A 57,671-nucleotide genomic window follows, 5' to 3' on the forward strand; every position below is an offset into this window, starting at 1 on the left:
AGCGGGAGCGCGTGCATCACCAGAACTACCGAACCCGTGACGAGGCACGGGTCGATCTGTTCGACTACATCGAGCGGTTCCACAACCCCCGGATGCGACGTAGAGTCGCTCGCCGGGACCGTAGGTTTTCAGCCTTGTTCAAACCGTCCGCGGAAACGGGGTAGAACCCCTTGACCATCTGCTCTTCGGTGGATCGGGACTTGCGCATGGGCTCCTCGCTGATGTCAGGAGCCATCCTCTCAACTTTCAAATGATCCGAAAATCGCCGGGCAGGTCAGCTACGCGAAACCAAGCAGCGACTCCAGGTCAGCTACTGACGGTAGCTTCCAGTAATCGACTGGTCGCCCCTCTCTGAGCGTGGGACCGTTCTTCGCGTTGAGGTTCGAGTTGCGTGACTTGTGCGCCGCGTAACGCGTGCGATATTGCGCAAGCTGCGCAGAGACGTTATCCAAGGGTGGCGTCCAGAGGTAGATACTCTGTGTACGATTTCGTTCCAGAGCGATCTCCCGGCCGTTCGGGAGTCGAAACCCTGCGATGTACTTGGTAGGCAGGGCCGTTCGCTCAAATCGAGATGCCAGGAAAGTCTCTGCTGACTGCGTGACCATGCTAGTGTGCTCCGTGCTTGATCTAGAACGTGGGTGGCCGTCTTCGGACGATTCCGTTCGAGCCTGATGAAGCGCGCTACGGCTGTGTGTCTCTTGGCGCGTAGCCTGAAGTTGCGCGTGGAGCCGCTCTCGCGATTCCACGAGGCTGTGGCCGTCGGTCTTGGCTGAAGCCTCCTCGGGGCTCTTTGCCCCGCAGAAACACGCAACGCGCTCTGCATTTGCGCCCGAGGGATGCGGCACTCCGATCAGCACCCGTTGTCGGTCCACATGACCCTGTTCCGCTAGCTTGAGCATCACCTCTGCGGGTTGGTCTCCCAGAGGGATCCAGAGCGCATGGGCAAGCGGGGCGACCTCGGTGCCGAACGCGCAGCTCACCCAGCGCTGAAGAAATTCCGACCGGCGGATAGCGATCTGTCGGTTGTAGTTTTCTCCCCGATACAGGACGGGGTAACGCAGCACGGAGGTGTAGTGCACCTGATCGGTGTGCTTCGAGAAGAGCGTGTCGGCGGACTCGATGCCGAGAGCCTGGGGGAGCCCGATTGCATCGAGGCAACGGACGAGATTGGCCCGCATCGGGCCCGAGAAGCTGGCAACCCCTTTCGCAATCCGCAAGGCTTCCGACGCCGATGCCCCGGCGGCAAGCGATGCCTTGGCGGAAGCGAGAGCGTTCTCAGCCTGCTGGATCCCTGGCGTGATGCCCACCAGGACGATGCGAGCAGCCGGATTCACATATTCGAAAGGCGCGTAGTAGACGGAAAGATCTCCGCTCCGCTCCATGAGCAAGGCGTCTGGCAGCCCGGCTGCCGAAGGATGATGCCGGATCACAGCGTCACGGTAACGTTCGATCAAGCTTGTAGCGGCATTCATGGTCTTACCCTTGGCTCTGCTCGCCGAAGCCTTTGGACTTCAGGACGGCGATGAGTGCTTCGATCTGGTCAGCCGTCATGTGAGCGGAGGCTTCTTCGAGCAGCTTGCGCTTCTGGCTGAGCTGGTCTCGATTGGCTTGGCGTCGACGAAGCAGGCGCTCCACGCTCGCAGCCAGTGCTTCACGGTCAACGGCATCGAGCAAAGCGTCGATGACGTCGGGTTGACTGAGATCGTGTGCTTCGGAGAGTGCGGAGATGCGAGCATGCGCGGCTTCGCCCAGCATCAGGCTCTTGCGCTTGCCTCTCTCCGGAATAGATGGCCGGCTCACGGTCCATCCCCCAGGGCTTCCGACAAGGAAAGGCGAAGCACTTGTTGACGGAAGTCCGCTTCCATCTGTTCCACCCGCTCGCGGTGCTGTAGTTCCAGCGCCCAGCGTGCAAACGCGGTGGGTTGCTCGATTCCTGCGGCGTGGGCAAAACGCATCAACTCGCCCGGCTCGAAGGCAAAGGTCTGGGCGGTGAGGTCTCCGGCAAGCAGCGCAGCAGCCTGCTGTCCAGAAAATCCAGATGCTGTGGCTGCCTCGCGCAGGCGCGGATTCAGTCTTGCAAGACCGTCAAGGTAGCTCTTGAACTGAACTGCAGTGCCGCCCACGACCAGGTGGTTTGAAAGCTGCTGGTTTGGCCTGCGGGTGGGCACGAAGTCTGGGCGTCGCGAAAGCCACTCCAAAGCATCCTCGATCGTGATCACCGTCCGGTGGCCCTGCTTGGTAATCATCAGAGCGCCTGGATTTTTGGGGTTCGCTGCCATCCGGAGCGTCTTCTCCGACACTCTTGCCAAGGCAGCGAGCTCCTCAATGGTGAGGGGATCGCCGAGCCAGTCGAGCTTCCCCCGCGCCATGAACCCCGCGACGGTCCACTTGACGATGTCCGTAGCAGTGTTTCCCCCAATCAGCTCGCTCGCGTCTCCAAACTCTCCCACGCGTTCGCTCAAGTCGAACTTGAGTTTTCCGGCAAGCTTGTCCACGACATCCCCAAGAAGAGCGACCTCAGGCCATGTGTTTTCCGAGTGCAGGCCGCCCGCTGTGTCGCCCTGCCAGACATAGGCCCCTAGCGTCTTTGCATACGCTCCGACGCCCCCTGAGATCAGCCTGTGCTCGCGTTGCCCACGGGCCCTAGATCCCTCAGGAAGGTTTGGGGGGCGATTGAGAAGGCGCTCCGTTGCGTCCTCGCCGTAGAGTTCGTCGATGATGTCGAGGAACTCAAAAAGCACTGCATAAATGGCTTCCTCGACGTGCTTGGGTGTCACGGTGGCGATGCTCATAAAAGACTCTGCGGATATCTGACGTATCTATTACATGAGACTCCCGCGGTGTTGTCAAGACAGTCCAGGTATCTGCCATGTCCGATCCGGGGCCGGGCGTTTCTTGTGATCGGCTGACCACCACCCGCCTCACATTCCTTCAACGGACGGCCCGGCGCTCAGTCAGGCTTGGTTGAAGCTGCAAACATCCCGTAAGTGTCCAGCCCTCTTGGCTCGGGTTCGGACACGCGCCACAAGATTTCTCCCCTGCGGCGATGATTCCACGCTGGCGGCACACGGGAGCTTGGCTGCTAGTGTTCGCCCGACGCGTAGGTGTTGCCACGCCCCGCGCTCTCAGCGAGGCACTCTGCATCGGCACGGGTTTGGATGGTCACTGGTCGTCGTGACCTGCCCCCAGCCATCCGGAACTCTTCGTCACGAAGGTGCAGGATCGTCATGGCTCGCTCTCGCTGTCTCCGCTTTGTCATGGCCGCTGCCGCCGGCGAAACTGACCGCCCGACAAGCGGCGCCCCTCATGCATATCTACCGTTCTTGCCTGTTCTCCGCGGCCTTGTTCGCCGTCGCTCTGGCTGACAGCGCGTCCGCTGCAGTCTTCATCAACGAGCTGCACTACGACGACTCGACGGCTTCTGGAGACACGGGTGAGCGTGTCGAGGTGGTCGCTACCGCCGGAGAGTCCCTCGATGGCTACCGGATCGTCCTTTACAACGGTAGCGGTGGGGCGCAGTACGACGACGACCCTGTGCCGACTGGTGCTCTGCGCACCTGCGGCGCTACCGTGCGACTCGCGGTCGTCAGCTATCCCTCGAACGGGATTCAGAACGGCGCACCGGATGGTCTTGCTCTAGTGGATCCTGCGGGAGCTGTGGTGCAGTTCCTGAGCTACGAAGGCGCGTTCGCCGCCACAAGCGGACCCGCGTCTGGGATGACCTCTGTTGACATCGGGGTTCTGGAAACCAACGCGACAGCCGCAGGGACGTCGCTTCAGCTGAGCGGCCAAGGGAACACTCCGGCGCAGTTTTCTTGGCAGCCCAGCCGCGCAGAGAGCTTTGGCGAGTGCAACGCAGGACAGACGTTCGTGCAGGCGGAAGACTTGCCGCCATCAGTGGTCTCCACGGTTCCCGTGCAGAACGCCGTTGACGTCAACCCATCCGCCAACCTCAGTGTGGTTTTCTCAGAGCCCGTCTATCTGGGCGGCGGAGCCTTCGCTCTCACCTGTGCGACCACGGGTCCTCGCGCGTTGGCTGTGACGTTGGGAAGTGATGGCTACACGCTTGATCCGGTGACAGACCTGGGTTTCGACGAGGCCTGCACGCTGACGATCACCGCCAGCGAAGTGGTCGATCTCGACCTCAAACCGAACACGATGGCCAGCGACTTCGTGATCAGTTTCCGAACGGCGCCGGACCGCGCTCCTGCGGTGGTCTCAACGCAGCCCTCGAACGGAGCCGCGGGGGTTCCCGCAAGCGTCACGTTGGAGGTCAACTTTTCAGAGTCTGTATCGGTTACCGGAGACTGGGCGCGCCTCAACTGCGGAAGCTCTGGCTCAGTGCCACTTTCGATCAGCGGTGGGCCCGCGCAGTGGTCCCTTGATCCGTCTGTTTCGCTCCAACCGCTGGAGTCCTGCTCGCTGCGCGTCGTTGCGAGCCAGGTGGCTGACCTCGACGGCTTGCCTGATCCGCTGGCGGCGGATGTCGTCGTGGAGTTCGTGACTTCCGCCGGGCCGGGGGCCTACTACGCGGACGTTGATGCAAGCTCCTGCACCGTGCTACGCGAGACGCTGCACGCCGCGATCGATGACCATACCTTCTATCCGTATACGGCGACGACGACGGACACCTGGGACATCCTGGAACTGGCGGATCAGGATCCGGCCAATTCGGGCCGCATCGTTGATGTGTACCGCAACGCGTCCTACGCCAAGGCGGGCGGCGGGAACGCGAACTACAACCGCGAGCACACCTGGCCGAACAGTTACGGGTACAACGACCTGACCGGAGACCATGCGTACACGGACGCGCACATGCTCTACCTGTCGAACTCGGCCTACAACAGCTCGCGGAGCAACATCCCCTACGGCAACTGCAACATGGGGTGCAGTCCTCTGGTGACTGAATTGACGAACGGGCAGGGGGGCGGCCCGCAGGTGTATCCCGGCCAGCACAACTGGTTCAGCAGCGCGCTCAACCTCTTCGAGGTCTGGTCAGCACGCAAGGGTGATGTGGCTCGTGCAGTGCTTTACATGGATATCCGCTACGAGGGCGGCATGCATGGCATCACCAACCGCCCGGAGCCTGACCTGATCGTCGTGGATAACCCCGGGCTGATCCAGACCACGCCAGCGGGGGTGTTCGCGCCGGTGGGCTACATGGGGCTCAAGTCCGTCCTTCTGCAGTGGCACGCTGCCGACCCGCCGGACGCCAACGAGCAGCTGCGCAACGATGTTGTCTTCAGCTACCAGGGCAATCGGAACCCCTTCATCGACCATCCCGAGTGGGCGGAATGCCTGCATACCTGCACCTGCTCAAGTGCGCCACCGGTTGAGATCTTTGAGAACGGCTTCGAGGGGTGATCGAATGCAGCGCCGGGGTGGAAATAAGGACTCCGGTGCTTGCGCGCGTAGTGGACGCTCGTCCGCCCGGTTCCGTTGGCACGGATCCGTTTCGCCGCGCAGGGGAGGGCTCTAAAATCCGAGCCCCGGACAAAGCGAAGCTCAGGCTGCTGACCGATGGAGCGTTTAAGACTTGAAGGCTTGACCATCCGCCAGCTGGAGCAGCTTGAACTGGCAGTGCGGCAACGCCGTGAGCAGCTGATCTACGAGGACCGGAAGCGTGTCCGGGATCTCTTGATCGAGACGGCGCGGGAGGAGGGCTTCTCGATCTATGCCCTCTTTGACCTGCCGGCACCCGGAGCCCGTTAGCGCACCTGCCGGCGTTGGACAGAAAGTGAGGCCCCTGCCGTCCATGGCGGGGGCGTCACACCGAGCTCCGATCTCTGCCCTCCGGGGTGAGGCAGAGTCGGCGACCGGGGAACCTGGTCAGGCATGGCCGTCCGTGAGAACGCGCAGTGCCAGCCTCTGGGCATTGGCTCCAAGCGTTGGATCGGCTCGCTGGACAATGTCGCTCTTGCACAGGAGCAGGCGACGCAACCACGGCTCGAACATGGGCAGGCGGACCTTCGCCTCGTCGTCGCCTGCAGCGACGGCAGCGGCTAAAGCGTCCAAAAATCGGATGTGCTCGTCTGGCATGGGGTCACTGTAGGCGGGGTGCCATGCAGGTGTCTGTCGGAGGTTCGCTAACTGGACGGTAGGAGATTTCCTACCGGCACCTTCTCAGTGATCTGGCGGCGCGCTTTCACGCGCACGTCTCCGGGCGCGTAGGCGCGCAGTCCTCGAAATGCAACATTCCTGTCAGACCATGGCAGGATTGGGTGCCCGAACCGGGCAGGAGAGGGGGAGCTCTCATGCGCGTCGCTGCTGCTGTGGTGCTGCTGGTGCTTGCCAGCGTCTTCAATGTTTCCAAGGCGCAGTCTGGCGCCTACCTTCGAGTGGCGTCCTGGAATACCCTCCATGCGGGATGGAGCGGCCAGACGGATTGGAACGGGTACGCGAGCCAGCTCTGGCGAAACTTCGGGACCAGCGGCAGTTCGACCAACGGCGTCGATCTGGTTTTCGCCCAAGAGGTGATGTACGCCGAGTCTGCGGCAAGCATCTCTGCTGCGCTCAAGGCCGCCAGCGGCGTCAACTGGGATTACCGGGTGACGGCCGCGATCGGACGCAGCAGCTACAAGGAACGCTACGCGGTTTTCTTCCGCACCGATCGGGTCCAGTTGCTGTCGTCAACGGTATGGAGCGATGCGGGCGATGTGTTCGAGCGCGAGCCCCAAATCGTCAGGGTTCGCCAGATTGCTACGGGCGCGGACTTCACCTTCATCAACTGGCATACGGTCTTCGGAACCACAGCCGAGCGGCAAGCGGAAATCCAGGCCATCGCCGGCGTGTTCCAGTCGGTGCAGAGTCAGTACTCGACCGATCAGGACGTCATCCTGCTCGGCGACCACAATCGCGATGCAACGTCACCCTGGTGGTCCAACCTGACGACATTGTCTCCGGCCGTCAGTTGGCGGGTGAACGACCTCACCTCGATCAACGCGAGCTGCGCGTTCGCCAACGCCTATGACCATTTCTGGTTCCAGACGAGCTACGTGTCGGAGTTCTCGAGTGCGGTGCGCGACTACATCGCCGACATGTGTGCGTTCCGGAACGGGCTGTCGGATCACGCCCCCATCAACTTGACGCTGTACTCGACGTCGGACACCGACTGAGCTTTGGCCGCTTCGCCGCATGAGACCCCGTGCATGGGCGGCGATTGGCTTGCTCGCTCTGGCGGCGGTGTTGACGTGGGCGATCCTGTCGTGGGAAAGGGCAGGGCAGCGCGAGGAATCCTCGCGATCTGTCGCTGAGAGCGAGCAAGCGCAGCCGCAAGTCTCGGTCGCCTCACACAGGGAGCGTCGGCGCGAACCCGGTGAGGTCGAAGGGAAACCGGGTATTCGGCTCGCCACGCTGCTCTTGCCCGAGGCAGGTGTCAGCGCCGTGGAGGACACGGTTCGGGTGGGACTCGCCCGCGTCAGTGAGGAAGCGCGTGCGCGGCATCTACTCTGGCTTCAGTCAGGCGCTGAAGGAGCCGGCCCGAAGGACATGGGAGAGCTTGCGGAGGTCCAGCGTTGGGTCGAGCTGCCCGCCCAACGTCTACCCGACGGGCGCGTGCAGGTAGGCCCTGCCGACATTCCTGAGGCTCAGTTCTACCTGCTGGAAGCCGGGGGAAGCGACGGACTGCGCTTCTATCGATCCCGCTTTTCAGGAGTGGACGTCCCAAGCGAGGTCGCGCCGATCACTGCCGCGGGCCTGCGTCTACGGACAGATGTCGATGACCCGCGACTGCGTCTCCAGTTGCTCAGGCGTGCCGAGGCTCCTCCTGCCGGCCAGTGGCACGCGCTGCTCGTTGCGCAGTCGCCTCACCTCCTCGCCTTGTTCGATGAAGCTGGGCTCAAAGTAGGCCCCGATACAGAGTTTCTGCCGTTGGCACCGACCTCCTTTGATGCCGTGGCTTGGCTGGGGCAGGTCGAGATTCAGCGCTCAACGCTGCACCTGACGCCTGGTCGGATCACTGAGCTCGCCCTCGATAGGGTGCGCATCGAGGACGCCAAGCGCCGGGCGATCGATCTTGAGATCGAGGTGCTGGACGCGACCTCGGGACAACCCGTGGCGGATGTGTCCGTGACGTTTCCGGTTCCTCAGGGCGAGACTCTGCTTCGAACCGATTCCGCGGGAAGGGCGCGTTGGTCAGGACTTCCGGCCGGCCATCAGGCTTGGCTGTCGCTTGAGTTCCCAGAGGTGGAGCTGGGAGGGCTGCCGCGGTGGCCCTCGCGAAAGCTGGTCCCTGTCGCGCTCCCAAGGCCTGAGGATGCGCCAGCTGACGGCACGCACCGTGAGACCGTGGAGGTGTCACCGCTGAGCTGGCTCGTGCTCTCGGGAGAGGGGCGTCGATCGGGCCCTCCGATCCGAGGCCAGCCCTATCCCGTGTATGGACTACAGCGCGACCGGGCGGGGGAATGGGAGGACCTCGGCACCGAGCACTTCGTGCCTATCCCGGAAGGCTTGGCCGTGTCGATTGCAGAGCCCGGGATCTACCGCGTCTTCAAGGCTGAATCTCCCTGGAGCGTCGCGTTCTCGCAAGCTCTCGTATTCGATGAGCATCAGGCGCAGACGCGTCGAAACGCGTCTTTGGATCGCCCTGTTCGCCGAGACATCTCTGTCCGCTTGGTCGACGCGTTTCAGCGACCGCTGATCGCCACCCCCGTCATGGTGTCGGCCCGACTGAGGGGGCTGCCCGCCGTAGAGATCACCACCGATCAGGCGGGGCTGCTCCACCTCACTGCAGCGACAGAGCAGTCCGTTGTGGTGTCTGCAGGCGCAGGGGAGCAGGCCATTAGCCTCTTTGACGGCCATGGGAAGACGGTGCGAATCGCTGGGGCGGATGGCGAGTGAGTCGTCTGGGTCAATGACGGGTGTTCCCACGGCCGAACTGCTTCGTCATCTTCAGCGGCGGGGACGCGCGCCACTGACATGCGCCGCGGCGTAGGGTCTGCTCCGGCATCGGCCAGTTCCGCGGGCGAGGTGCGTTCAGGTCAAGCAGTGCCAGCTCCAAGGCCGAGGTTGGAGAGGATGTCTGTCCGGATCAGATTGCTCCAGAGAGGAGGGCGATCGACTCGCTCGTAAACCGAGCATTGAGCTGTACTTGAACATTGCGAAGAAAAGCGTAGTCTTGGACCCATGCCGCCGGACTGACCAGCGGTACCAACGCCAGAGGGATCCTCATGGACTTCGACTACGTGGTCTTCATTGGCCGCTTCGAGCCGTTCCACAACGGCCATCTCGCCGTCGCCCACCACGCCCTGCGTCTGCTCCGGGGCACTGCCGACGGAACCCCGCATACCACAAGCAAGGCCGCTAGGGTCGGCAAGCTCATCCTGCTGATCGGCTCGGCCGATGCTCCGCGCACGCCGCGCAACCCCTGGACCGCCGCCGAGCGCCGGGTGATGGTGCAGGCTGCGCTGGAAGATGCCGCCGACCGAATCCTCGTGCGTCCGCTGCGTGACCACCTGTACAACGAGGCGCAATGGATCGCCGCCGTGCAGCGCACGGTGGCCGATGCGATTCGCGCCGACGGTGGCCCGGCGGATGCGCGAATTGGCCTGATCGGACAGCGCAAGGACGCCAGCAGCTATTACCTGGAAGAGTTCCCGCAGTGGCGGCTGATTGATGTGGGACACACGGAGACGCTGTCAGCCACGGACCTGCGCCGCCACCTGTTCGAGACCGGCCCCGCCGACTACGGTAGCCTGATGCTGGTGCGCGCGAACGTGCCCGAGCCGGTGTTTGCCATGCTCGACGCCTTCCGCCGGCACGACCCGGCGTATGCCGAACTGGTCGAGGAGTACCGCTTCCTGCGCGACTACCGCGCGGCCTGGGACAAGGCCCCGTATCCGCCAACCTTCGTCACGACCGACGCCGTGGTCGTGCACTCGGGCCATGTACTGTTGATCCGGCGACGCAGCGCGCCGGGCAAGGGGTTGTGGGCCCTGCCGGGTGGTTTCATCCGCCAGGACGAAGCGCTGCTGGACGGCTGCATCCGCGAGCTGCGCGAGGAGACCCGTCTCAAACTGCCGGCGCCGGTGTTGCGCGGCTCGCTCAAGGGCAGCCACGTTTTCGACCACCCCGAGCGCTCGCTGCGCGGACGCACGATCACCCATGCCTTTCACTTCGAGTTCCCGCAGGGCGAGCTGCCCACCGTGCGTGGCAGCGACGATGCGGACAAGGCCCGCTGGTTCCCGGTGGCCGAAGCGCTGGAAATGGGCCCGCGCCTTTTCGAGGACCACCTGCACATTCTTGAGTACTTCATCGGCCGCGGCTGAAGCGGCCTGACCCTGATTGGCCCGGTCGCGGCCGGGTCGCACCCCGCCGGCGGACAGACCACCGGCTTTCGACGCGAAGGAGTTTCACGTCATGAACATCCGCAATCCGTTCGACAACCTCATTCTCAACACCGACAGCTACAAGGCCAGCCACTGGCTGCAGTACCCGCCGGGCACCGACGCCAGCTTCTTCTACGTCGAGAGCCGCGGAGGCGTGCATGACCACGTGCTGTTCTTCGGTCTGCAGGCGATCCTGAAGGCCTACTTCAGCACCCCGATCACCCATGCCGATGTCGATGAGGCGCGCGAGGTCTTCGCCGCCCACGGCGAGCCCTTCAACGAGGCCGGTTGGCGGCGCATCGTCGACGTGCACGGCGGTCGCCTGCCGCTGCGCATCCGCGCCGTGCCGGAGGGCTATGTGGTGCCCACCCACCAGGCGCTGGTGACGATCGAGTCGACCGACCCGGAGGCCTTCTGGCTGCCGAGCTACATGGAGACCCTGCTGCTGCGCCTGTGGTATCCGGTCACGGTGGCCACGATCAGCTGGCAGGCCAAGCAGACGATCCGCGACTACCTGCAGCGCACCAGCGACGACCCCGAAGGCCAGCTGCCCTTCAAGCTCCACGACTTCGGCGCGCGCGGCGTGTCGAGCACCGAGAGCGCGGGTCTCGGTGGACTCGCTCATCTGGTCAACTTCCTCGGCACCGACACGGTGTCGGCGTTGATGGCCGCTCGCGCCTGGTACGGCACCGACATGGCCGGCTTCAGCATCCCCGCCGCCGAGCACAGCACCATCACCAGCTGGGGGCGCGAGCGCGAGGTCGATGCCTACCGCAACATGCTGAAGCAGTTCGCCAAGGCCGGCGGCATCGTCGCCGTGGTGTCGGACAGCTACGACATCCACCGCGCGATCCGCGAGCACTGGGGCCAGACCCTGCGCCAGGAGGTCCTAGATAGCGGCGCCACGGTGGTGATCCGCCCCGACTCGGGCGACCCGGTCGAGATGGTGCTGAGCTGCCTTGAAGCGCTGGACGAGGCCTTCGGCCACACCGTCAACAGCAAGGGCTACAGGGTGCTGAACACGGTGCGGGTGATCCAGGGCGACGGCATCGACCCGGTCAGCCTGAAGCAGATCCTGGAGCGCTTCACCCAGGCCGGCTACAGCGCCGACAACGTCGCCTTCGGCATGGGGGGCGGCCTGCTGCAGAAGCTGAACCGCGACACCCAGAAGTTCGCGCTCAAGTGCTCGGCTGCGCGCGTCGACGGCGAGTGGATCGACGTCTACAAGGACCCGGTCACCGACCCCGGCAAGCAGTCGAAGCGCGGCCGCCTCACCCTGATCCGGCATGCCGAGTTCGGCAGCTGGAAGACCGTGCCGGTGCCCAACGAGATCGAGCGCATCGAGGACATGAGCCTGCCCGCCGGCTGGGCGCATGCGATGGAGACGGTGTGGGAGGACGGCGCGCTCACCCGCGAGTGGACGCTGGACGAGGTGCGGGCGCGGGCAGCGCGGGGCCTGTGAAGGGACGGCCATGAAGACCTCTACAAACTTCATCCGCCGCGACCGCCTCGCCGGTGGCTTGTACGGCCTGCTCATCGGCGATGCCTTGGGCGTGCCCTACGAGTTTCATCCTCCACAGGCGATTCCCGAGCCGCATGAGATCGAGTTCATGCCGCCGCCGGACTTCCACCGCGCGCACATCGGGACGCCTCCAGGGACCTGGTCGGACGACGGCGCACAGGCGCTGGTGTTGCTGCGCTCGCTGCTGGAGCGCGATAGGTTGGACGTGGATCACTTCGCTCAGGGCCTTCTGCGTTGGGCGGACGAAGGCTACTGCGCGGTCGATGGGCGCGTCTTCGACATCGGCATCCAGACCTCGAACGCGCTGAGTGCGCTGCGCCGTGGCGCCCCCGCCGATCGCGCTGGCCCCAGCGGCGAACGCGAAAATGGCAATGGTGCGCTGATGCGGGTGCTGCCTTTGGCGCTGTGGCATCGGGACAGCGACGAGGAACTGGTCGCGTTGGCCATGCGACAGTCGTTGCCTACGCACGGCCATATGCGCTCGCAGCTCTGCTGCGCGCTGCTTTGCCTGTGGGGGCGAGCCGAGCTTGAGGGGCGCAGGGATGCGTGGGACTGGGGCGTCCAGCGTCTGCGCGCGCTGGCCTCTGCCGACTGGGGCGATGAGCTTGCGCGCATTCTTGATCCCGCCAATGCAACCGCCGCACGCGGCACCGGCTACGTGCTGGACACGCTGTGGTCGGCCAGGCGCTGCATGGATGCTGCGGAGGATTTCGAAGCCGCGGTGCGCGCAGCCATCCGCCTTGGCAATGACACCGATACCACGGCAGCGGTGGTCGGCGGGCTTGCCGGTCTGCGCTTCGGTCGGTTCGGGATTCCGCAGCGCTGGGTGCAGGGCCTGCGTGGCAGCGAGTTGCTGGAGGAGGTGATCCCTCGTCTACTCGATCACGGGTCACCGCGTGCGCCAAAGCACACTGGCTCGGCGCGCACCAGCGAAACCCATCCGCTGTCTATCGCGACGTTGGCGCTTGGAACAAAGCCCGGCCGCGTCGGCATCACCTTCTGTCCCGGCAAGAAGCAGACGAACGCCATCACGGGTGCTTGGGATCGCGACCTGTGCGCCGACCTTGAACGTATCCGGGATTGGGGTGCAAAGCATGTCGTCACCCTGATCGAGCCCTGGGAGATCAAGGCACTCGAAGTGCAGGAGCTGCCCAGCGCGTGTGCGTCACTGGGCTTGGTCTGGCATCACGCCCCCATACAGGATGGCTCCGTTCCTGATGAGCAGTGGGAGGCGCGGTGGGCTGCCATAGAACCGGTGCTGTTGTCAGCGTTGGATCAGGGCCATGGGGTTGTCGTTCACTGCAAGGGCGGCTTGGGTCGTGCTGGCTCGATTGCATGTCGTCTCGCGATCGCTGCGGAGGACGTGACGTCCGCAGACGGGCTGATCGAACGCGTGCGCTCGGTAAGGCCGGGTGCCGTAGAGACCCGCGTGCAGGAGCGTGCCGTCTTTGAGTGGGTGCAGCGGTACAACCGTCAGTCCTGAAGAGTGCGGCCCGCACCCACACGTAACCTGTCAGGGCGCAGTCCGCTTATCAGGCGCTTCGCGGAGCGCCTGATCCGATGGAATCAACGGCACTGGCCGGCTCAAGCACGGAACCACATGCGCGCGACCACACGCCAGGGACTCAGGTTCTCAGCCCCTGAGACGGCAGCGTATGAGCCTCTGGATCGGCGTAGCCCGCAGCACAGGCAACGCCCTGCTCTGGATGGAGAAACGCGATGACCCGAGACGCTCTGCATGACGACCTCCGCGCCCTGATCTTGACCCTGGCCCGTCGCGATGACGTGCATTCCGTCTCCTGCCAGTTCCGGGATCGCGCGCTGTGGGAGGGGCTGCTGACGGAGCAGGCCCGCCGCGCTCGCCAGAGCGGTCGTCCACCGCGGGAGGCGTTCTTCCTCTGCGGGCCTGACAGCGGTATTCCCGGCATCGCCAAGCTGCATCCGGGTCTCGACGACGACTTCGACGGCACTCCGCCGCGCTTCACCGGCGACACAATGGAGGAGCAGATGCGGGGAGATATCCATATCCCCTACGAGGGCGTGACGAGCGCAGACCTGATGGTGTACCCGCACTGGCGTCGCCTGTTCCCCTCGCGCTGGGAGAAGCCCGGTGCAGAGATGGACTGGATCACCGGCGACAAGCCCTGCAACTACCTGCTGGTCGAAAAGGACCTCGGTGAAGCCCCGCAGGCAACGCGCACGGGGCCGATCGCCGGAAGCTGGTGGCTCTACAGCAGCACCGCGCCCTACAAGGACTGCAATCCCTTCAGCGCCAGCGAGAAGGCCGTGGACCGAAAGGAGCGGATCCTGAGGTTCGTGGAAACAATCCGGGCAGCCAAAGAAGAAGACGCGGCCGCTAAGGCGAAACCTGCCGAACCCGGCCGGGTATGAGTTCGTGTCTGTCGCCTTTGCGCGTCGATCAGCGCAGCAAGGAGTTGCCCTGCAGAGCCCGGTCCAGTGCGATGGCCAATGACTGAGCGCGATGCCCTGCGCATCCGAGCATTCTGATTTTCACGGCGACCGAGATCCCGCGAGCCCATGAAGAAGCGCCGCCTCCACCCGCAGTGTGAGCTGTTCGATGACCCGCTGCATGACCCTACGCAGGAGCGCCAGGCGCGACTGCTGCTGGACCAGCTGCTGGCGGAGGCCAAGCTCTACGCCAAAGGCCCCGCGCTGATGGGCCTGCTGGATTTCGTCTCCCGCCTGCGCACGGTCGCGCCCTTCAATGCGCTGCTCCTGCACATCCAGAGGCCTGGCGTCACCTACGTCGCTTCGCAGTCCGACTGGGTGCGTCAGTTTGACCGCCGGCTCACGAGCGAGGCGCGTCCACTGCTCGTCCTTCATCCCTTTGGGCCGATCGCCTTGGTCTACGACATCCTCGACACCGAGGGCCCCAGCCTGCCGGACGGCGTACTCAACTTCACCGCGGCCGGCGTCATGGAAGACGATGTCTACGCTCAGGTCCGGGCTCGGGTCGAGGCGCTCGGAATCGAGCTGGTGCACCACGACGTGGGTGATCGGCAAGCGGGCCACATCCAGCGGCGCGCCAATGATCCGAGGCAGGCGGATCGCCCGCCCTATGTCGTCAGGCTCAACCGGCTGCATCGCACGGCGGTGCGCTTCTCCACCCTCGTGCACGAGCTTGGTCATCTCTTCCTTGGCCATCTGGGCGAGGACGCTCGGCTCGGCATCGAGGACCGTCGCCACGTCCCGCTGCCCCAGCGCGAGCTTGAGGCCGAGATGGCCGCGTATGTCATTTGCATGCGCAATGGCATCCGCCCGAATTCCGCGAGCTATCTCGCCCAGCACGTCGACCAGAACCTGTGTACGGAACATCTGGATCTCTACCGCATCCTTCGAGCGGTTGCGCGGCTCGAAGACATCCTCGGGCTCGCCCGGCGCTCTACCTTCCAGCCAATGGCCCAGCAGAGCCTGCCGCTGAAGGGCGGCGGCCTCGGGCCTATCCGTCACCCCCAGCTGCGGCTGCCACGACTGCCGCACCTCGGATCACTGGGCGGCAAGCCGCCACCCAAGATCAACTGACCGAGGCGAGGATCGTGGCAGCGGGTCGGAGGCGATTGGCCGTGCGTCTCATGAAGTCCAGTGCGGAGGGAGATCGCCAGAAGGATGAGAATTTTGGCTGGAATCCGCAGTGCCGCCCTTGCCGCCCGGACTGCAAAGCAGGTACGTCTGAACCACTGAAGCGAGACCGCATGCCGAGGCAGCGCCCCCATCCACCGCCCCAGTCTCTGGAATATACGTCGCGCGGCGCGTGCCCTCGCGCGTTCCAGATCCGCTCTCTTGGGAACCGCTGATGCAGGTCGTCTACAGCCCGAAGATGCTCGCGCCCGCCCAGGGATTCTCGCCGAGTGCTTCGAAGCCCGAGGCCGTGGTGCAGGCCTGGAGGGCCTGCTTTCCGGAGATCGATCTGATCGAGCCGATCGCGGTCTCCCGCGAGCACCTGCTCAAGGCGCATGCCGCCGACTACGTGGACGACGTGTATGCCATGCGCCTGCCAAACGGCTTCGGCACGCTCAGTGCGGAGGTCAACGCAAGCCTCGCCTATACGAGTGGTGCCATGCTCGAAGCAGCGCGGCGTGCGCTCGCGAGCCGCGTCGCCGTCGCGGCACCCTGCTCGGGTTTCCATCACGCAGGTTGGGACTTCGGAGGCGCCTACTGCACGTTCAATGGGCTGATGGTCGCGGCCCTTGCCCTGCAAGCCGAAACCCCCGGACTCTGCGTCGGCATCCTCGACTACGACTACCACCACGGCGATGGCACCGAGAACATCCTGGAGACCCTCAAGCCCGGCGGCATCGTCCACATCACGGCGGGCGAGACCTGGCACCGCGCGCACCAGGCCGAAGCCTTTCTCGCCAACATCGGCCGCGACCTCGATGCGCTCGCTTCCTGTGATCTGGTGCTCTATCAAGCCGGTGCTGACCCGCACATCGACGATCCGCTGGGTGGCTTCCTCACCACCTCGCAGATGGCGCTGCGCGACTGGAAGGTCTTCCAAGGCCTCGCCAGCCGAGGCATACCGATCGCATGGAACCTCGCCGGTGGCTACCAGCAGCCGCTGTCCAAGGTGGTGCAACTGCATGTCAACTCGATGCGGGCGTGCATCGAGGCCGCGCGAGGCTGATCTGTTGTCCTCATTGCAAGCCGGTGGTTTTCGATGCCGTGACGGTGACTTGGCATTCGAGTCGTTGAAGGTCTTGCCAGCCCGAGGCGGCAGGTTCCAACGAAGCTTGCGCGAGCTGTGCCTTGCAGGTACGCGCCTGCTGCTGACCAGACGCGCTCGATCCCAGCGAAGGCCTTGGTGATCTGTCTCCTGCCGATAGGGCAGGACATCGCCGTGCATGTTCGCGAAGCATGGAGGAGCGGTTAGTAGAGCTCCTCCATCGCGCGCTTGTTGGCGTCACAGCTGAGTTGGTCGAAGGCTCGCACGACCCGATGAGCAAACGCTTGGATGCCAGCTGTTGACCCGCATCCGTCTCGGCGAGCCGCGACCTAAGCGCAAGGGGCGTCGCCGTCACAGGTTGGTCGATTTCTGCGTAGACCAGACGGGCTGCTGATGCTACTGATCGCTGCAAGCCATCAAATGCCTGTCAAAGAAGGTAGGAGACTCTCAGGATGAGCTGACCTCCCCCCACAGCTTGGACCACCTGTTCCTAGAAAACTCGGCCTTCGGTGGGTAGGTGCGATTGGCCGGCGAACTCGGCGGGACAGCGGTCTCCGAGGCTCGAGTGCGGCCGGAAATGATTGTAATCCTGCCTCCAGTTTTCGATCTTCTCCCGGGCGTCCTCGAGCGACAGGAACCAGTGGGTGTTGAGGCACTCGTCGCGGAAACTGCCGTTGAAGGACTCGACGAACGGGTTGTCGGTCGGCTTGCCGGGCCTCGAGAAGTCCAGTGTGACCTGCTGCTCGTAGGCCCAGCGGTCCATCGCCAGCGACGCAAACTCGGAGCCGTTGTCCGTCTGAATGCGGGTTGGTAGCCCACGCTGCAGCCGAAGACGCTCCATGACGCGAACCACATCCTCCGAACGAAGCTGCGCTGCCACTTCGATCGCAAGGCACTCCTTGGTGAAGTTGTCGACGACGGTGAGCGCTCGGAACCGGCGGCCATCGAACAAGGCGTCGGCGACGAAGTCCATGCTCCAGCAGGCGTTGGGTCGTTGCGCCACCAGGCGCTCCAGACGATGCGCAGCTGCCTTGCGCCGACGTGGCCGCTTGCGCCGGAGATTCAGCCCCAAAGCCTTGTACAACCGGTGCACACGCTTGTGGTTGACCCGCCAACCCTCGCGACGAAGCAGCACGTAGATGCGCCACATCCCGTAACGGATCCGCACCTCGGCAATCTCCTGAATACGTTTCCTCAAGGGGGCATCGTCCCGCCGGCTGCTGCGGTGGTACCAGGAACTCCGGGCCAAGCCGACCAGTCGGCACGCGCGACGAATCCCGACCCGATAGCGCTCCTGAAGGTGGCCCGCCAGCGACTTGCGCTGCGCGGGCCTCAGAGCTTTTTTGCGAGCACGTCCTGCAGCATCGCTTTGTCCAGACTCAGATCGGCCACCAGCTGCTTGAGCTTGCGGTTCTCCTCCTCCAACTGCCGCAGGCGGCGGAGCTCGGAGACCCCAAGCCCGCCGAACTTCTTGCGCCACAGGTAGAACGTCGCCTGCGACACACCCATCTTCCGGCACACCTCCTCGACGCTCGTTCCCGACTCCGCCTGCTTCAGGGCGAACGCGATCTGTTCCTCGGTGAACTTCGACTTCCTCATGGCGAAACAGCCTCCTTCTGGGCTTCAGTCTCGCCGAGTTCTTCTAGTTTTGGGTGGTCCAGGTTTTCGGGGGGAGGTCACCTACATAATCGAGTCGCTTGCGCAGGACTATACGGGTGAAGCCAAGGGCAGCCTGAGTGAATTGGAGGCCAGGATTCCCGGGTGGTCATCGCTGGCACCTGCACAGAGCCGCAGCCTCCAGCGTGAGGTGGCCGAGGTCCGGCAATGCCTCATAGGCAACAGCAGCAATCCCGAGGCTCGCCGACGGATGGTTGATTTGAGGCGCCGCGTACACAACACCGCCAGGGCCCTGCGTACGCTGGGTCAGATGTACCCCTATTCTGCCCCGCTTGACCTGAGCCTAAGACCTGCGACTTCCAACGTGCTCGTGCCTATCGATCTGTCGGAGCGCTACCCTAAGCTGCGCGCCGAGTTCGAGTACGAAAGCCGCATCGTTTTGCTCTCGGGTGCTGCTGCGAGGCTCGCCGCACAGGTTGTGCCGTTGGCTGTAGAGCTCACCGAGCTCAAATACATCGATCCGGTGGACGGTCTGCTCGAGCAGGACGGTCCGGTGATGCGGGTGCTTGCTATCAGCCAAGCCCTGATGCAAGAGCCATCATGCAAAGCGACGAGCCTCGCGTTCAGTCTCCCTGACCCCCATTATCTCAGCGACACGCGCTGGGAGTGGTGCTACGACTTCCTGATGGGCCGGTTGCGTTTCGGCTCAAGAGGGGAACATGGCGGGGTCAGCTTCGGTTGCCTCGATGCATCTGGGTTGCAGCAATTCGCACGGCTGGCGAGAAGTCAACTGGCTTGGTTCGAACGAGATCCTGATCTCGCAGCGTGGGCGCCCGCTCTGATCGATCTCGCGGAGGCAATCGAAACTCGCGCCTGCGCCCTGGAACAACTGCCGCCAGGAGGGGCATTAGCGTGGGTCACGGTGACGTGGCCCGACAGCTGGGGTGGTCACCTTATTTGAGTTGTGAAGTGAGTCGGACGCGCATGTTGCCTGATCGACCACGGTGAGGCTTTGGGCGCCGCGATCGTCGCGCGTGCGCGTGGAGATCGACCACAAGCGTTCCCGGGACCCTCAGTCCGTCAGAAGTTCGGTGATGAAGGAGATCACCGTAACGTTGATATGAGCGCCTCTGCATCGAGCGCTTTGATCCCCCGGATGGTGGAGCGAGGCATGCCAACCGAGTGCCTGCACGCTGCAAGGGGAGGGTGCGGGCAGATCGCTCACCCAAGTGCCCTCTCAGTTGTAGCCTGCTTTCGACAGGTCGGGCGCCGTCTCGAGGAACGCTTGGCCCTCGATATGCTAAGGATGCGGCACGAGCAAGGATTCAGGTGACAGGTCGGCATGAAAGAGTCCAAGGCCCCCAAGCTGACGCAGTTGCCGCGCGTGTGCGTGCGGTTGGACAAACTGGTCTTGCCAGATGGCCTTACCCTGCCTCGGGTGGAAAGACTTCCCAAAGCTTCGCAGCAGGCCTACGACTATTTGTCGGTCGTGCTGGCAGCGCAGGCGCCCGTAGTCAGTCGACCCGACACTGACGGGCAGAGGCGCGTCGTCGCCAATGCGAACACGCTGGCTCTTGTGCGTGCGCTCGTGCCCCAGACTCGGAAGCCAGCCTTCCGCGTGGAATGTTGGGAAGTGCAGGCGGACGTGGATGCTGCCTTCTATGTCGACTTCCCGAAGGAGATTCTCGACCTGATGGTCCCTGCCGTTCGGCCTCCACCGGAGCGCGAACTCCTTCGGAAGCTGCGGGCGGATCATGATCTTGCGCTGAGGCGGAGGAAGGACGAAGGCCTCTCGGAACTCGTCTCCAAGGGGGCAGGAAAGTAGTCGTGAGCGTAGGGATGGAATCCAGCCAAAAGGAAGATGGCAGCACAAGGGAGAGTCGCGGCAGAAGGCTGGATCGCTACCGCGAGTTGATTGATCTGGGCTCAGGAGACGAGGAGCGCGCGCAGCTATCCAGAGTGATCGTGCAGGTCGGCATACCGCCAGACCTGTGCTACCTCAGGGATGGTCTGGCCCGAACGAGGAGAATACTCAAGGCCGATACCGACGCGTTCGACGAACTGCTGAAGGCTTCTGGAAGCGAGGAGCGGGTGCAAGACTGGGTAAGCAGGGTTGATCTTGCCATCGCTCTAGTCGACACGATGCCTCGGATCCCTGACGATCCGATTGATATGCCGATGCAGCGCTTTTCCGAGGAGGAAGGGCATCCGCTGAACAAGTACTGCATGGGCATGTGTCCCTACTGGGCAGTGCAGTTCCACGAGCTGCCGGAGACCGTGGCCGAAGCGGCCCGGATCCAGTATTCGGAACTCCATGATCTCGTCTCGCGCTACCTGCTTGTTGCTCAAGCCAGAGCTCGCGATGACAACTTTCTTGAGCGTTACGCGAAATGGGCGAAGGACGGCAAGCTGCCAAAGCCTGGAGCACAGAAGCTTCCTGCAGGCCGGATAGAGGCCGCAGCGCTCGCACTGAGGCGGTTGAGCGCTGCTGAGTATCGAAGGCACGTGAGCTCGCTTGCCGCCCCGTCCGACCGTTTGGCTGAGCGAGTTGCCCAGGCCGAGGACTACGCGGAGCTGCTGATCGACGCAGGTCTCAATCTACCGCAAGACGAGATCAAGGGCTTCATTCGTATGCTTGACAGCTTCCGTCTTCTGGATGAGTTGGTTTGGCAGAATGCCGGCTATCTGAAGCGGCGGGTGCGTGAATTCTCTCGTGCAGAACGGACGCTGGGGCCGGATGGATATGTGCGGCTTGGCAAGCGCGGGCTCGTGCTCGCAAGTGAACAGCTGGAAGCTGGCGGCACGCTCGTTCGAATTCTCCGCGATCCAGTGAGCCGTGCTGTCAGCAGCGAATCTGCGGAAAGACTCGATGCGCCAGAAGTGGATACCGCGGATCAGTTGGGCGTCCTGATTCTAGATCGCGCTGAATATGATCAGGTAGCGCCCGGCCAGCGGCGACTTCAGGCGGAGCGGCAGGCCAAGCTTCTGGCTCGGTACTCGAGCTCACCAAGCCTCGATCGATCGAGCCTCACTGCATGGCAGATCAGCCGAATCCGAACAGAGCTGAAAGCCGTCGAGCCGCCGCAGCTTAGGGCGTATCTGGTAGCAAGTCTCGCAACAGGGCGAGATTTCGCGGGGTCGAGTTTGCCGGTGTTTGAGGAGCAGCCGCGCGACGTCCCCGCGATCAGCTTCGTGAACGACCTCGAGCCCTCGTGGCTGCTTCGCATTGACCCGCCTGCATGGGCGGAAACCGAGCCTGTCGCGGCAGAGCGAACCTCCGAGCCCGTGTTGCGCTTGCCGGATGTTCTGGGCTTTTCGGAGTGCCTGCGGGGCAAGCCTGTGACTGAACTCAGCTGGGATGAGAGCATCCGCAGCAAGGCGCTCGAATGGCTGCAATGCATCCTCTGGGACAACACGATCAGCCTGCGTTCGATTCACGGCCTTCTTGCTAGGAGGTTGCTTGAGGAGAGCCAAGGAGATCTTGCCTTGGTGCGCTTCATCGCCGACGCCAGAGTCGCGCATGCCGAATCAGCAGCGCATTACTCTGCTGTCACCGCAGGCGCAGCGGTTCAGCTCTACCTGAAAGCCCTGGAGCACGAGCGGGAACAGTCCAAGACGAGCGTGTCAGCGCCTTCTCGGGTCGTCGGAGCCCGTCGTGTTCCCACCCTTGAGGCTGTCAAGGCGCTTGTCGGCAGCGCCAAGGAGAAGCTCAAAAAAGCACCCGGCGTGGACCGGAAGAATGCCCTGACCTTCTACACCCTGCTGGGTTTCAACCTTGGCGTCGCTGGCCGCGCCTATGAGACCAGAAGAATTCTTGATTTCGTGCGCGCCCATGGCCTCGCGGTTCTGGCCGAAAAAGGTAGCTCATACAACAATCGGCTGGTTCCGCTTGCGCCGACGCTCAAGAGGCAGCTCGGTGCTTACCAGAGCGCTCTGGCAGGCTGGGGATATGCCCCGACGGGCGAGCACGGCCTTTTCTGTCACTGGGGGGGCGATGGGAAGCCGAAAGGTCCCTTCTCGCCCAAGATGTTCGCAGAGTTCGCGCAGGATAGAGGGTTTGACCTAGAGCTGTATTCGCTGCGGCGATTCATTCGCACCGAGCTGGTCCAACGGGGGGCATCGCCTGAGGATGTCGATGCCTTCATGGGGCACTGGTTCAACCTGCTGAGCCCGCACGACCCCTTCTCCACCTATCCGTCTAGTCGACTGGTTCTGCTTGCAGAATCCCACATCGAAGGGATCTTGACCGACATCGGATACACGAGTTTTCAGTGACGACCGACCTTCCGCTCAGGCCTGCGCACATGCAGGAGACCAACTCCGACGCTTACGCGAAGGCCGCCGTTCTTCTGGAAGAAGCCCTCGCCGCGCTTCGAATCGATCTGGCAGAAGACTTAAATGAGGGCCGCAGTGACACGGTGCGCGAGATCCGCGACTCGGTGCTGGCTCATCTGCTTGAACAGACCTCAGGCAAGTCTCGAACGAAGGTCAAGGCACTGCAGGCTACGGAAGGCCATGAACTGCTGTGCTGTGCCATGGATCTTCTGGAGATTCGACTCGAGGCGCTGGGGAGCCATGAGACTGGGCAGATCGATCGCCCCTTGTACTTGGAGATCCCTGCGGGACCGCCGCCGTTGCCACGCAACGTTGGCGCAGTCCTTGATTCGATCGAGGGGCTAGATTCCGAGCTGGCCAACCAATCGTGGATAGATGCCTCGGAACAAGAGCAGGTCGGACTGGCGGCTGCTCTGCTCGTGATGCGGTCGGGGGCTTGCAGCAGGAGCATCCTGCGCGCCGTGTTTGAATCCCTCATGGAAGGCGCGCCGGTATGTCTCTCCGAGCACTACGCCTGGATGCTCATTGATGCCGAGCTGGATGGAGTTTCCCAGAAGCGCCGCATCTTCGTGGATCCAGCCACTCTTGCCGCGATGGCGTTGATCAAAGGGCAGCTCAAGCGCTGGAGGTTGCCGAATGCCGGGAGCGCGCGACAGGCGGCACTCGATCGGCGCATTCGCGAGGGGTGGTCAGCACTCAGGGGGCGCCTAGCCTCAAGGCTCAAGCTTCCAGGGCACCTCAAGGCGCTGATGGATGCAACCTCGGCGCATATCCAGTTGAACAGCGTCCCCCTCTTGGCCACCTATGCCAGTGGTCGCTTGGCATCCACGAGTTGGCATGAGTCAGCCTGGGTTCGAATGCTGGGCTACGACCGGTCAGGGTCGGACGAGGCGACGTCCGATGCGCTTGGCCGGGAGGGAAAGGGGGCCACAGAGGAATCCGTGCTGTCGCCGTCAGATGCAGCGATTTCTGAGCCGGCGGATGGGGACGATTTTCTGAAGGCGCTCCGCAGGGCAACGCACCCGCAAGGCACTTCCGCTGCTGCGGCAGAGAAACTGGGATCGATCATCTCGCAGCAGACGCCGGGCACGACCAGGTGGTTTGTCGCGGGTTGGCTTCGGAATCTCGTGGTGGATGCGCGCCATGGTAAGAGGAAGCGTCTCAGGCTCGGCACCGTGAACTACTTCCGCTCCATCATGGCCAGCCGCTTGGTGGCCTTCCTGCCGGAACGGCTGGACGCACTCGGCGCTGATGAACTGACCGATGCGTTCGCGGAGCTGGTGGGGTGTATCCGTACGCCTGACCTCAAGGCGCGCGTATCGGCGCTCTTGCGCCGATTCAACGCCTTCTGTATCCGGGAAGGAGAGCGCTTGCCCGAGGGGTACAAGCTTCCGAAGGTAGGCGCCGGGCGGGCCGAAGTCAGTGCACGGCATGTCAGCGATTCCGACTACTCTCGTGCCATGAAGCTGCTCAAATCCGAACAGGACAGCGGTGCCAATCGAGAGGCGCGGGTCTTCCTGAGCCTTGCATATCGCTTCGGCGCTCGGCGAGCCGAGATTCTGGGCCTGACGCTGCTGGACGCGCGGCGCGGCAATGCTACATGTGACCTCGAGATTCGTCCGAATGCTGCGCGCGCTTTGAAGACGGGCAACTCCCTGCGTCGACTTCCACTGTCACTCCTGACCGATGAAGAGCGCGAGGACCTCAGGGCGCTCTGGGAGATGCGCGGCTCGGTGGCCTCCGGAAAACGCACAGATGCCGTCCGGGCTGATGATCAACAACATCGACAGCCTGTTTCCCGAGAGATTGTCGAAGAGACCTTCCTCTTCCTCGCAGGAGAGGGTGATCCCGCCGGACAGATACCTGAACACCCTGCCGCAGAGCGGGCTCTTCAGGCGCTACGCATCGAAAGCGGAGACAGCGAGCTGCATCTCCACCACCTCCGACACGCCTTTGCCAGTCGGCATGTCCTCGGTGCGCTGCTCGACGCTCTTCCAGAGGGTGCAGCTGCGCAGCTCCCGCAAGCGGTTCTGGAAATGAAAGAACTCGCCAAGCACTTTCACGACCGAGTTTTTGCGCGGGCCGGACGCCTGTCGCGTCGAGGGAGCATGGTCAGCATGGCCTTGGGACATGGATCGGACGAAACCACTTACCGGCACTATGTCCACGGACTCGAACTGCTGGTTTACGCCACTCTCCGCGCGACGCGGCTGCGCAGGGTTCATTAGGACGTCCAGCCATCGTTCCGTCAGAAGGAGGTGGCGGAGGCTGCGCGCATCCTGGGGCGATCCCAGACGACCCGTCCGCCTACGAAGCGGCTTCAGGAATGGCTGTCGAAGCGGGCACGCAAAGCCGGGTTGCGGGTATGCGTGTATCGCCGTGACCCGAACACCTCACGTCCCATGCTCGACGTCGCATGGGCGAAGGCGCAGCCTGAGCTGCAGGGGCTTGATGGAATTCCCAAGTCCGAGGTCCAGCTCCAGCGAGCCGCTGAGACCTTGCGCCTGCTGCGCCGCTGGTTGGCAAGCTCCCCGGTGGATGCCTGCAACGCGTTACAGTTGCTTAGTGGTGGTCCAGGTGCGACAGGCTGGTATGTCCTTGAGGCGTCAGCTGCGCGGGTTTTTCTGCACGCGTGTGGCTCAGCGTTTGATCGGAGGCTGGGTCCAGACGTTCGCTTGCCAGCCCATCTACGCCGAACATCGGATGGCGAAAGTCTGCTCACAGGCGACAAGCTGAATGACGTCCTGTGGGAGAAGACGGCCCGTGTAGAGCTGCGTGTTCGGGATCCGCTGGCGAACAAGGAAGGAGGCCGCCAAAGGCACCACGCCATCATCACGTGGGCAGTTCGTGCTGCCGCCGAGTACGCCCGGAAGTATCTTCCGTGAAGGGGGTGCCCATCGAGCTGGCTTGTCGGGCCAGTCGATGGGCGTAGGCCCCATTCTCTGCTGTCACGACAGCATCTCTTCCATCATGCGCTTGTTCGCCTCGCAGCTGAGCTGATCGAAGGCATGGACGACTCGGCCGATCGCGAGCGGATAGGGCGAGGTGCGTGGGGTGCGAGGACCGCCAAGGAGTTCCCGCATCTTGATTCCAACCCCATAGGACTCCTCCAGCAGTTGATCCAGCAGGGGTGCCAGAAGTTTTCGCCCGGTTTGCTCATGGTGGTTGGGCGAAAGTCCGTCGCCCTTGGGGGCCGTGTATTCGAGCTTGCCGTAGTCATGAAGAATCGCCAGAGCGATGCCGAGATCGCGGTCTTCATCCGAGACGCCCTCGGCGCTGGCGACCATCTTCGCAATCTCCAGCGAGTGCTGGGCAAGTCCCCCGCCGTAGGCGTGGTGGTGCATCCAAGACGCCGGAAGGCGCCAGAACTTTTTGCGTGCAACGGGCTGCAGCAGCGCGTCCGACACGAAGCGACGCAATGGTGCCGTTTTCATCTGGTCGACCAGCTGGGTTGTCTGCCGAACGACGCCGGGGATCGGGCAGAGCTTCTCGCTGAACATTGGCGTGATTGGCGAGAAATCATCGCGCTCGAAGGACACCAGAAGGTTTTCCGCCTCCTTGCGTTTGATCGGCAGGATGACCGCTGTGCCCTTGAGCATGCCCAGGGCCCCTGGCTTCGGCAGCGGTAGCCACGACCACGCCACCAGCTCTCCTGCGCTGTGTCGAAAGCGCAAGCGGGTGCCGGAGACGCATTCAAACTTGTCGACGGACTCCAAGGTGCCGACGAATCGATGCGTGGTGGGTGACATGAGGGAAGTGTCCAGCATGGAGGAATCCTTTGGTCGATCAGGGGGATTTGGCGATCAGCGCCAGGACAGCACCGAGTTGCTCGGGCGTCAGTGATTTCAGGGCCTGCAGCGCTGCCGTGGGATCAGAGGCCTGCGTCGGTTGTGGCGTACGAGAGGTGCCGACCGCTGAGCCCGCAAGGCCGTCGGGTGCTTTGGGGTCGAGCTTCGCGTGCATCAGTCCCGCGAAGGCCATCCCGTCGTTCCGGGTGAGGTTGGGCACGAAGCGCGAGTACACCCGGAACAGCATCTCCGTCGTCGAGTGGCCGAGGATGCTCGCCACCCACTCCGGGTTTTCTCCGGCGGCCAGCATCAGCGTCGCTGCGGTATGCCGCATGTGGTAAGGCGGTCTGACCTTGAGATCCAGATTGCGAAGCAGCGGGTACCAGATGCGGTTGGTGAAGTTCACCGCATCAATCGGATTGCCCTGCCGGCTGTGGAAGACCCATTCGCAGCCGGGGATCGCGTTGGCTTTCTGCTTGAGAAATGCCTCGCGCACCTGGGGCACCATCGGCACCGTCCGGATCGACGACTGCGTTTTTGGCTCGCCGTCGCCCTCGCGAGAGTGCGTGCGCACCACCTGGAAGCAGCCTTGCTCGAAGTCGACGTCCTGCCACTGCAGGCCATCGGCCTCACCGGTGCGCAGCCCCGTGAGGAGCCGCACCGTCAGGTAAGGGCGATAGTCCTCCCGCACCCGGGCGATCAGGAGCTGGACTTCCTCCAGCGTGAAGGGCATCACTTCGGTCCGCTTCTGCTTCAGCGGCTTGAGCGTGCGCGCGGCAGACGTCAGCCCATGGCGATCGCAGCCCTCGTTGAGGATCGACTTCGCGAGCATCATCAGCTTGTTGATGCGCTTGGCTGAGATCGTCTGGCCGCCACGCCCACTGCGCTTCGAGATCTGGGCCTGGAACCCCAGCAGCTCGCCTCGACCAATCTTGTCCAGCGCCAGATCACCGAGGGCCGGCAGCAGGATGCGATCCAGCGTGGTGCGCACGTAGGCGGCATACCGACGGCGCCAGCGCGGCGAGCTTTCCGTCACCCACACTTCCGAGAACTCGCGGAAGGTGGGGGTGGCTGGCTTGGCTCCGACCTCGCCGTCGAAATCGTCCCCCGCGGTCAGGCGCTTGGCGCGCGGGCTGTTCGGAAAGAAGCGCGCGTAGTCGAAGCTGCCCTTGGTGATCTCCCGCTCCACGCGCTTGGCCAGCGCTTCGACCACACGCCGATTGCTGGGCGTGTCCGAAAGCGCGGTCTGCTCGCGGCAGCGCACGCCCTGGAACTGGAAGTCCAGGTACAGGGTGCCTGTCTCTGGCCGTACCCGGACCTTAGCCATGGGCGACGCCGCCGTTGGCCATCGGGATGATCGGCCCGCGCCCCATCGAGAAGTTGGCGATGTCGCGCTCGATGGTCTCGCGGATGAAAAGCAGCTTGCGGCCGCCGAAGGGGCGGATGTAGTGGACACCTTCCAGCAGCACGCTGTCCTTGAGCCGATCGCGGATCGTGCGAACGTCGTAGTGGATCAGGCTAGCCAGCTGCTCGGTGGTCAGGTAGGTTGCGCTCATGCGGGTCCTCCAGTGCTCGTCGGGGTGATCGAGTGATGACCTAAATGATCACTCGATGACGAAGATAGCACTCAGAAGATCGCTGTCAACATCAAACGATCATCGGAATGAGCGAAATTCAGGAAATGTTAAGATTCAAGCTCAAGGAGCGCATCGCCGAGCTGGAGTTCCGGGAACGCCGGCGCGTCACCTTGCAGGAGATCGCCGAGGCGACAGGCTTGAACCGTATGACGCTCTCGAAGCTCGCCAATCACCACGGATCGAACGTGCAGACGGATGTCATCGACCGGCTCTGCACGTACTTCAAGTGCAAGGTCGAAGAGCTCGTGGAGCATCATCCGGAGCAGAACGTCCCCGGTTGAGCAGAGACTTGGCTGCCACCCGTTGAGTAACTGAGACCTGCCCTCCGAAGGGGGCTGGGAGAGAGGACCGCGCTACCGACTTGTCGATCATTCTGGGCTCGGCGCGAGTTCATAGATACGCTCGGAAGGCCGTCGCCGCTCGCAGGATCTGAGACGCGACCACGCGAGGCTGTGCTCCCAACTTGCGCTGAGCACGGCCATGGCGATGAACATGATCCAGTTTCAGCCGGGGCTGTCGCTACCCGAGTTCATGGGCTTCTATGGCACGGAGGCGAAGTGTCGACCCGCACTGTACCGCTGGCGTTGGCCCGCCGGATTTCGTTGCCCCGCCTTCGGAGCTCGTCATCGTTTGAGCTTCCGTCGCGGCGGCCACACCCTTACCAGTGCCGTGCCTGCCAGCATCAGACCACGCTGATGAGCGGCACGCTGCTGGCCTCCACCAAGCTGCCATTGACCGCCTGGCTTCTGATTCGCCTGCTCACCATCACGAAGACCAAGCTCGCGGCGCTGGAGTTCAAGCGTCATCTCGGCGTGTGCTACCGCACCGCTTGGCGCTTGAAGCACAAGATCATGCAGGCCATGAATGAGCAGGGAAAAACCAGGCGCCTCAGTGGTTTCCTGAAGAGCAATGACGCCTACCACAGCGACGAGCGCAATGGCGGCAGGCCCGGACGAGGCTCCGAGAATAAGCAGCCGCTCATGATCACAGTGAGCATTGATGCCGCCCATCAACAGCCGACCTTCGCCGACATCGAACCCGTGCGCGCCTCCGACAACGCCTCGCTGGCCGACTCGACGCAGCGGCGCCTTGCGCCCGAGGCTGAGGCGTTCACCGATGGATTGGGATGCTGCCGGCGCATTGAGGTCGCAGGCGACGCCCCTACCGTGCTGCAGACCGGCGGCGTCGCGGCCACCGAAGTCGATGGCGCGCGCCGGACCAACATGCTTCGATCCAACCTCCAGCGAGCTCTCGAAGGCGTCAATCACGCTATCCGTCAGTCGAAGTACGCTGGCCGTTACCTAGCCGAGGCCGCATACCCCTTCAACCGCCGCTTCAAACTGAGAAGGATGGCGAACCAGCACGGGGCTGCCTTGACGCGCTGCGAGCCTTGTCCAGTGCGGCTTTTTGCGTGGGGCGAGCAACTCCGTTCACTCAGGTTCGGCGCAGATCAGTTACATGGATGGGTTTTGATCGGTTGAAATTGAGCCTGTGCGAAACTAACTTCGTAAGATTTCTTGAACTGCATGACTCGCTCCCAAAAGAAGATGCCGGCTAATCAATGCGTTCAACCAGTGGGGCATTAGGTTCTTGGCGAAATATTCTTCTCATTCGCAGTCTGGTTCCGATGTTTTCATGAAAGCGACTGCCGCAAAACTCGACCGGCTTGATCCCAACCTTGGAGGTGCCAATGGACTCATGCAGGACATGAGGTCAGGGCCGTCTTGGTCGTACAGTGTAGGGTTGACTGAGCGGATATTAGCTTACGTGCACCAGACGAACCCGCAGCAGGGTTTCCCGCCCCGTTGTGTCGGATCGGCGGCATTAAATGCCACCAACATCGCGAACGGAGCAGGTAGATCCGCGCTAACTGACTTGCCCAATCTGGCTGCATTCGTCCAACGCTAGGCGGCTTCGCAGGAAAAGCGAAACGGAGGGAGATTCTACGCGCACCTTTGTGCAGACCTGAGGCTCCACCAGACCTGAGAGCCCGGCACGATTGACTGATCATAGGAGTAAGGCCAAGAAGCGACTTGATGCGCTTGTAAGGTAAATTCTCAGCGAATCGAAGTAATGACACCGAAACACGTGCGGTCGACAACCGTGTAAGATTGCTGATAAAAAGAGCAGGACGTCACAAGAAATGAACTTGGAAGTAGTGCCGGCGAGCCGGACTTTCATCGACCTCTTCTCGGGATGCGGAGGTTTGTCGCTGGGACTTTGCCAGGCTGGATGGAAAGGACTCTTCGCCATCGAGAAGGCCACGGATGCGTTCGAGACTTTCCGGGAGAACTTCCTTGGTGAGAACTCCCGCTTTGCCTTTGATTGGCCCAGCTGGTTGGAGCAGCGCGCACACTCCATCGATGACGTTTTGGCACTGCGCGGTCTACATTTGTCGAAAATGCGGGGTGAAGTCGACCTCATCGCGGGTGGTCCGCCATGTCAAGGATTCTCGTTCGCGGGCAAGCGAAACGCGAAGGATCCCCGTAACCAGCTCTCCCAGCGGTACGTCGATTTCGTCGAGCGACTCCAGCCGAAGTCCCTAGTTCTGGAGAACGTTCCCGGCATGAACGTCGCCCATAAGTATGAGCACGGGAAGAGTCGCAAGACTTACTACGAAAAGCTTCTGCATTCGCTTTCAATAGCCGGCTACGTGGTGTCGGGGCGTGTCTTGGACGCGGCTGACTTCGGCGTCCCGCAGCGCCGCACTCGACTAATTGCCGTTGGGATTCGGTCGGATATCGCGGATAAGCTTGCATGCGCGGCTAGCTCGACTCCCGCAGACGTGCTCGAGGGCATCTTCGATGCAATCAATCAGGCAGGCAAGCGTCAGCTCGTCCGATATGGCCAGGGCGCCCATGTCACGGTTCGGGACGCGATCTCTGATCTCGCGATTGGGCCGGCCGATCACGAGAACACCGAAGACTACGTGGGAAGCGAGCGATGTGCAGGCTACAGGCAGGTCAGGTACCAGGGGCCGAACACGCCTTACCAGATCGCCATGGCTTCTGGGGTCACCCCATCCGAAATGGACAGCATGCGACTTGCCCGTCATCGTCCTGATGTAGAAAAGCGCTTCAAGGCGATCCTTGAAACTTGCCCGCGAGGGGTCAACTTGAGCGCCGAGTTGAGGGCGCAGCATAGAATGCTGAAGCATAGGACGGTGCCGATGCATCCCGAAAAGCCGGCGCCAACCCTGACTACCCTGCCGGATGACGTCCTGCACTACCGAGACCCGAGGATCCTGACGGTCCGGGAGTACGCCCGAATTCAGTCTTTCCCGGACTGGTTCCGTTTCAAGGGCAAATACACCACGGGCGGGGCGTCCCGTCGTCATGAGTGCCCGCGGTACACGCAGGTTGGCAATGCGGTCCCGCCGCTGCTCGGGCAGGCCATTGGCTCAGGATTAATGGCGTGCCTCTCTTTGAGTTCAACGCGAGTGATAAGGGCCAGTGCGCCCAGTCTCGCGATGGCCGAGAAAAAGGCTTTTGCCGTATAGCAATTAGTCAGCTGCAAGAATCGAACAGGTGGATAGACGATGACGAAATACCCCGATGGATTGCTTGATTGGTCGGGCAATCGGGCTGGAGGAGTCAAGAAACTCTTCTACGGCGGCAGCGGCCGCCCCGTCGGGAAGGTGATAGAGACTCCTCTACTCACCCGTCTCTGGGAATGGTCGGATAGCGTCGTCCAGTTCGAGCCGGGCATTCCGCGGGCGGTGTTGCTGTTGGGAGGGCCGGGAAACGGCAAGACAGAGGCAATTGAGCAGACGCTTCGCCGAATTGACTCAAGGCTTGCGCTGAGCGGAGCGCTCATCGACAAGCTTGCGGCTGTCTTCGAGTCCAAGGATGGAGTCCCCCCAGGACGCCTTGTGGAGGTGGATCTTGGGGCGCTTTCAGGGGGGCGCTCGAGCGGGACAATCTCGATTGTCCAAGACGCCTCGGAGGGGAATCCGGGCTCTCCTGATCTTCCGGCGCAATTGCTCTGCAACGACCTAGCAGGACTCGTCGAAGACAACGTGTCAAAGCGCATCTATTTAGCGTGCATAAATCGCGGCGTCCTAGATGATGCCCTGATACTTGCGACGGAAAGAGGTGACACAGAAATTGGTGCTTTGCTGAAGCAAATCATCCGGTCGGTGTCGATGGCGGCCCATGGCGTCTCATGCTGGCCTCTGCAGGGATATCCGGGCATCGCAGTCTGGCCAATGGATGTGGAGACCTTGGTCGCAGGCGTCCAGGGTCAACCTTCACCCGCGGAGCAGGTTCTTCATATTGCGGCCAATGCCGACCATTGGCCTGATTTCGGGGCATGCGAAGCGGGTCAGTATTGCCCGTTTTGCACAAGTCGCAGGCTCCTTTCCGGCGAGCCCCATGCGGGATCTCTCGCCAAGCTGCTCCGATGGTATGAGCTGGCGAGCGGAAAGCGCTGGAACTTCAGGGACCTGTTTTCCCTTGTCGCCCACCTGTTGGCTGGAACCCCTAGCAATGCCGATGCGTCCGGTTATTCGCCCTGCAAATGGGCGGCAAAACAACTGAATCCCCCCGGCGGCGACCCGCGCAAGGCCGATGTACTCCGAAAGCGCGGAGTCTTTCGGTTGCTGGCTTCCCAATACCAACACGCGCTCTTTGGCGACTGGCCAATCGAGCATGCGTCGGGTCTCCGAAGAGACATCGCCGACCTAGGGCTTGGTGATTTCCCGGCGCTTGTGGCTATCCAGCAGTTCCTGGCGCTGGATAAGCGGCGGGAGTCGACGGCAACCCTCCGTGCCCAGCTCTCCGGCATGTCATCCGTATTGGATCCAGCAAAGGCAAGCCCCACCTTCGAGGTTAGGGTAAGCGCTAATACTGTTATTCGTTACGAAGACTTGGATAGGCGGTTCAGCCTGTCCATCCAAGGAGGCAGAGAGTACCTCCAAGAATATCAGTGCCTCTCGGAGATCGAGATTTCAGCACTCAAGGTCCTTGAGGAGGCCGACAATAAGTTGTCTGATCACTTAGTCAGGCGATCTCGGCCGGCGACAGCAATTCGAGTCCAGGCGCTTCTGAGGGCCATCGCGTGCAGGCTGGCAAGGAGGTCGATTGGCGTCAGGTGTTGTGTCACAAAGGATGCCGACGTCCTCGAGGAGTTCCACCGCGTCACCAATGGCGATTCGTCGGCGCTGCAGCAGGCGATCAGGCAGGTCGAGGCACTTCTCAACGTCAATCGCCGGTTCGTTGTTTGTCTCAACAACACCTTTGGTGAGCCGCTGCCTCCCCCAGAGCGGCGCGCGATGCTTACCACGGACATTCAGCGCGTTAAGCCGGTGCCCGCCTTGGAGGGTGTTGAGCGGCCGAGATCGCCGATGCCCTTCCTGAGGGTCGGCGCACAAGGCAACGCCAGGCCCATAGCCCTGACCTTCGATCTCTTCAAGGCGACGAAATCCCTTAGGCGTGGCATGGTCGCGTCGTCACTTCCGAGGTCGGTGGTCGCGCTTCTCGATACGACCCGAGCTGGTCTTGCGGGAGCGATCGTGCGAGACGAAGACGCTCTGGAAGGTGCGGAGATCCGGATCGGAATCAGGGATGAGGTCATAGTGCGGACCTTTGGAAGTTTCGTCATCCGCCAGGAGGGTGCTTGATGTCCATGCAGGAGTTTCTCGCTTCACCATGGAAGAAAGAAGCCTCGCACCGAGCCTTCAACGAATCCTCTTTTGGTATGAGGTCTGCCCCGGAGTTCGCAACTGGCGAGGTCGTCCTGTCTTCGCTCTACCGCGCCGTCGGCTTTGACGGGGTTTCCGAGGAGAAAGTGCCCTCGCTTGGCAATGATTTCAGGAAGGCGCTGGACAAGGAACGCAGAAAGCAGAACGCAGCTGGTGGTCTGAGCCCAGAAGCCTGGCGCACGGTCGTGGATCGTGTCGTGCAAAGTCCTAAGGTTGCGCAGCAATCCTCCAAGCGATTCCTATCGCTGTCCCCGGTCGTTCCCGACGCGGCCATCTACTCGGGCGCCGCGCGCCTTGGAGGAAACTCCTGGAACCCGGGGCGGCTGATCAAGCAAATGGTCGGAATCGGGTCGGAGACCATGGAGGGCGCGGAAACGCTTTGGGGCGAACTCTACGATGCTTTGTCCGTGACGGAAGCGGATGATGTCTGGGCAAGATGGCTCCAAACAGAATTTAGTCCCAGGCGCCCAGAGCAAATAGCGTGGGCCCCAAGACCGATGGATCAACCAGATTTGCTTCCGCAATCCGATAGACGGGGAGTTTCCTATCCCGCTCGGCAGTTCGTGGTGGACCTGCGAGGAATCTTGGATGCGAAGTCCGCCATGACGCGGCGGCAGTGGATCACACTGCTCGAGGCGCTACTTCGAATTGGATCGGTCAGCCATGTGCTGTGGCTGTGCGACGTCAATGACCGCTTGTGGCGTGCGATGCGTGCGGCGCTCGAGGGCGAGGCGAGTGGCGTGCCCGCCGATGCCGCCGCCATAAGAACCGACATTCTGGCCGTCAGGCGGCGGACGCTCTCGTTCGGGAATCCCGCTGTCCCAGCGATTCGGGACCTGGCCTCTCGATACCTATCCGCACGCCTGGGAATCAACTGTGTCCTTTGGACGCTGGACGAACTTGGCGTGGGCTCAAGTCGACTTTGTTCGTCCGAAGAAATCCTTGACTTCATCAAGAGCGTTCAGGCCAACGCAGGGGGGCTCAAGGCCCGTGGCGTCATGGATGCCTTCCATTCCCTGCAAGACAAGGAAGTCAGGACCATTGGCTGTAAGAAAGGAGTCGGAGCAAACCTTCTGGAATTCAGCCAGTACACGCTTGGACAGAGGCAGACGATGGACCAGGCACTCCGCGGGTACGACCAGAGCTATTTCCTCAGGAAGAACGGGGATGCCAGGAACGCGCCATGGGTTCTATCTCTAGGGCCCGCTGCCGTACTTGCGATGGTCCACTCGTGCCTACATGCGGTGGATGGACCGCGATCGATACAAAGGCTTTCATCCCATCTCGGGAGCTACGGCATCGAGTTTGATCTCCACGGCGTCAACGATAGCGTCCTTGGAAAGCAACTCCGAATGCTCGGACTCGTACTGGATAGCCCGGATGCCGAGAGCGGTATGCTCCTTGTGCCCCCGTTCGTAGCCTGAGGAAGGAGGCAATGATGAGCACGCTAGCCAAGGGAATTGCAAGCTGGGTCGAAAAAGCCATGGCGCGTGAGATCGCGACGCTGGTGGCCGGGAATATGGAGTGTCGCGCAGTCTTCTGCGGCCCGCCAAAGCACATCCTGAATCAAGTATTTGGGCATCTTATCCACGGTCGATCGCTGATCGAAGCGACAAGGGCCGATGGTCAGGCGGTTCAGTATCCCGTGATCCTTCAGGTCGACCGCCTCCCTACAGGGTTTCCCATCGGCTCCGCCACACAGTCGGGATGCCTTCAGTTCCATGGACTCGCTGCCGTCAGGAACGACAGGAATGGTGTTTTCCTAGTTCTTGTCGAGCCCGGTGCTCAAGCGAGCGATACGCATGAATCAACTCGAACTTCGCTTGGACTCGAGCCATCGGTAAACGAGGGCGGTGCCTCGATCATTGCCTGGTGGTCTGATCCATTCATTCAGTCGCTTGTTGATTCTGCCCTCTCAGAACTCTCCGGTCGCGACGCCGCGGCTGCCAAGGATCTACTAAAGGAGGCGATGATCGCCGCCGACGCGGCAGATCAGCACGAAGTAGCGAGAGTTGGAGCCTGGCGCGTCATCGAACGGTTGTGGGAGCTAAAAGAACGCGGCTTGTCTCTTGACCAACTCGTTAGCTTGGCCGCCGGATTCCCGCCCTCTAGCGACGGAAGTATTGAACCGAGATCCAAGACCGCCATCCTTTCAGCCATCGTGGACAGGATCGAAGCCGAGAACTTCGGTGGCTTACTGTCGTCCCTTCTGCAAAAAGCCAGGGACGATATCGAAAAAGAACACATCACCGCGTGCCTCTCGAATATGAGGGGCAGGTGCGATGTGGTTACTGCGGTTCGGCGATGTGCGCCATATGCGTACATGCCTTCGGACGCCATCGCTGGCGAAGTCTGGTGGAAGTCGCTCACTGTCGAGCGCTGGGAAGAGTTGCTCGATGATGGCGCTCTACCCGATGCGGGCGGCGACATCATTATTCAGTGTGCCAATCCGATGATTTCGCACCTTAAGGGCATGGTTCCCGTCGTCAAGGGATCCGTGCAACTTAGGATCGAGGTTCCAGAGAAGTACGTGGGCAGGCGGTTGGAGGTTATCCGCGAGGTCCCGGGTGCGAAGGCGGCGACGAAGGTTTGGACAGTTGACGCGGAACGCATGATCCACGTCGAGGACGACGAGATCCCCCCCCACAAGAGTCCGATGAAGTACTCGGCAAGCCTCGAAGGATCAGCCGGAAAGAAGGCGAGCGTTCGAATTGTCTCAATGGATGGCTGGCTCCCTGGGGTGGTTGCCTCTGCGACGACGGCGACAAAAGGTTCCCTCCCGAAACGCTCAAAAGCAGCGAAGTTAGAGGCGTCGCTGTCTCTCTCCGGGCAGGGGAGGCACTACCTTGACATCTACTTAAGGCCGGGCGTCGAGCTCGCGTCAATGCTCGCCACCGGTAGTGACGAGGAAGGAAATCCAGACCCGTCCATCACGGCGCCAATCGGCATGGTCGCGGAGGGCGAGTTCGGGGTCGAAATCGAAATCGAAGGGGAATGCTTCTTCGACATCACGCTCAGGGTTCCGGAGGTTGCGGATGATCAGGTCATCCGGATCGAATTGTCGGCGGAGCAATCAAGCCCGGAAGAGTGCTCAAGCCACTTCGAATTGCAGCTCCTTAAGAACTCTAGCGGTCGGAAGCCCAGCGCGGTCCACGTTAATGCTCAGCTAAGAAGTGCGCAGCTTCAAGGTTGGATGCTGGAGCAGGGGCGCGCTGGTCGCTCCTATTATCCCTTCGTTATGGCCGCGGACTATGCCGCCGACTGGCACAGGCGGGACTGGACTGGCGCAGATGACACGATCTTCTCGAAGGCTAGCTTCCTGTGCGATCCCCGGCCCTCGCCGGAAGAAATGGCGCCGCCGCAGGCTTTCATAGATGCCAGAGCCGCACTGGCCGCCAGGATCAGGGGTGGTGACGGAAATGGCTTGGTCGAAGGTGTGCCGCTCGGTGAGTGGATGGCAACGGATCCCGATTTCGCCGGGGAAATAGACGTCTACTTGAAATCCTACATGCACTGGCTTGCGAGCGATCCAGATGGGGCGGTTTGGTGTGACGTAGGGTTGGTCGCGCGGCTCGAGCCTAACGGACTTACCTTGGTGCAAGAGCCGGATGCGGTGATAGTTAGCCCGATGCATCCGGTAAGACTTGCTTGGCACTGTGTGGCCCAGCGAGCCATGTTCCTTGCCGCACGAAAGAGACCTTGTCCAGCCGCCAGCATCCTCGATCCGGATTGTGTGCCCGATGCGATCACTCTCCCACTGAGAAACGCCATGGGTGGCAAGACCAACGCCACTTTTTTCTCGGTCGAATGCAGTTCGGACTACTGGTCGATTCTTTGGAACGCGGGGCGCTTGGAAGCCCTTTCTTCACATGGGGCGACAGCCCCGCTTGACCGGGAGTTTGGCCTACTCGTCGGCGGAATCTCCGGTGGGTTTAGTGTTTCGCAGGTGCACAAAGCGCTCGAGGACATCTGTTCGATGCTGGTGGCGAAGCCGGTCGTCGGCGTCCTGGTGTCCAGTACCGCGAGCCAGAACAATGCGTGCAATGAAGGTCTGCTTTCCTGGGGCAGGAAGTACTTCGGCGGCGGGGATAGGGCGGCAGGCTTGGACGCCTGGGTCGGGGCCAGCGAGGTCAGGATCTACGACGACAGACCGGAAGATGCCCGGCCTGATGATGCGGAGATTTCAAATCTGGCCGAGGATACGGCGAACGCCGTGCACTGGTATTCCGGCACGGTGGCCGGCGAGGCTCCCGATCTAGCGATCATCGCCCAGCTTGAGACCTCCAATCCCGGTGCACTCCCAACCAAACTAAATTCTCCGTTGGGCTTCGGTGGGCTCGTGAGGACCCGAATTCGGGAGCCTTCCAGCATGGCGGGGGGTCAACTGCTCCGTGAGTCGCGCATGTCTGGTCCCGCGGCGCCCACTGGCGACGGGCTGGCCGACGCTGTAGCAAGTGCCATCTCGTCGCTCGAGAACATCTCGGAGCAACGCCTTGGTTACGTATTCGCCCCTAGCATTCATGTGATCAAGGGGGCGCTGGAGAGCGCGGAATTTGCCGCAGTTTCCTCTTCGAGCGTTGACCCGGCCTGCTTTCTCGGAAGTTGGTTGGAGGGCACCTATCTTTGGGACTACGAGCTCCCGTCGTACTCAGGTCGTGCCGGAGACAGCAATGGCTACTACTTGTTGTCACGGATCAAGGATCTCGACCTCGAAACCCTGAGAAGCGTGGTCAAGAGGTTCCCCGGTTGCGAGGAGATGCCGGAAGCCGTGCTTGCTGGAATAGTCGAGGAGGTCGCACGGCGTGGTATTCCAACCGTCAGGGGCCTCGCCGCAGGTGATTCTGGCGCGACGGGTGATTTGGGGCTACTCGTGGCCACGAGGCTGCTTCAGGATAGCTTCCGGGCGGCCGAATCAGGCGCTGGTCTCCTGACGCCTTGGCGCAGGGAGGGAGACATCGAAGAGCTTGCTCTCGTCATTCCGGTGGATCCATTCCAGGGCTATCTTGACGATCTCGCGAAGGCGCTAAAGCGCCCTACGCTCCACCGCCCAGACCTATTGGTCGCGACGGTGCGAATCAGTGACCTGGGAGTTCAGGTCCGACTGACTCCCATCGAGGTCAAGAACCGGGGTGCTGGAGCGGCGATGCCGCAATCCGATCGAGAAGCCGCGCTTGCCCAGGCACGCTCGCTGGCATCCCTGCTAGATGCAATGCTGGCAACGTATTCTGAGGATCAAGAGATGGTTCTCTGGCGGATTGCGCACCAGAACCTCTTGACCTCGATGATCGGGTACGCATTCCGTGTTTACAGCCAACGTCTGGCAGCCCAAGGCAAGTCGGGAGACTGGTCGCGCCTGCACGCACGAGTCATGGAAGCAATCCTGAGCTCCCAGGCCGATGTGCGGGTGGATTCGAGAGGCCGCCTGATCGTGATCGATGGCTCTAGCCAAAGTGGTCCGAGGGATACAGATGGAGATGGTTTCCACGAGACTATCGAGCTCTCGCACAAGGATGCTGCGCTTTTCATCCGTGGCGAGCACGATGCGCTCTGCACGGCCATGAAGCAGAAGCTAGGTGGCTGGGAAATGTTCCCTGAAGGGAGGGATGCCGGACTCTCCAATCAATCGCCGCCCGTGGCCCATGAGACTGCGCCCTTGGTGGATGGCGGCGTTGAGGTGCCGTCCCTTCACGCGCTCCAAGCAACGGCGGGGCCCGAGGGCAGCTCGCTGCCGTCTTCGGGAGTCGAAGCCATGGGCGCGTCGCAGCCGGCCTCCCCGGGAGCCATCGACGTGGATGGCGGCATGGCCCAGTCCGGGCTGATCATTCGGGTCGGTGAAACGATCGATGGGTTTGAGAGCCAAATTCGGCGGCTGAATCTTGGCAACACGGCCCTGAACCAAATGAACATGGGAGTCGTCGGCGATCTGGGGACCGGTAAGACGCAGCTGCTCCAGTCTCTGGTTTACCAGATAGCCAAGGGGAAAGATGGAAATAGAGGTATTGAGCCGAGCGTCCTCATCTTCGACTACAAAAAGGATTACTCTTCGAAGGAGTTCGTTGATGCGGTAGCTGCCAGGGTCATTAGCCCTCATCACCTTCCTCTCAACTTGTTCGATGTTTCAACTGCATCGCAGTCCATCAATCCAAAGCTCGAGCGCTACAAGTTCTTCTCCGACGTTCTGGACAAGATCTATTCAGGGATCGGGCCGAAGCAGCGAGACCGCCTTAAGAACTCCGTCAAGGACGCATATGTGCAAGCCGCCGAAGGGCAGTATCCAACGATTTACGACGTCCATCGAAATTACGTAGAAGCACTTGATGGAGGCGCGGACTCCCTGTCGGGAATCCTAGGCGACCTCGTAGACATGGAGCTCTTCACGCCGGATCCAAGTGTCGTTGTTTCGTCGGCCGAATTCCTGCGCGGAGTGGTCGTGATATCGCTAAATGAACTTGGTTCCGATGACCGGACCAAGAACATGCTCGTGGCCATCATGCTCAACGTCTTCTACGAGCACATGCTGCGGATACAGAAGCGGCCTTTCCTTGGGGAGAACCGCAATATGCGTGTTGTCGACTCCATGCTGCTCGTTGACGAGGCCGACAACATCATGAAGTATGAATTCGACGTCCTGCGTCGGGTCCTCCTGCAGGGACGTGAGTTTGGCGTCGGGGTGATCCTCGCTTCGCAGTACTTGAGTCACTTCAAGGCAGGTGCGACGGACTACCGGGAGCCTTTGCTTTCCTGGTTCATACACAAGGTCCCGAACGTTCGTCCGCAGGAGCTTTCGGCGCTTGGCTTTAGTGATGCGGTGGGATTGCCGCAATTGGCGGAGCGTATCCGTAGCCTTGGCGTCCATGAATGTCTCTACAAGACTCATGACGTGCAAGGTGAGTTCGTCCGCGGCGCGCCCTTCTACAGACGGGGTGAGTGGGCCAAGGAATGACTTTTCGTCGTGTCGATTTATCGCCTAGTTACGCTTTTGGTCTTAAGTTGCGTTCCTAAGAGAGGTGGGCTGTGTCCGACAATGCGTATTACGTTTATGCGCTGAAAGATCCACGGATGGCGCCCGCCCAGCCGTTCTACATAGGTAAAGGAACCGGGACGCGCTCCCATGACCATCTTGTAAGGCCAGACGATTCAAAGAAGGGAAGCAAGATCTCCGAGATCATGGCCTCAGGGCGTCAGGTGCTGGTAACCCGGCTCGTGGACGGGCTCACAGAAGAGCAAGCGTTGAGAATTGAGGCCGAGCTTATTGCCGCTTTTGGCACCCTCGATACTGGGGGGATGCTCCTGAATTCCGTTCTGCCAAGCGGGTTGGTAAACAAGAGCCGTAGCTCGCTGGTTGTCCCGTCTGGCGTAAGGGAGAAGGCTCAGATTGGTCTGGCCCTTCTAAAGGACGCCGTTCTGGAGCTGGCCAAGGCGAATCCGACTGGTATCTCGAACTCCGATGCTGCGAGCATGCTCGGCCTGCGTAGCGACTACGGCGGAGGATCGAAGGACTATCTGTCGTACAGCCTCCTCGGGCTGCTCATGCGGGAGGGAAAGCTCGCTCGGGTTGCCGGCACTAAGCGGCACGTTGCTCAAGTGAGCTAGCTGTGGGGTTCCGGATCGGGCTGGCCCGCTCGGCGCTGCGCTACGAAGCTCGCTTGCCTGCCAAGGATGCTGCGGTCATCGAACGCATGAAGCACTACGCCGCGCTGTATCCGCGGTTTTGCTATCGCCGGATCCATATCTATCTGGAGCGCGAGGGCTTCCATCTCGGCTGGGACCGGATGTTCCGGCTGTGGCGGCAGGCCCGGCTGCAGGCGCCGAAGAAGCGGCCACGCAGGCGAATCGCCGCTTCCAGGCCGCGGTCGATACCGGCCACCGGGCCGAACCAGGTCTGGGCCTGCGACTTTGTGTTCGAACCAAATACCGGCCACGGAGATCTGTCGGGTGAGGCCCGGCGCCTTGCGTGTGCTGTCGCAGAGTTTGAACTTGAGGGCAGCCCCATCAACAACCGCCGAGCGAGAGTTCGGGCTTTACTCTGTCGGCGCGGCTGCGTGGAGAGGGGTTTGGCACACCCAAGGCACAGATCTGTCACAAGGGAAATGGCGCGCCTGGAGGGATTCGAACCCCCGACCAACGGCTTCGGAAGCCGCTACTCTATCCGGCTGAGCTACAGGCGCGTCTTGTAAAGCTTTTTTCCTCTCCGGCCTCACCCTTTCGAGTAAAGCCGCTGTGCCTCTCCACCTCGGGCCTCGCTTGCCTGAGTAGTGTCTTCGGAAGCCACTACTCTATCCGGCTGAGCTACAGGCGCATTGTGTGTCGCTGATGTCCGCGGCGTGGCAGGCCTGCCGGCGCGGGGCGCGAAGGATACCACGCGCTTCGCGCTCGCTGCGCTGCCGCGGTGGCCGTGTGCTGGCAGCGGTCGGGACAGGCGCGCTAGACGCGAATGTCGAGGCCGCGTCCCAGGGTTTCGCCGGCCAGACTCAAACGCAGGCTGCGGCCGGCCTTGAGGTAGCTCAGCACACTGCCTTCCTCGGCCTCGGGGGCGCCACCGCCGCCGCCCGGGCGAGTGGTATCGGTCGTGCGCACGGGCTCGGCCACGGCCTCGGCGCGGTTGCCCGCGTAGCTGCGCAGGATGGCCTGCTGCTGGCTGGTGCGGCTGCCGTAGTCGGGGCGGGTGGAGAGCGCGAAGCTCGACACGTGGACGTTCACCGAAGTTCGTGACTGGCGAGCATGCCGGATTGCGGCACCACTGTCAGTCGGGGCTGGCCGCACAGACGGCCGCAGGGGTATGCCACTGCGATGGATGGCCGGGACGGGCCGGGGCGAACGTTCGCCCCGCTCGCGTTTTTCTGGTCTCGGTGGCGCAGCATGTGTCGCGCGGGCGGTGGTGCTGCCGCCGAGACCCCACGCTTACTGCCCGCTTTCACGCACCGCGATGGCATCGATGCCGTTGGCGGCCAGCGCCCGCTTGGCGGCTTCGGCCTCGCCTGGGCTGCTGTAGGGGCCGAGGCGCACGCGATGCCAGACGCCGCCGTTGATGGTGTCGGTCTGCACACGCGCGAATTGGCCGACCAAGGCCAGCCGCGCCTTCAGCGCCTCGGCGTCCGCGGCATCGCGGAAGGCGCCCGCCTGCAGCTGGTAGCGCTCGCGCGGCGCGCTGGCGGTCGCTTCCGTCTGCTGCTGGGCCTGCTGTTGCTGCTGTTGGGCCCGCTGCTTCGCAGCGGCTTCCGCTTCGGCGCGCGCGCGCTCGGCCAGCTCGCGGTCGGACACGGCGGTCTCCTGCTCGCGCAGGAGCGTGTAGAAGTCGTAACGCGGCCGCTTCGGCGTTTCGGCCAGCGGTGGCGCTACAGCGGGCTCGCTGCTGGTCGCCGGCGGCGTGGCCGTGGGGTTCGGAGTGGGGCCGCCCGGCTTGCCGCTGAAGCCTTCCCGGTACAGCACGAATGCGGCGATGCCGAGCCCGAGCAGCACGCCGGCCAGCAGCCAGGCCCAGCCGGGTACGCGATTGTCATTGCCGCGCCGTGCCTGCGATTTGGGCTTGCCGCGCCGGGCCGCCATTACATGCGCTCCGGGGCGGACACGCCGAGCAGGCGCAGGCCGTTGGCCAGCACTTGGCGCACCGCGATGCACAGGCCCAGTCGCGCCTGGCGCAGCTCTTCCTCGGGCACCAGGATGGCGACCGCGTTGTAGTAGCTGTGGAAGCCGGCGGCCAGCTCGCGCAGGTAGTTGGCGATCACCTGCGGGGCGCGGCCGAGTGCGGCGGCTTCGACCACCTCGGGGTAGCGCATCAGTTCGCCCAGCAGTTCGTCCTCACGCGGGTCGGTCAGACGCGCGCGGCTGGCGTCGCAGGCGGTGCGGTTGAAGCTCCAGTGCTTCTCGGCGGCCTGGCGCAGCAGGGCGTGCACGCGGGCGTGCGCGTACTGGATGTAGTAGACCGGGTTCTCGTTGGACTGGCTCTTGGCGAGGTCCAGGTCGAAGTCGAGGTGCTGGTCGTTGCCGCGCATCACGTAGAAGAAGCGGGCGGCATCGGTGCCCACGTCCTCGCGCAGTTCGGACAGGGTCACGAACTGGCCGGAGCGCGTGCTCATCTGCACCTTCTCGCCGCCCTGGTACAGCACCGCGAACTGCACCAGCTGGATCTCGATCCTCGACGGATCAAGGCCCAGGCCCTGGGCTGCGGCCTTCAGGCGCGCGATGTAGCCGTGGTGGTCGGCGCCGAAGATGTAGAGGGCACGTTCGAAGCCGCGCTCGAACTTGCTGAGCAGGTAGCCGAGGTCGGAAGCGAAGTAGGTGGTGACGCCGTTCTCGCGGCGGACCACACGGTCCTTGTCGTCACCGAAGTCGGTGGCGCGGAACCACAGGGCACCCTCCTTCTCGTACAGGTGACCGGCCTTCTGCAGGGTGTCGATGGCGCGCTGCACGTAGCAATCGGTCATCAGCGAGCGCTCGCTGAACCAGTTGTCGTGGACCACGCCGAACTCGACCAGGTCCTCGCGAATCAGCTTAAGGCACCAGTTCAGGCCCTTGTCGAACAGCTTGCGGTAGTCGGCCTCGCTGCCGAGCAGCTGCTTGCAGCGCTCGATCAGGGCGTCGATATGGGTTTCCTTGTCGCCGCCCTGGCTTTCGTCGGCGGGCAGGGTGGCCTCGACTTCCGAAGCGCGGTGGCGGAAGTCATCGCCGATCTCGCTGCGCAGCTCGCGCGCGATGTCGACCACGTAGTCGCCCTTGTAGCCGTTGTCGGGGAACCGTGGCTGCTCGCCGCACAGCTCCAGGTAGCGTAGCCAGACGCTGACGGCGAGGATGTCCATCTGCCGGCCCGCGTCATTGACGTAGTACTCGCGCTGCACGCTGTGGCCGTAGGCCTCCAGCAGGTTGGCCACCGAGGCGCCGTAGGCGGCGCCGCGGCCGTGGCCGACGTGCAGCGGGCCGTTCGGGTTCGCCGAGACGAACTCGACGGTGACCGATTCGCGCGAATCCTCGGGCTGGCAGCCATAGCGCTCGCCCTGTTCCAGCACGCGGCGCAGGGTGCCGATACGGCAGGCCTGGTTCAGGCGGAAGTTGATGAACCCGGGACCGGCGACCTCGACGGCCTCGATATGCTGCGACTTCGGCACGGTGCGGGCGATGGCTTCGGCCAGCTCGCGCGGCTTGCGGCCCGCCGCCTTCGACAGCAGCAGGGCGACATTGCTGGCGTAGTCGCCGTGTTCGCGGTTCTTGCTGCGCTCAATGACGAAGTCGGGCTCGTTCTCGAAGGACAACTCGCCGGCCCGCTTCATGTCGAGCAGGGCCTGCAGAACGAGTTCGCGCAAATGGTCTTTCACGGCGGCACACGGGGCGGGGAGCGGACCGCGCACTATAGCAGTTCGCATCCCGGCGCAAGCGCAAGAAGCACGAGGACGGCGCGCCCAAGTGCTGGCGCGGACAAAGGATTTCGGCTGCCGCAGCCGGGCCCCGGGGCAGGGCGCGCTGGGATCACGCGCCCACGCACAGACCGGCGGCGGCGGTGAACGCGTGCAACACCTCGCTGCCGCTGGCCGCGCGCTGGAAGCTGCAGCTGGGGCGAGCGAGTTCAGCCACCAGCCCGCGCATGCAGACGACGTTCTCGCGCTTGCCGGCGCCCAGCCAGGCCTCGCCCTCGGTCGAAGCGAAGCGGTGCAGCTCTTCGAGGTAGCGGGTCTGCGCATGCAGCAGGAAGTCGCGGCAGGGCTGGGCCGAGTTGGCCGCGCCCAGCCGACGGCCGGCGCGCATCTCGCGCTCTTCGGCCAGCTCGCGTGCACTGCGCAGCAGCGCGCCGAAGGGTTCGCCGACGTTTGCGGTATCGAGGTCGGCGGCGATGCAGGCGAGATGCAGGCCGCGCCGCGCCGAAGCCCGCGTCGACAGCGCCGGTGCGCGTTGCGCCAGCCACTGCGGCAGGCGCGATGCCAGCGCGCCGCCGCCAGCGACGAGCTCGGCGCTGTTGTCCGCGCCCTCGGGGTCGGGTGCGCTGGGCGAGGGGCGGGCGTCGAAGGTGCTGCCGGCAATCATCAGCCCCAGCGCCAGATGGAGCTGCGGCTCGCGCTCGGCGCTGAATCCGCAGACGGCAAGGATGCGCAGCGCTTCAGCGATGCTGGCCGCTTCGTTCGCACCCACGGGCGCTTCGTGATGGCCATGCTCGCGCTGGCGCAGGTCATGGGTGGCGGCGAACAGTTCCAGCGCCAGCCAGTCCTCATGTCCAAGCGCAGCGGCAGCGGGATGGGCATACAGGCTGTCGATCCGCTCCAGCAGCAGATGCAGCGCATGGGCTTCGTTGTGATAGGCGTGGAAATCGTTGCCGTAACGGCCGTGGCGCAGGCCCAGGCGGGCAACACCCAGCGCGATGGCGGCTTCGAGGCCGGCAATGCGGCCATCGCCCGCTGGCCCGAACCGACGGGCCCATGCAGCGTGCCGACAGCGCAGGCGCGGCAGCAGATCGGGCAGTTCGCGCTCGACCAGGGCGAGCGCCGAGGCCGCGTCCGGCAGCTGCCGCTCGGTCTCGTCGGTGGGGTAGGCATCGCCCAGGTCGAAGATCATTGGCGCCGCGGCTGCAAAGTTCAGCCGGAGTATAGGCGTGAAAACGGCCGGAGCGATGGCGCACTCCGGCCGTCGGATGTGCAGCTGTGCGTTTTCGTCAGCCGCGTCGCGGCTCGTACACCGCCGCGTGGATGCAGGCCAGCAGGTTGGCGATCCAGCCGCCGAGGGTGAAGGTCACCAGCCACAGCACGCCGCCCAGCACGAACCAGAACAGGGCCCACAGCACGCGCCCCTGCACCAGCTGGCCGAGGCCCGGGATGAACAGGCTGCACAGCGCTGCAATCACGTTGCCGCCGGATCCGCGTCCACTCATCGTTCGCTCTCCTTGGTTTCGATGGGTCCGGCCGTCGAACCTGTGAGACACCAGACACTCCATGGCCGGGCCCGCCCTGACGCCGCCGGCCACACCTGGGTGACTGGCGGCGTTCAGCGCGGAGCAGGTTTCAATGGCCGACCGGCTTGTTCTTCAGGTGCTGGTCGAGGAAGGCCAGCATCGCGCCATAGCCGCGGATCTGGTTGGCCTTCTTCGAGAAACCGTGGCCCTCGTCCTCGAACAGCACGTACTCGACCGGCACGCCGTTCTTGCGCACGGCCTCGACGATGTCGTCGCTCTCGGCCTGGATCACGCGCGGATCGTTGGCGCCCTGCAGCACCATCAGTGGCTTGGTGATCTTGTCGGCGTGGAACAGCGGCGAGGTCTCGGTGAGGAACTCACGCTGGGTGTTGGGATTGCCGATCTCCTGGTAGAGCGCGTCGCGGAAGCTCTCCCAGTAGGGCGGGATGCTCTCGAGCGTACGCAGCCAGTTGGAGACGCCGAAGATGTTGACGCCGACATCGAACTCCTCCGGATGGAAGGCGAGTGCTGCCAGCGTCATGTAGCCGCCGTAGCTGCCGCCGGCGATGCCGATGCGGTCCGGGTCGACGTAGGGCAGGCTCTGCAGGTACTTCTTGGCCTCGATGCAGTCCCACAGCGGCTCGCGGCCGTGTTTGCCGTCGTCGGCGGTGAAGAAGGTCTTGCCGTAGCCCGAACTGCCGCGGTTGTTGATGCCGAGCACCACATAGCCGTGGTTGGCGAGGTACTGCAGCACCGCGCTGTAGGCGCGGGTGGTCTGGCCGCCGGGGCCGCCGTGCACCCAGACGATGGCCGGCGCGCGGTTCTCGGCCGTGGCCTGGTGCGGCTTCCACAGGATGTTCGGAATCTCCATCCCGTCGAAGCTCTTGAAGCGCACCACCTCGGTCTGCACAAGGTCCTCGGGCTGGATCTTCGGGTTCAGCGAATTCGTCAGCCGCACCGGCTCGCTGGCCGCGAAGTCGAGCACATAGAGGTCGCTGGGCTGGCGGTCGCCGTTGACGTAGAAGGCCATGCGGTCTTCGCTGCGGGCGATCGAGATTCCGCGGATCTCGCCCGAGGGCAGCTCCGGAAGGGCCTTGGCCGCGCCGGTGGCGGCGTCGTAGAGCTCGATCTGCGTACTGCCGTCGACATTGACCGCGGTGACTCGATACTTGCCGTCATGGCTGAAGTAACTGGCGACGATGTCCCAGTCGGCGGCCTGCACTTCTTCATGCGTGCCGTCGGTGAGGCTCATGCGGCGCAGGCGCATGAACTCGGTGCCCTCATTGGTCGTGTAGTACAGCCAGCCCGAGTCGCGGCTGAAATCCTGGGCCGCGACCTGGGCGCGCTGGTCGGGGTTGGACACCTCGCGCATCTCGCCGCTGGCGACGTTGCGCACCCACAGCTGGTTCTCGCTGGTGGTCAGCGACTTGGACAGGGCCATCCAGCGCTGGTCGGGGGAGATCGCGACGGGCTCGTAGCCCTCGTCGTTCTGGAACAGCAGCTCGGCCGTGTAGTCCTTGGCCGAGTAGCGGTAGACGTCGAAGAAGCGCGGGTCGCGGCCGTTGTGGATGACGAAGAAGCTCTCGCCATCGTGGCTGAAGCCGCCGAACTCGGCGCGCAGGTTGTCGCCCGGGGTGAGGTCGCGCTCGCTGCCGTCGGCCTCGATCACATACAGATGGTTGAGCTCGTTGCCGCCCTGGTCGCGGGTGATCAGGCGGCGGTCGTCCTTCGGGAAGAAGGCCACGCCGTAACTGTTGTCGGTGCTGCTGGTGGTGACGGCCTTCCACTCACCGCCGCCGACCGGCATCTCGTAGACGTTCCAGACGCCGCTGCGGTTGGACGAGAACAGAATGCGCGACTCGTCGGCCGAGAACGAGGCGCCGGCCACCGACACGGTGTCGACGAAGTCCTCGATGCTGTACTGCTGGGTGGGGCGCGCGATGGCCGGTGCCGCGGCGGGCGCCGGGCTCTCGGTCGGTGCGCTGGCGCTAGGCGGCGCCTCATGGCTGCCGCAGGCAGCGAGCGCGAACACGGCCGCCAGTGCCAGCGCACGGCGGGTCAGCGTGGAATACGACGGCGGTTTCAGCGTGGACCCTTGCATGGCGCGACTCCCTTCGGCGTTGGGGACCGCACTGTAGCAAGGCAGGACAGCACTTCCAGTGCCAGACGCGACGCGGCTGCTAACGTAATGCACCCGCCTGCTGCGACCGGCCATGACTCCGCGCCCACCCAAACCCGCCCCGCGCCCGCTGCCGCCGCGTCCGGGCGAGCGCCCGCGACCCAAGCCGCCGGGCCCGCCGCGCCGCGCGCCCGTGCCGGCTGCGCCCATTGAGCGCTACAGCAGCGCCTGGTGGCGCGAGCGCCTGCCGCACTGGTGGAAACTGGTGCGCGCGGATCGCCCGATCGGCTGGCTGCTGCTGCTGTGGCCGACGCTGTGGGGCCTGTGGCTGGCGGCCGAAGGCTTTCCGCCGCTGGGGACGCTGGCCATCTTCGTCGCCGGCGTCTGGCTGACGCGCTCGGCCGGGTGTGTGATCAACGACTACCACGACCGTTGGCTGGATGGTGCCGTCGCGCGCACCCGCGAGCGGCCGATCGTCAGCGGTGCGGTGCCGCCTCGCGAGGCCCTGGCGGTGTTCGCGGTGCTCATGCTGGTGGCCTTCGTGCTGGTGCTGTTCACCAACGCCCTGACCATCGGGCTTGCCGGCATCGCCGCCGTGCTCGCCGCGACCTATCCGCTGCTGAAGCGCTACACCTTCTTCCCGCAGGTCTATCTGGGCATCGCCTTCGGCTGGTCGATTCCGATGGGCTTCGCCGCGGTCACCGGCGACGTGCCGCCGCTGGCCTGGCTGCTGTTCCTGGCCAACGTGCTCTGGAGCACCGCCTACGACACCTGGTACGCGATGGTCGACCGCGAGGACGACCGGCGCATGCGCGCGAAATCCACGGCGATCCTGCTGGGCGACGCCGACCTGATGGGCATCGGCGTGCTGCAGGCGAGCTTCCTGCTCACCCTGACGCTGGTTGGCCAGCGCGCCGAACTCGGGATCTACTGGAACGGCGGACTTGCCGTGGCCGCGGCGCTGATCGCCTGGCAGTTCTGGCAGGCCCGCAGCCGCGCGCGCGAGGCCTGCTTCAAGGCCTTCCTGCACAACAACTGGGTCGGCCTGGTGGTGTTCGCCGGCGCGGTCATCGATTTGGGTCTGAAGCCCGCATAGGGTGGGTCCTGGCCCACCAGGGCCTGGATGCTCGCCCCGGTCATAGGTGCTGGCGCGCTGCCTCGCTTTACGAAACGCCGAGCGCTCAGGCCCGCTTCGAGCTCATGGTGGGCCAGGGCCCACCCTGCGCGCTCCCGCCAGGCGGGCCCTCGGCGCGCGGCAGGGTGCGGTGCTGGGCCAGGCGCCTCTTGATCCTTCGCGAGGATCTTGCCCATGCGCGATTCGATGCCTCGCGCGGACCTCAGGCATGCGCTGCGGCGCGTCGCATCGAAGGTGGCAGGCTTCGGCTCTGCATAGGGAGGGCCCTGGCCCACCGAGGGCTCGATCCCGCCGCGGTCATTCACGTCGGCGGACCTGTACTCCTCATCGCAAAGGGGTGCTGGGCGCCGTTGCAAGGCCCTCAGCGTCTGCCGGCCAAGGGCGCCCGTGCCACCGCCAGCACGCGCACCTCGATCGCCCCAGCGCGGCGACACGCGCGAGTGGCTTCGAGCATCGAGCTGCCGGTGGTGATCACGTCGTCGACCAGCAGCACGCGCTGTCCGCGCATCGCGGCACTGGCGACGAAGGCGCCGCGCAGGTTGCGCCGACGCGCGCGGGCGTCGAGGCCGGTCTGCGGCGCGGTGGCGCGAACCCGCTTCAGCCAGTCCTGCCGCAGCGGCAGATCGAGCGTGCGCGCCAGCGGCCGCGCCAGTTCCAGCGCCTGGTTGTAGCCGCGCTCGGCCAGCCGCGTCCGATGCAGGGGCAGGGGCACGACGGCGTCGATACCGTCGATCAAGGCCGCCAGCCTTGAGTCTTCCAGCAGCAGTTCCGCCAGCACCCGGCCGGCGGCCAGGTCGTGTGCGAACTTGAAGCGCGGCAGCCAGCGGTCGACTGGATCGGCGTAGACGAAGGGTGCCAGCGCAGCGCTCGCCGGTGGCGGGCGCTTGAGGCAGCGCCCGCAGGCCGGCGCCGGCTGCGGGAGGGGCAGCGCGCAGCGTGGGCAGGCGCAGGCGTTGTGCGGCAGTGAATCGCGGCAATCGGCGCACAGGTCGCGGCCGGCTGCGCCGGGCGCACCGCAATGCAGGCAGCGAGGCGGCAGCAGCAGCCGGGTCAAGGCCTGCAGCGGGCGCCGCCATGTCCATACGCCGGCGTTCATTCCAGCACGCCCCGGGCCATCGAGTTGACAGGCACAGCAGGGGTTTCCAGACTTCCGCCTCTTTGTCCGCGCTGTCCGCGGGGAGTTTCACGCATGGCTTCCGCCCTCCGTCACGACTGGACCCGCGAGGAAGTGGTCGCGCTGTTCGCGCTGCCCTTCCACGAGCTTCTGTTCCGCGCTGCAACCGTCCACCGCATGCATTTCAACCCGGACGAGGTGCAGATCTCCACCCTGTTGAGCGTCAAGACCGGCGGCTGTCCCGAGGACTGCAGCTACTGCCCGCAGGCCGCGCGCTACGCCACGGGCCTGAACGCACACAAGCTGATGGACCTGGACGCCGTGCTGGAGAAGGCGAGGGCCGCGAAGGCCGCCGGCGCCACGCGCTTCTGCATGGGCGCGGCCTGGCGCTCGCCGAAGGACCGCGACGTCGAGAAGGTCGCCGCCATGATCGAGGGCGTCAATGCGCTGGGTCTCGAGACCTGCGCGACGCTCGGCATGCTCACCCCCGAGCAGGCCGAGCGCCTGAAGGGCGCGGGGCTGGCCTACTACAACCACAACCTCGACACCGCGCCGGAGTTCTACGACAGCGTGATCCGCACCCGCGAGTACCAGGATCGGCTGGACACCCTGGAGCAGGTGCGCCGCGTCGGCATGAAGACCTGCTGCGGCGGCATCGTCGGCATGGGCGAGACCCGTGAGCACCGCGCGGGCCTGCTGCAGACGCTGGCGAACATGGCCGAACATCCGGACTCGGTGCCGATCAACCGCCTGGTGCAGGTGCCCGGCACGCCGCTGCACGGCACCGCGGAGATCGACCCGCTGGAGTTCGTGCGCACGATTGCGGTGGCCCGCATCCTGATGCCGGCTTCGATGGTGCGCCTGTCGGCCGGTCGCGAGGACATGAGCGACGAGCTGCAGGCACTGTGCTTCATGGCCGGCGCGAACTCGATTTTCTACGGCGAGAAGCTGCTCACCACCGGCAATCCCGACACGCAGAAGGACCAGGCCCTGTTCGCGCGTCTGGGTCTGAAACCCATGCCCGCGCCGGCCCAGGGCGAGCACGTGCACGTCGATCTGAACGCCGTCGACTCGGCGGCCTAGACGCCATGGCCCGCCCTTCGCTGCTCACCGCGCTCGCCGAGGCCCGCGGCGTGCGCGCTGCGCAGAAGCGCTCGCGCACGCGGCGCACGGTGGAGCGCGCAGACGGTGCGCGGGTCTGGATCGACGGCCGCGAGCTGCTCAATTTCTGCAGCAACGACTACCTGGGCCTTGCCCGCAGTCTCGACGCCACCGCCGCGCTGCAGGAGGCGGCCGCCTGGCACGGTCTGGGCAGCACGGCCTCGCATCTGGTCTGTGGCCACCACGCCGAGCACGCCGCGCTTGAGGCCGAACTGGCGGCCTTTGTCGCTTATCCGAAAGCCCTGCTGTTCGGCTCGGGCTATCTCGCCAATCTCGCCGTGCTGCAGACCCTGCTGGGCCGCGATGACCTCTGCGTGCAGGACCGGCTCAACCACGCCTGCCTGCTCGACGGTACCAAGCTCGCCGGCTGTGAGTTGAAGCGCTACCCGCATGCCGATGCCGAAGCCGCGCTGCGCCAGCTGCGGACGCGACCGGAGGCCGCGGCCCTGCTGGCGACCGACGGCGTCTTCAGCATGGATGGCGACCTCGCGCCGCTGAACGATCTCGCGCTGATCGCGCGCGCCGAGAACGCGCTGCTGTTCGTGGATGACGCGCATGGCCTTGGCGTGGTCGGCCCGGGCGGGCGCGGTTCCGTGGCCGCCGCCGGACTCGGCGTGAAGCAGGTGCCCTTGCTGATGCTGACGCTGGGCAAAGCCCTGGGCAGCTACGGTGCCGCCGTGTGCGGGCCGGCCGAGTTGATCGATGCGCTGGCCGAAAGCGCGCGGCCCTACCTCTACACCACGGCCCTGCCGCCGGCGGTCGCCGCGGCCACGCGGGCCAACCTGCGCGCGCTGCAGAACGAGCCCTGGCGGCGCTTCCACCTGGCCGGCCTGATCGCCCGCTTCAGCCGCGGCGCGCGCCGCCTGCGCCTGCCGATGATCGAATCGAGCACGCCGATCCAGCCGCTGCTGCTGGGCGACGAATCGCGTGCCCTGCACGCCGCGCGCGAGTTGGAAGCGCGCGGTCTGCTGGTCAGCGCGATCCGCCCGCCGACCGTGCCGGAAGGCAGCGCACGCCTGCGCATCACGCTGTCGGCGGCCCACAGCGAAGCGGATGTGGATCGACTGCTGGCGGCGCTGTCGGAATTGAGCCTTGAAAAGCGGGGCGTTGGGCTTGGGAATTCGGGATCGGCCGACACGCGCGGTTAGCGCTTGGCCGAGCCTGCGCCGGAAGCCTGAGATTCGCCCCGTGTGGCTGTGCGAGCCCTCTGGAAGCTGCAGATCCGCGCTCTGAATGGCCCCTCATCCGGCGCTGCGCGCCACCGTCTTGCGTGGGGAGAAAGGGCAGCGGGCGTCGACACTTTGCGCGATGGCGCGGGCCGTAGACGCTCTATCCCGAATCCCGAATCCCGAATCCCGAATCCCGAATCCCGAATCCCGAATCCCTGCCCTCAATGCACATCGACCACATCGGCCACGGCCCACCGCTTGTCCTTATTCACGGCTGGGCCATGCACAGCGGCGTGTTCTCGCCGCTGATCGAGCGCCTGTCCGAACACCATGCGCTGCACCTGGTCGACCTGCCCGGTCATGGCTACAGCGGGGAGCGCGATGACATCGACCTCGCCAATGCCGCCGCGCGCATCGCCCAGCTCGTGCCGCCCGCGCCCTGGTTGGGCTGGTCGCTGGGCGGGCAGATCGCGCTGCAGGCGGCGATCGAGCAGCCCGGGCGCGTGCAGGGCCTGATCGCCATCGCCAGCTCGCCGCGCTTCGTGCGTGGGCCGGACTGGCCGCAGGCGGTGTCGCCCGAAATCTTCGAGCAGTTCGCCGACGAACTCGTCCGCGATTACACCGGCACGCTGGAGCGCTTCCTGAGCCTCGAATCGATCGGCAGCGAGCACGGCCGCGAGGTGCTGAAGACCCTGCGTGCCTGCGTGTTCGCCCGCGGCGAGCCCGCGCAGTCGGCCCTGTTGCAGGGCCTCGCCATGCTTGGCCACGTCGACCTGCGCGATGAGCTGCGCCACTTGGACGTGCCCAGCCTATGGATCGCCGGCCGCCGCGATCGTCTGGTGCCGCCTGCGGCGATGCGCGCTGCCGCCGATCTTCAGCCCGGCGCGCGCTATCTCTGCATCGAGGGTGCGGGGCATGCGCCCTTTATCAGCCATACCGAGGACTGCCTGCGGGCGATTCTCGAGTTCGTGGCGGGGGTGGGCTGAAGAGCGGAGATTCGGGATTTGGATTTCGGGATTCGCAGAAGCCGCGGACTGTTCCGCGCTCATGGACCCCGGCTCCTTGCTGATTCTCTTGTGAGCCTGCTCGCAGGCGACCGCAGTCTGCGCACCGCAGAGCCGCTTCGGGTGGCGAGCAGGCTCGCTTCTGCAAGCCGCTGGCGATCCGCGTGTCGCGTGGCGCGCTACTCCTCCGCTCCCGCCGGCCCGCGCTCGGTATAGGTGGGCGGTTTGCGCCACTGCGTGGCCTGTTCAAACGCATACGCGTAGCCGATCAGCTTGGCCTCGCTGAACTTCGCGCCGAACAGGGTCAGGCCCACCGGCAGGCCGTGCACCTGGCCCATCGGCACGCTGATGCTGGGATAGCCCGCGACCGCCGCCATACCGGAACTGCCGCCGCTGGGGCTGTCGCCATTGACCCAGTCGACCCGCCAGGCCGGGCCCGTGCTGGGGCCGATCAGGGCGTCGAGCCGGTGCTCGGCCATCGCCGCGTCGATGCCCTCCGGGCCGGCCAGACGGCGCGCGTCGTCGCGCGCGCGCAGATAGGCGGGCACCTCGGTGCCGCCGCTGGCGGCCGCCTGCTCCATCCACTGCTGGCCGAACCAGCGCAGTACGGTGTCTGCGCGCGCGCCGTTGAAGGCGATGACCTCGTCGATGGTCTTCACCGGCACGCCGCTGCGAGTGGCGAGGTAGGCGTTCAGATCGTCGCGGAACTCGTGCACCAGCACGGTCAGCTCGTTGCGCGAGGCCTCGGCGCGGGTCGGCAGGCTCACGTTGTCGACAATCTCCGCGCCGGCCTCGCGCAGGGCCTCGATGGCCGCCTCGAAACGCGCGTCGACGCCGCGATGAAACCCGGCCAGCTCGCGCACCACGCCGATGCGCGCGCCTTTCAGCGCGCCAGCATCCAGCGCCGCGAGGTAGTCGACTTCAGGCGCGCCGCTGTCGACGGTTGAGGGGTCGCGCGGATCGCTTCCCACCACGGCCTGCAGCAGCAGCGCGGCATCGCGCACGCTGCGCGCCATCGGCCCGGCGGTGTCCTGGCTGGAGCTGATCGGCACGATGCCGGCGCGGCTGACCAGGCCGATGCTGGGCTTGATGCCGACCAGACCGTTGACCGAACTCGGACACAGGATGCTGCCGTCGGTTTCGGTGCCGATCGTCGCTGTGGCCAGGCTGGCGGCCGCAGCCGCGCCACTGCCCGAGGACGAGCCGCAGGGCGAGCGCTCCAGCGCGTAGGGATTCCTGGTCTGGCCTCCGCGGCTGCTCCAGCCGCTGCTGCTGCGGCGGCCGCGGAAGTTGGCCCACTCGCTCAGGTTGGTCTTGCCGAGGATCACCGCGCCGGCCTCGCGCAGACGCGCGGCGACGGTCGCGTCCTGCGCGGCGGGCTCGCCGACCAGGGCGATCGAGCCGGCCGAGGTCTGCATGGCGTCGCCGGTGTCGATGTTGTCCTTCAGCAGGACGGGGATGCCATGCAGGGGCCCACGAATCGTGCCGGCCGCGCGCTCGGCATCCAGCGCTTCGGCGATCTTCAGGGCATCGGGGTTCAGTTCGATGACCGAGTTGATCCGCGGGCCCGCACGGTCGATGCGCTCGATCCGGTCGATGTAGGCCCGCACCAGGTCCTGCGCGCTCACCGTGCCGGCCGCCTGCGCCGCGGCGAGCTCTTCGATGCTGGCTTCCTCGACCTCGAAGGCGCGCAGGCCCGGCGAGGCCAGCCCCAGCAGCAGGGGAAGCAGTGCAATCAAGGGGCGCATGCGGAGACTCCTGAACTGGAAACGCACGCATGCTGCACCCGACAGCGCCGCGCTGACAGTGACGAACGCTGGGGCGGGCGATGACGACGTCGCGCAGGCGGGCAGGGCCTCAGGCTGCGGGTCAGGTCAGCGACACCCCTGCGACAGCCCTCGATGAGCCCAGACCGGCAGTGCGAATTGCTTTCCGGGCTGCAAGGGGGCCAAGGTGCCATCACCGTCGCCTTCCGCTGCGTCCAAGCGATCCCGCGCGCCAACGAATCCCGAACCCCAATCCCCGGCTCCCAAATGAAAACATTCGCCCGCTTTGCACTCGTGATCGCGTTCGTCTTCTTGTTCGTCTGGGCCTGGCGCAGCGGACTGATCGCCGAGCTCGACTTCTCGACGCTCAAGAACCGCCAGGGTGAGCTGTCGGCCTGGGTTGATGCGCATCGGCTCCTGGCGTTCGCCAGCTTCTTCGGCGTCTACGTGCTGGTGACCGCCGCATCGATCCCCGGCGCTGCCGTGCTGACGCTGGCGGCTGGCGCGCTGTTCGGGCTCGGCTGGGGCGTGCTGCTGGTGTCTTTCGCCAGCACGATCGGCGCCTCGCTGGCCTTTCTGTCGGCGCGCTTCCTGTTCCGCGAGGCCATCGAAAAACGCTTCGGCGAGCGCCTGCGCGGCATCGATGAGGGCGTGCGCCGCGAGGGCGCGTTCTACCTGTTCACCCTGCGCGTGGTGCCGCTGTTTCCCTTCTTCGTGGTCAACCTGGTCAGCGGCCTGACCTCGTTGCGCCTGTGGACCTACTACTGGGTCAGCCAGCTCGGCATGCTGCCGGCCACCGTGGTCTACGTGTATGCCGGCACCCAGCTGGCCAGCATCGAATCGCCGCGCGACATCGCCTCGCCCGGCCTGCTGCTGGCCTTTGCCGCGATCGGCCTGCTGCCGCTGCTCCTGAAGGGCGTGCTGGGCTGGCTGAAGGCGCGCCGCGTCTACGCGGGCTTCCAGCGTCCGAAGCGCTACGACTACAACCTGATCGCCATCGGCGCGGGCTCGGCGGGTCTCGTGACCGCCTACATCGGTGCGGCGGTGAAGGCCAAGGTGGCGTTGATCGAGAAGCACCGCATGGGCGGTGACTGCCTCAACACCGGCTGCGTGCCCAGCAAGGCCCTGATCCGCAGCGCGCGTCTGCTGGCCGAGGCGCGGGAGAGCGAGAACCTTGGGATCCGCCGCCTGCACGCCGAGTTCGACTTCGCCGAGGTGATGGAGCGCGTGCAGCGGGTGATCCAGAGGATCGAGCCGCACGATTCGGTGGAGCGCTACACCGGCTTGGGCGTGGATGTGATCGAAGGCGAGGCCAAGCTGGTCAGCCCTTGGGAAGTCGAGGTCGGTGGACGCCGGATCAGCGCGCGTTCGATCGTGATCGCCACCGGCGCGCGGCCGACCGTGCCGCCGATTCCGGGCCTGAACGATCTCAACTACCTCACCAGCGACACGCTGTGGAGCCTGCGTGAGCTTCCGAAACGCTTGCTGGTGCTGGGCGGCGGGCCGATCGGCTGCGAGCTGGCGCAGTGCTTCGCCCGCTTCGGCGCACAGGTGCGGATCGTCGAGATGGCCGAGCGCCTCTTGCCGCGCGAGGACGCCGAGGCTGGCGCCGAGCTGGCCTCGCGGCTTGAGCGCGAGGGCGTCGAACTCGCGCTCGCGACCCGCGCGCTGCGCTTCGAGCGCCTGCCCGACGGCAGTGGCCGCCTGCATGCGAAGGGCCCGC

The 57,671-nt window shown here is 64.2% G+C and carries 40 protein-coding genes, 1 tRNA gene and 2 pseudogenes (1 of these 43 running past the window's edge); 27 read left to right on the forward strand and 16 right to left on the reverse strand.

The window, feature by feature from the left end:
• Window positions 1-164 (forward strand): annotated as a pseudogene (locus BLP83_RS18400) (IS3 family transposase); the annotation flags it as partial.
• A gap of 114 nt (window positions 165-278) precedes the next feature.
• Here the strand turns inward: BLP83_RS18400 and BLP83_RS14865 are convergent.
• From BLP83_RS14865 to BLP83_RS14875, 3 genes are read right to left on the reverse strand one after another with little or no spacing between them, the layout of a single operon-like run.
• Window positions 279-1,472 carry a uracil-DNA glycosylase family protein gene (locus BLP83_RS14865; protein ID WP_091244498.1) on the reverse strand — a complete coding sequence of 398 codons (1,194 nt, stop codon included), beginning with the start codon at window positions 1,470-1,472 and terminating at the stop codon, window positions 279-281.
• 4 nt (window positions 1,473-1,476) lie between these two features.
• On the reverse strand, window positions 1,477-1,755 hold the full coding sequence (locus BLP83_RS14870) for a hypothetical protein (RefSeq protein WP_091244501.1): 279 nt from the start codon (window positions 1,753-1,755) through the stop codon (window positions 1,477-1,479).
• Window positions 1,756-1,796: 41 nt separating this feature from the next.
• Window positions 1,797-2,792 (reverse strand): helix-turn-helix domain-containing protein, encoded by a 996-nt coding sequence (locus BLP83_RS14875; RefSeq protein WP_091244503.1) that lies wholly within the window; start codon window positions 2,790-2,792, stop codon window positions 1,797-1,799.
• A 514-nt stretch (window positions 2,793-3,306) separates the two neighbouring features.
• Between BLP83_RS14875 and BLP83_RS14880 the strand changes: the two genes are divergently transcribed.
• The 10 genes from BLP83_RS14880 (at window position 3,307) to BLP83_RS14930 (ending at window position 16,492) form a co-directional block, all read left to right on the forward strand.
• The gene (locus tag BLP83_RS14880; RefSeq protein ID WP_091244506.1) at window positions 3,307-5,364 is read left to right on the forward strand and encodes an endonuclease; all 2,058 of its coding nucleotides are present in this window, start codon (window positions 3,307-3,309) and stop codon (window positions 5,362-5,364) included.
• Window positions 5,365-5,544: 180 nt separating this feature from the next.
• Window positions 5,545-5,712 carry a hypothetical protein gene (locus BLP83_RS18755; protein WP_176764222.1) on the forward strand — a complete coding sequence of 56 codons (168 nt, stop codon included), beginning with the start codon at window positions 5,545-5,547 and terminating at the stop codon, window positions 5,710-5,712.
• Between the two features lie 542 nt (window positions 5,713-6,254).
• On the forward strand, window positions 6,255-7,115 hold the full coding sequence (locus BLP83_RS14895; RefSeq protein ID WP_091244514.1) for an exonuclease/endonuclease/phosphatase family protein: 861 nt from the start codon (window positions 6,255-6,257) through the stop codon (window positions 7,113-7,115).
• 49 nt (window positions 7,116-7,164) lie between these two features.
• Window positions 7,165-8,838: an Ig-like domain-containing protein gene (locus tag BLP83_RS14900; protein ID WP_143006704.1), complete on the forward strand. Its 1,674-nt coding sequence runs from the start codon at window positions 7,165-7,167 to the stop codon at window positions 8,836-8,838.
• Window positions 8,839-9,161: 323 nt separating this feature from the next.
• Complete coding sequence (locus BLP83_RS14905; RefSeq protein WP_091244520.1) at window positions 9,162-10,265, forward strand: bifunctional nicotinamide-nucleotide adenylyltransferase/Nudix hydroxylase; 1,104 nt, start codon at window positions 9,162-9,164, stop codon at window positions 10,263-10,265.
• 91 nt (window positions 10,266-10,356) lie between these two features.
• A complete protein-coding gene (locus BLP83_RS14910) occupies window positions 10,357-11,787 on the forward strand; it encodes a nicotinate phosphoribosyltransferase (RefSeq protein WP_091244523.1) in 1,431 nt (476 codons plus the stop codon).
• A gap of 58 nt (window positions 11,788-11,845) precedes the next feature.
• The gene (locus tag BLP83_RS18760; RefSeq protein ID WP_218121258.1) at window positions 11,846-13,330 is read left to right on the forward strand and encodes an ADP-ribosylglycohydrolase family protein; all 1,485 of its coding nucleotides are present in this window, start codon (window positions 11,846-11,848) and stop codon (window positions 13,328-13,330) included.
• 236 nt (window positions 13,331-13,566) lie between these two features.
• Window positions 13,567-14,238, forward strand: coding sequence for a hypothetical protein (locus tag BLP83_RS14920; RefSeq protein ID WP_091244526.1), 672 nt, complete (start codon window positions 13,567-13,569; stop codon window positions 14,236-14,238).
• A 147-nt stretch (window positions 14,239-14,385) separates the two neighbouring features.
• The gene (locus tag BLP83_RS14925; protein ID WP_091244529.1) at window positions 14,386-15,390 is read left to right on the forward strand and encodes an ImmA/IrrE family metallo-endopeptidase; all 1,005 of its coding nucleotides are present in this window, start codon (window positions 14,386-14,388) and stop codon (window positions 15,388-15,390) included.
• A 271-nt stretch (window positions 15,391-15,661) separates the two neighbouring features.
• Window positions 15,662-16,492 carry an arginase family protein gene (locus BLP83_RS14930; protein ID WP_091244531.1) on the forward strand — a complete coding sequence of 277 codons (831 nt, stop codon included), beginning with the start codon at window positions 15,662-15,664 and terminating at the stop codon, window positions 16,490-16,492.
• 529 nt (window positions 16,493-17,021) lie between these two features.
• On the opposite strand, the gene BLP83_RS14935 is transcribed toward BLP83_RS14930, so the two are convergent.
• Window positions 17,022-18,130 (reverse strand): IS3 family transposase gene (locus tag BLP83_RS14935; RefSeq protein WP_425389019.1). Its coding sequence is split into 2 segments (ribosomal slippage): window positions 17,022-17,878 and window positions 17,878-18,130, totalling 1,110 coding nucleotides; the frame shifts between segments, so codons are not numbered across the junction.
• On the opposite strand from BLP83_RS14935, the gene BLP83_RS14940 reads away from it, so the two are divergent.
• The 4 genes from BLP83_RS14940 (at window position 18,111) to BLP83_RS14955 (ending at window position 24,711) form a co-directional block, all read left to right on the forward strand.
• Window positions 18,111-19,109, forward strand: a complete 999-nt coding sequence (locus BLP83_RS14940) for a hypothetical protein (RefSeq protein WP_143006705.1) — start codon at window positions 18,111-18,113, stop codon at window positions 19,107-19,109. The genes BLP83_RS14935 and BLP83_RS14940 overlap by 20 nt on opposite strands.
• 381 nt (window positions 19,110-19,490) lie before the next feature.
• A complete protein-coding gene (locus tag BLP83_RS14945) occupies window positions 19,491-19,973 on the forward strand; it encodes a hypothetical protein (protein WP_091244541.1) in 483 nt (160 codons plus the stop codon).
• Between the two features lie 14 nt (window positions 19,974-19,987).
• Complete coding sequence (locus BLP83_RS14950; protein ID WP_091244543.1) at window positions 19,988-22,423, forward strand: site-specific integrase; 2,436 nt, start codon at window positions 19,988-19,990, stop codon at window positions 22,421-22,423.
• 29 nt (window positions 22,424-22,452) lie between these two features.
• Window positions 22,453-24,711: a tyrosine-type recombinase/integrase gene (locus tag BLP83_RS14955; protein WP_091244546.1), complete on the forward strand. Its 2,259-nt coding sequence runs from the start codon at window positions 22,453-22,455 to the stop codon at window positions 24,709-24,711.
• Between the two features lie 720 nt (window positions 24,712-25,431).
• Here the strand turns inward: BLP83_RS14955 and BLP83_RS14960 are convergent.
• Genes BLP83_RS14960 through BLP83_RS14970 form a run of 3 tightly spaced genes read right to left on the reverse strand, consistent with a single transcriptional unit; the run spans window position 25,432 to window position 27,827 of the window.
• Window positions 25,432-26,250 (reverse strand): TraI domain-containing protein, encoded by an 819-nt coding sequence (locus BLP83_RS14960; RefSeq protein ID WP_091244548.1) that lies wholly within the window; start codon window positions 26,248-26,250, stop codon window positions 25,432-25,434.
• A 19-nt stretch (window positions 26,251-26,269) separates the two neighbouring features.
• Window positions 26,270-27,598: a site-specific integrase gene (locus tag BLP83_RS14965; RefSeq protein WP_091244551.1), complete on the reverse strand. Its 1,329-nt coding sequence runs from the start codon at window positions 27,596-27,598 to the stop codon at window positions 26,270-26,272.
• Window positions 27,591-27,827 carry a hypothetical protein gene (locus BLP83_RS14970; protein ID WP_091244553.1) on the reverse strand — a complete coding sequence of 79 codons (237 nt, stop codon included), beginning with the start codon at window positions 27,825-27,827 and terminating at the stop codon, window positions 27,591-27,593. The genes BLP83_RS14965 and BLP83_RS14970 overlap by 8 nt, the downstream gene beginning before the upstream one ends.
• A gap of 107 nt (window positions 27,828-27,934) precedes the next feature.
• Between BLP83_RS14970 and BLP83_RS14975 the strand changes: the two genes are divergently transcribed.
• The 7 genes and pseudogenes from BLP83_RS14975 to BLP83_RS15005 all read left to right on the forward strand — a co-directional run bounded on the left by BLP83_RS14975 (window position 27,935) and on the right by BLP83_RS15005 (window position 41,202).
• Window positions 27,935-28,189, forward strand: a complete 255-nt coding sequence (locus tag BLP83_RS14975) for a helix-turn-helix domain-containing protein (protein ID WP_245680058.1) — start codon at window positions 27,935-27,937, stop codon at window positions 28,187-28,189.
• 199 nt (window positions 28,190-28,388) lie between these two features.
• A pseudogene (locus tag BLP83_RS14980) lies at window positions 28,389-29,389 on the forward strand (IS1595 family transposase).
• Between the two features lie 662 nt (window positions 29,390-30,051).
• Entirely contained in the window at window positions 30,052-31,407 is a 1,356-nt protein-coding gene (locus BLP83_RS14985) for a DNA cytosine methyltransferase (protein WP_091244556.1), read from the forward strand.
• Window positions 31,408-31,446: 39 nt separating this feature from the next.
• Entirely contained in the window at window positions 31,447-33,528 is a 2,082-nt protein-coding gene (locus BLP83_RS18405; RefSeq protein ID WP_143006706.1) for a hypothetical protein, read from the forward strand.
• Window positions 33,528-35,033, forward strand: coding sequence for a hypothetical protein (locus BLP83_RS14995; RefSeq protein ID WP_143006707.1), 1,506 nt, complete (start codon window positions 33,528-33,530; stop codon window positions 35,031-35,033). The genes BLP83_RS18405 and BLP83_RS14995 overlap by 1 nt, the downstream gene beginning before the upstream one ends.
• Window positions 35,034-35,047: 14 nt before the next feature.
• Window positions 35,048-40,552 carry an ATP-binding protein gene (locus tag BLP83_RS15000; RefSeq protein ID WP_143006708.1) on the forward strand — a complete coding sequence of 1,835 codons (5,505 nt, stop codon included), beginning with the start codon at window positions 35,048-35,050 and terminating at the stop codon, window positions 40,550-40,552.
• 116 nt (window positions 40,553-40,668) lie between these two features.
• Window positions 40,669-41,202 carry a GIY-YIG nuclease family protein gene (locus tag BLP83_RS15005; protein WP_091244567.1) on the forward strand — a complete coding sequence of 178 codons (534 nt, stop codon included), beginning with the start codon at window positions 40,669-40,671 and terminating at the stop codon, window positions 41,200-41,202.
• 498 nt (window positions 41,203-41,700) lie between these two features.
• Here BLP83_RS15005 and BLP83_RS15010 read toward each other — a convergent pair.
• The 7 genes from BLP83_RS15010 to BLP83_RS15040 all read right to left on the reverse strand — a co-directional run bounded on the left by BLP83_RS15010 (window position 41,701) and on the right by BLP83_RS15040 (window position 48,581).
• Window positions 41,701-41,777 (reverse strand) — tRNA-Arg (locus BLP83_RS15010).
• 256 nt (window positions 41,778-42,033) lie between these two features.
• Window positions 42,034-42,309 carry a hypothetical protein gene (locus BLP83_RS15015; protein WP_091244570.1) on the reverse strand — a complete coding sequence of 92 codons (276 nt, stop codon included), beginning with the start codon at window positions 42,307-42,309 and terminating at the stop codon, window positions 42,034-42,036.
• A 201-nt stretch (window positions 42,310-42,510) separates the two neighbouring features.
• On the reverse strand, window positions 42,511-43,155 hold the full coding sequence (locus BLP83_RS15020; RefSeq protein ID WP_091244573.1) for an SPOR domain-containing protein: 645 nt from the start codon (window positions 43,153-43,155) through the stop codon (window positions 42,511-42,513).
• A complete protein-coding gene (argS, locus tag BLP83_RS15025; protein ID WP_091244575.1) occupies window positions 43,155-44,918 on the reverse strand; it encodes an arginine--tRNA ligase in 1,764 nt (587 codons plus the stop codon). The genes BLP83_RS15020 and argS overlap by 1 nt, the downstream gene beginning before the upstream one ends.
• Window positions 44,919-45,069: 151 nt before the next feature.
• Entirely contained in the window at window positions 45,070-46,146 is a 1,077-nt protein-coding gene (locus BLP83_RS15030) for a hypothetical protein (protein WP_091244577.1), read from the reverse strand.
• 97 nt (window positions 46,147-46,243) lie between these two features.
• Complete coding sequence (locus BLP83_RS15035; protein ID WP_091244580.1) at window positions 46,244-46,459, reverse strand: hypothetical protein; 216 nt, start codon at window positions 46,457-46,459, stop codon at window positions 46,244-46,246.
• Window positions 46,460-46,589: 130 nt separating this feature from the next.
• A complete protein-coding gene (locus BLP83_RS15040) occupies window positions 46,590-48,581 on the reverse strand; it encodes a S9 family peptidase (RefSeq protein WP_091244582.1) in 1,992 nt (663 codons plus the stop codon).
• Between the two features lie 112 nt (window positions 48,582-48,693).
• On the opposite strand from BLP83_RS15040, the gene ubiA reads away from it, so the two are divergent.
• Window positions 48,694-49,695 carry a 4-hydroxybenzoate octaprenyltransferase gene (gene ubiA, locus BLP83_RS15045; RefSeq protein WP_091244585.1) on the forward strand — a complete coding sequence of 334 codons (1,002 nt, stop codon included), beginning with the start codon at window positions 48,694-48,696 and terminating at the stop codon, window positions 49,693-49,695.
• Between the two features lie 400 nt (window positions 49,696-50,095).
• On the opposite strand, the gene BLP83_RS15050 is transcribed toward ubiA, so the two are convergent.
• The gene (locus BLP83_RS15050; protein WP_091244588.1) at window positions 50,096-50,830 is read right to left on the reverse strand and encodes a ComF family protein; all 735 of its coding nucleotides are present in this window, start codon (window positions 50,828-50,830) and stop codon (window positions 50,096-50,098) included.
• Between the two features lie 93 nt (window positions 50,831-50,923).
• On the opposite strand from BLP83_RS15050, the gene bioB reads away from it, so the two are divergent.
• The 3 genes from bioB to bioH all read left to right on the forward strand — a co-directional run bounded on the left by bioB (window position 50,924) and on the right by bioH (window position 54,164).
• Window positions 50,924-51,931 (forward strand): biotin synthase BioB, encoded by a 1,008-nt coding sequence (gene bioB / locus BLP83_RS15055; protein WP_091244591.1) that lies wholly within the window; start codon window positions 50,924-50,926, stop codon window positions 51,929-51,931.
• A gap of 5 nt (window positions 51,932-51,936) precedes the next feature.
• The gene (gene bioF / locus BLP83_RS15060) at window positions 51,937-53,157 is read left to right on the forward strand and encodes an 8-amino-7-oxononanoate synthase (RefSeq protein ID WP_091244595.1); all 1,221 of its coding nucleotides are present in this window, start codon (window positions 51,937-51,939) and stop codon (window positions 53,155-53,157) included.
• Between the two features lie 245 nt (window positions 53,158-53,402).
• On the forward strand, window positions 53,403-54,164 hold the full coding sequence (gene bioH, locus BLP83_RS15065; RefSeq protein ID WP_091244598.1) for a pimeloyl-ACP methyl ester esterase BioH: 762 nt from the start codon (window positions 53,403-53,405) through the stop codon (window positions 54,162-54,164).
• Between the two features lie 197 nt (window positions 54,165-54,361).
• Here the strand turns inward: bioH and BLP83_RS15070 are convergent, their stop codons facing one another.
• Entirely contained in the window at window positions 54,362-55,930 is a 1,569-nt protein-coding gene (locus BLP83_RS15070; RefSeq protein WP_091244600.1) for an amidase, read from the reverse strand.
• A gap of 285 nt (window positions 55,931-56,215) precedes the next feature.
• Between BLP83_RS15070 and BLP83_RS15075 the strand changes: the two genes are divergently transcribed.
• Window positions 56,216-57,671, forward strand: partial view of an FAD-dependent oxidoreductase gene (locus BLP83_RS15075; RefSeq protein ID WP_091244603.1) — the 5' portion only. Its footprint extends 683 nt past the window's final position; only the first 1,456 of its 2,139 coding nucleotides appear in the window; the start codon lies at window positions 56,216-56,218; its stop codon lies beyond the right edge, outside the window.

It is taken from the genome of Aquimonas voraii (genome assembly GCF_900101825.1).
GTDB classification, from domain to species: domain Bacteria; phylum Pseudomonadota; class Gammaproteobacteria; order Xanthomonadales; family Xanthomonadaceae; genus Aquimonas; species Aquimonas voraii.

Bases quoted from the DNA above. Each gene is read 5' to 3' on its own strand.
- BLP83_RS14955 (WP_091244546.1), top strand. From the start codon at position 22,453: ATGCAGGAGACCAACTCCGACGCTTACGCGAAGGCCGCCGTTCTTCTG.
- BLP83_RS14895 (WP_091244514.1), top strand. From the start codon at position 6,255: ATGCGCGTCGCTGCTGCTGTGGTGCTGCTGGTGCTTGCCAGCGTCTTC.
- ubiA (WP_091244585.1), top strand. From the start codon at position 48,694: ATGACTCCGCGCCCACCCAAACCCGCCCCGCGCCCGCTGCCGCCGCGT.
- BLP83_RS14985 (WP_091244556.1), top strand. From the start codon at position 30,052: ATGAACTTGGAAGTAGTGCCGGCGAGCCGGACTTTCATCGACCTCTTC.
- BLP83_RS14960 (WP_091244548.1), bottom strand. From the start codon at position 26,250: ATGCTGGACACTTCCCTCATGTCACCCACCACGCATCGATTCGTCGGC.
- BLP83_RS14950 (WP_091244543.1), top strand. From the start codon at position 19,988: ATGGAATCCAGCCAAAAGGAAGATGGCAGCACAAGGGAGAGTCGCGGC.
- BLP83_RS15000 (WP_143006708.1), top strand. From the start codon at position 35,048: ATGAGCACGCTAGCCAAGGGAATTGCAAGCTGGGTCGAAAAAGCCATG.
- BLP83_RS14920 (WP_091244526.1), top strand. From the start codon at position 13,567: ATGACCCGAGACGCTCTGCATGACGACCTCCGCGCCCTGATCTTGACC.
- bioH (WP_091244598.1), top strand. From the start codon at position 53,403: ATGCACATCGACCACATCGGCCACGGCCCACCGCTTGTCCTTATTCAC.
- BLP83_RS14870 (WP_091244501.1), bottom strand. From the start codon at position 1,755: ATGCTGGGCGAAGCCGCGCATGCTCGCATCTCCGCACTCTCCGAAGCA.
- BLP83_RS14875 (WP_091244503.1), bottom strand. From the start codon at position 2,792: ATGAGCATCGCCACCGTGACACCCAAGCACGTCGAGGAAGCCATTTAT.
- BLP83_RS15050 (WP_091244588.1), bottom strand. From the start codon at position 50,830: ATGAACGCCGGCGTATGGACATGGCGGCGCCCGCTGCAGGCCTTGACC.
- BLP83_RS14925 (WP_091244529.1), top strand. From the start codon at position 14,386: ATGAAGAAGCGCCGCCTCCACCCGCAGTGTGAGCTGTTCGATGACCCG.
- BLP83_RS18405 (WP_143006706.1), top strand. From the start codon at position 31,447: ATGACGAAATACCCCGATGGATTGCTTGATTGGTCGGGCAATCGGGCT.
- BLP83_RS15020 (WP_091244573.1), bottom strand. From the start codon at position 43,155: ATGGCGGCCCGGCGCGGCAAGCCCAAATCGCAGGCACGGCGCGGCAAT.
- BLP83_RS15030 (WP_091244577.1), bottom strand. From the start codon at position 46,146: ATGATCTTCGACCTGGGCGATGCCTACCCCACCGACGAGACCGAGCGG.
- BLP83_RS14995 (WP_143006707.1), top strand. From the start codon at position 33,528: ATGTCCATGCAGGAGTTTCTCGCTTCACCATGGAAGAAAGAAGCCTCG.
- BLP83_RS15005 (WP_091244567.1), top strand. From the start codon at position 40,669: ATGGCGCCCGCCCAGCCGTTCTACATAGGTAAAGGAACCGGGACGCGC.
- BLP83_RS14865 (WP_091244498.1), bottom strand. From the start codon at position 1,472: ATGAATGCCGCTACAAGCTTGATCGAACGTTACCGTGACGCTGTGATC.
- BLP83_RS14930 (WP_091244531.1), top strand. From the start codon at position 15,662: ATGCAGGTCGTCTACAGCCCGAAGATGCTCGCGCCCGCCCAGGGATTC.
- BLP83_RS14970 (WP_091244553.1), bottom strand. From the start codon at position 27,827: ATGAGCGCAACCTACCTGACCACCGAGCAGCTGGCTAGCCTGATCCAC.
- BLP83_RS15035 (WP_091244580.1), bottom strand. From the start codon at position 46,459: ATGAGTGGACGCGGATCCGGCGGCAACGTGATTGCAGCGCTGTGCAGC.
- BLP83_RS14975 (WP_245680058.1), top strand. From the start codon at position 27,935: ATGAGCGAAATTCAGGAAATGTTAAGATTCAAGCTCAAGGAGCGCATC.
- BLP83_RS14965 (WP_091244551.1), bottom strand. From the start codon at position 27,598: ATGGCTAAGGTCCGGGTACGGCCAGAGACAGGCACCCTGTACCTGGAC.
- BLP83_RS14945 (WP_091244541.1), top strand. From the start codon at position 19,491: ATGAAAGAGTCCAAGGCCCCCAAGCTGACGCAGTTGCCGCGCGTGTGC.
- BLP83_RS14910 (WP_091244523.1), top strand. From the start codon at position 10,357: ATGAACATCCGCAATCCGTTCGACAACCTCATTCTCAACACCGACAGC.
- bioF (WP_091244595.1), top strand. From the start codon at position 51,937: ATGGCCCGCCCTTCGCTGCTCACCGCGCTCGCCGAGGCCCGCGGCGTG.
- BLP83_RS15070 (WP_091244600.1), bottom strand. From the start codon at position 55,930: ATGCGCCCCTTGATTGCACTGCTTCCCCTGCTGCTGGGGCTGGCCTCG.
- BLP83_RS15040 (WP_091244582.1), bottom strand. From the start codon at position 48,581: ATGCAAGGGTCCACGCTGAAACCGCCGTCGTATTCCACGCTGACCCGC.
- BLP83_RS14880 (WP_091244506.1), top strand. From the start codon at position 3,307: ATGCATATCTACCGTTCTTGCCTGTTCTCCGCGGCCTTGTTCGCCGTC.
- bioB (WP_091244591.1), top strand. From the start codon at position 50,924: ATGGCTTCCGCCCTCCGTCACGACTGGACCCGCGAGGAAGTGGTCGCG.